The sequence below is a fragment of the Bacteroides acidifaciens genome (assembly GCF_024623065.1).
Lineage (GTDB): Bacteria > Bacteroidota > Bacteroidia > Bacteroidales > Bacteroidaceae > Bacteroides > Bacteroides acidifaciens.
This window is the reverse complement of sequence record NZ_JANJZR010000032.1, coordinates 1-46,938: the sequence shown is the minus strand read 5'-3', so window position 1 is coordinate 46,938 and position 46,938 is coordinate 1. Positions and strand designations below refer to the sequence as shown.

Below are 46,938 nucleotides of genomic sequence, written 5' to 3'. Positions count from 1 at the left end.
AATCACCCTTGAATTTGCCTATATTGGTGAAAATCAGGCATCCTTATTTTGGAACTCAAAAAAGTGACGAAGTCAGGAAATAGTCTATCAAATCAGATACGGAGAAGTTGGTAAAGTCCTTCTTGTTCATGATTTCACTGAAACGTAAAATTTGGCGTGAACAGTATTCATTTACTACAGGGTCTTTGATGTCACCTGATTTTAGTATTTGCTTGTCGGTAACAATTTTGCCTGTGCTAATGTACCCCATTTTAGTCCGATGAACCACGCGAATATACACCGGATAAAAACCATCAGCTCTTTTCCTTCTTACAACAGTTTTGAATGTAATCATAATCAATTATTTAAGTTAATAAATTCATTTGTATGTGTTGTGTATGTGCGCATGTTCATTTTTGTATGTATTTGGTATGTGTTACCCGTTTATTTGGCTCGATTTCTGCGGTCAAATGAACGAACCGTCCAAAAACAGATTAGGCTGTAATGCCTATTTTCCAGTGCATTACAGCCTAATACAATAATTAGTTATCTAATCGCTTATTCCTCGATTGCAGCCTGCGCCGCCGCCAGTCTTGCAATAGGTACGCGGAATGGAGAACAACTAACGTAGTTTAATCCTACTCTGTGGCAGAACTTCACTGAAGAAGGTTCGCCACCATGTTCACCGCAAATACCACATTTCAAATCCGGACGGATAGCACGGCCTTTTTCTGTTGCCATACGAACCAATTGTCCCACACCATTCTGATCGAGAACCTGGAACGGGTCTACTTTCAAAATCTTCTTTTCCAGATAAACAGGAAGGAAAGAAGCAATATCGTCACGAGAATAACCGAAGGTCATCTGCGTCAAGTCATTTGTACCGAATGAGAAGAATTCAGCAGAAGAAGCAATACGGTCGGCTGTCAAAGCTGCGCGCGGGATTTCAATCATTGTACCTACTTTGAAGTCAATGCTGTCTCCCAACTCTTCGAACAACTTCGCTGCCTCTGTACGAATCACGTTTTCCTGTTCCTTGAATTCATACAAGATACCAGTCAGCGGAACCATGATTTCCGGATGAGTCTCCACTCCTTCTTTCTTCAATTCCAATGCAGCACCCAAGATAGCGCGTGTCTGCATCTGAGTAATTTCAGGATATGTATTTCCCAGACGGCAACCACGGTGACCCAACATCGGGTTGTGTTCACACAATGATTCTACACGTTGCTGGATATACTGCAAACTTACGCCCATAGTATCCGCCATCTCCTGTTGTCCCTTCAAATCGTGAGGAACGAACTCATGCAAAGGAGGATCGAGCAGACGTACAGTCACCGGACAGCCCGCCATTGCCTTAAAGATACCCTTAAAGTCCGCCTGTTGGTACGGAAGAATCTTAGCCAATGCCTTGCGACGCCCTTCAGCATCTTCTGCCAGAATCATTTCACGCATTGCCTTAATCTTTTCACCTTCAAAGAACATATGTTCCGTACGGCAAAGACCGATACCCACCGCACCGAAGTTACGTGCAACTTCCGCATCATGAGGAGTGTCCGCATTGGTACGTACCTGCAAACGGGTATATTTATCAGCCAGTGTCATCAATTCTGCAAAGTCACCGGAAAGCTCGGCAGCTTTCGTCTCTACCTTACCATTATATACTACACCCGTACTTCCGTTCAGAGAGATGTAATCACCTTCTTTCAGCACCACACCGTCAATTTCCACCGTACGTGCCTTATAGTCAATATTCAATGCACCAGCACCCGACACACAGCATTTACCCATACCACGGGCTACCACAGCAGCGTGAGAAGTCATACCTCCACGGGCAGTCAGGATACCTTCGGCGACAGCCATACCCGCCAAGTCCTCAGGAGAGGTCTCGATACGAACCATCACCACACGTTTACCGGCAGCATGCCATTCGGCAGCGTCATCTGCGAAGAATACAATCTGACCGGTTGCAGCACCCGGAGAAGCCGGAAGACCACGAGTCAGGATTTTTGCTTTTTTCAAAGCATCCTTGTCAAATACAGGGTGGAGCAATTCATCCAGCTTATTCGGTTCAACGCGCATCAAGGCTGTCTTTTCGTCAATCATACCCTGACGGAGCAAATCCATAGCAATCTTCACCATGGCAGCACCCGTACGTTTGCCGTTACGTGTCTGAAGGAACCAGAGCTTACCTTCTTGAACGGTGAACTCCATGTCCTGCATATCTTTATAATGATTTTCCAATTTTGTCTGAAGCGCATCCAGTTCGTTATAGATTTCCGGCATAGCTTCTTCCATAGAAGGATATTTTGCAGCACGTTCTTCTTCGCTTACACCCGCCAGTTGGGCCCAACGTTGGGAACCGATCTTAGTAATCTGTTGCGGAGTACGGATACCGGCTACTACGTCTTCACCTTGCGCGTTAATCAGGTATTCACCATTGAAAAGGTCTTCACCTGTAGCTGCGTCACGTGAGAAACAAACGCCGGTTGCGGAAGTATCTCCCATATTACCGAATACCATTGCCTGTACGTTTACGGCTGTTCCCCATTCGTCAGGAATACTTTCCATCTTACGGTAAAGGATAGCACGTTCATTCATCCATGAATCGAATACTGCACAGATGGCCCCCCAAAGCTGTTCGTATGCACAAGTCGGAAAATCTCTTCCTGTCTGTTCTTTTACGGCAGCTTTAAATTTCTTCACAAGCTCTTTCAGGTCTTCCACTTCCAGCTCGTTATCAAGTTTCACACCTTTCGCTTCTTTCACCTCTTCGATGATAGCTTCGAACGGGTCAATATCTTCCTTATTAGTAGGTTTCATTCCCAAAACCACGTCACCGTACATCTGTACAAAACGACGGTAAGAATCCCATGCAAAGCGTGCATTACCAGTCTTGCGGATAATTCCTTCCACCACTTCATCATTCAGACCAAGGTTCAGAATAGTATCCATCATACCCGGCATAGATGCGCGTGCACCAGAACGTACAGATACCAACAAAGGATTTTCGACATCACCGAATTTAGATTTCATCAACGCTTCCACATGAGTGATTGCTTTTACAACTTCATCTTTCAGCAACTCAACCACTTTATCACGTCCTAACGTGTTGTATTCCGTACAAACATCTGTAGTTATTGTGAATCCGGGAGGGACTGGAATTCCAATTAAATTCATTTCGGCAAGGTTGGCACCTTTACCACCTAACAAATTCCTCATGTCGGCCTTTCCTTCTGCCTGACCATTTCCAAAGGTATAAACTCTTTTTTTATCCATAATATTGTGTTTAAAGTTACATTATGACTTTTTTCTGTTCGCAAATCTAAGGATATTTCGCAAATCAGAAAACTTTTTGCGAAAAAACTTTCTATCAAAATGCAATTTCGACATTACAATCTGTATTATTTCTACAGACACGAAAGTTTTCCAAAAAAAATACCTACTTTTGCAAAGTAATTATTAGACTGGTGTAAAAGTGGCAAGAAAGAAAAAAGAACTTCCCTTATTGGAGAAGATAACAATCATGGATGTGGCTGCCGAAGGAAAAGCCATCGCAAAAGTAAACGACCTGGTAATTTTTGTTCCCTACGTAGTGCCGGGCGATGTCGTAGACCTTCAGATCAAACGTAAGAAAAATAAATATGCCGAAGCAGAAGCGGTGAAGTTTCATGAACTATCGCCCAATCGTGCCGTTCCTTTCTGTCAACACTATGGCGTATGCGGCGGTTGCAAGTGGCAGGTGCTCCCCTATCCGGAGCAAATCAGATACAAACAGAAGCAAGTGGAAGATAATCTGAGACGTATCGGAAAAATCGAGCTTCCCGAGATTTCCCCGATTCTCGGTTCGGCTAAAACGGAGTGGTACAGAAACAAACTGGAGTTCACATTTTCCAATAAACGTTGGCTGACCAACGAAGAAGTTCGCCAGGATGTGAAGTATGACCAGATGAATGCTGTCGGTTTCCATATTCCGGGAGCGTTCGACAAGGTGCTGGCTATCGAGAAATGTTGGCTGCAGGACGATATATCCAACCGTATCCGGAATGCGATACGCGACTATGCTTACGAACATGATTATTCATTCATCAATCTGCGTACACAGGAAGGTATGCTGCGGAATATGATTGTCCGTACTTCTTCAACGGGCGAATTGATGGTAATCGTAATTTGCAAGATTACGGAAGAGCACGAAATGACACAGTTCAAGCAACTGCTTCAGTTTGTCGCTGATTCTTTCCCGGAAATTACATCTTTGCTATACATTATTAATAATAAGTGCAACGACACCATCAATGATTTGGATGTGCACGTATTTAAAGGTAAAGATCATATCTTTGAGGAGATGGAAGGCCTGCGTTTCAAGGTAGGTCCGAAATCATTCTATCAGACCAATTCGGAACAGGCTTATAATCTATATAAGATAGCCCGTGACTTTGCCGGACTGACCGGAAATGAACTGGTGTACGACCTCTATACCGGAACAGGCACGATTGCCAACTTTGTCTCACGCCAGGCGCGCCAAGTGATTGGTATCGAATATGTGCCGGAAGCTATTGAAGACGCAAAGGTGAATGCGGAAATCAATGATATTAAAAATACCTTGTTCTATGCCGGCGACATGAAGGATATGTTGACTCAGGACTTCATCAATCAGCATGGACGCCCAGACGTTATCATAACAGACCCCCCTCGCGCAGGTATGCATCAAGATGTGGTTGACGTTATTTTGTTTGCCGAACCCAAACGGATTGTTTATGTAAGTTGTAATCCTGCTACTCAGGCACGCGATTTGCAGTTACTGGATGGTAAATACAAGGTGAAAGCTGTGCAGCCGGTAGATATGTTCCCTCACACTCATCATGTGGAGAATGTAGTATTACTAGAACTTCGATAAAAGAAAAAAGAAATGGAAAAAAGACCTAGAAAGACACCTGCTGAAAGAGCACGTGCCCAATATACGAACTATGCAGTCAGGGAACCGATGGAACTCATGGATTTCCTCGCTGCCAAAATGCCGGACGCAAGCCGCACAAAGCTGAAATCTTTGTTAAGCAAGCGGGTGGTATTTGTTGACAATGTGATCACTACACAATTCAACTACCCTCTTCAACCGGGAATGAAGGTGCAAATCAGCAAGCAAAAGGGAAAGAAAGAGTTTAATAACAGATTGCTGAAAATCGTATATGAGGACGCTTATATCATTGTTGTCGAAAAGATGCAAGGACTCTTGTCCGTCAATACGGAGCGTCAGAAAGAGCGTACCGCTTATACAATACTCAATGAATATGTACAACGCTCCGGACGCCAGTTTCGTGTGTATATTGTTCACCGTCTGGACAGAGACACTTCCGGCTTGATGATGTTTGCCAAAGACGAAAAAACACAGCGGACGCTACGCGACAACTGGCATGAGATAGTGACCGACCGCCGATATGTGGCCGTAGTGGAAGGAAATATGGAGAAAGACTATGATACGATAGTATCCTGGTTGACAGATAAGACTTTGTATGTAAGCTCCAGCAAATACGACGACGGTGGTTCCAAATCAATCACACATTATAGAACCATCAAACGTGCGAACGGGTATTCTCTTGTAGAACTTGATTTGGAGACAGGGCGCAAGAACCAGATTCGTGTGCATATGCAGGATTTAGGTCATCCGATTGTCGGTGATGGAAGATATGGCGGAGAAAACTATTCGAATCCTATCGGACGCATGGCACTTCACGCTTTCAAACTTTGTTTCTATCATCCGGTAACGGGAGATTTGATGGAGTTTGAGACACCTTATCCGGCAGATTTCAAGAAGCTGTTTCTGAAGAAATAAAAAATAAAAGCGGAACTCTTTAAAAAAGAGACTTCCGCTTTTTATTTATATTAAAATATTCATCTTCTATTGCATTTCCAATGTAAAAGGGAAACCCTCTGAATCTCCTGTCAAATAAAAAATTCCAGTCATTAATCCACGACGTATATTCACATCATCCATGTAGGAGATTCCATTTCTACCATAATCCAAAACAAGGTTATTACTGTAACGATCCTCCCAATACCACTGAAAACGAAAATAGTCACATGGTTCACCGTTACGATAATATTGATATTCTTCACCAAAGCCGTCCGGGTCAAAAGTAAACTTACTATATATATACCTTCCATTGGCAGCACTCATGCCGACATCTCCTGCCCATATCCTGCCGAACATCTGCTCTTCTAAGTCTTCATCGTCCTCACACGAAGTAAAGCCAACCAATAAAGTCAGCATCATTAAGATACCTGCATATCTCTTAACCATTTTCATAATCTTCCAGTTTATTGCGTTTATAAATACAAATTTAGCGTTTTTATTTTACTATACACTTCAAGCCATAAGTTTTTTGTACCTTTGCCCCGATAATATTTAAAAAATTACATGAAACTTCTTTGGCTCGATTTAAATAGCTCCTATGCACACTCCTCACTGGCACTCCCTGCACTCCATGCTCAAATAGCAGACGATACCACTATTGAATGGTGCGTAGTCTCTGCCACGATTAATGAAAATACCGGTAGCGTTGTCAATCAAATCTACCGTCACCAACCGGATATCATTGCAGCCACCAACTGGCTATTTAATCACGAGCAACTATTACACATCGTTTCACGTGCAAAAGCATTATTACCTCATTGCTGTATCATACTCGGCGGCCCCGAGTTTTTAGGAGATAACGCTGCTTTCTTATATAAGAACAAATTTGTAAGCGGAGTGTTCCGCGGAGAAGGCGAAGAAGTATTCTCTTTATGGCTAAAAGTGTGGAATCACTCAAAAGAAGAGTGGAAATCAATAACAGGTCTCTGTTATCTTGATGAAAACAATCAATATCAAGACAACGGCATCGCCCGCGTCATGAATTTCTCACAACTTATATCTCCTGAAAAGAGCCGTTTTTTCAATTGGAGCAAGCCCTTTGTCCAACTTGAAACAACCCGGGGATGTTTCAACACATGCGCTTTTTGCGTCAGTGGCGGTGAAAAGCCTGTCCGCACCATTCCTTTGGAAGCTATCCGTGGACGTCTGAATGACATTCACCAGCATGGAATCAAGAATGTACGTGTCCTCGACCGTACCTTTAATTACAACAATAAGCGAGCAAAAGAATTACTCGACTTATTCCGTAACTATCCGGACATCTGTTTCCATCTTGAAATCCATCCGGCTCTCCTTTCCGAAGAATTAAAGCAGGAGTTATCCGCCCTACCGAAAGGTCTATTGCATTTGGAAGCCGGAATTCAAAGCTTAAAAGAACCTGTTCTACAACAAAGCCGACGCATCGGAAAGTTATCCGACGCTCTTGAAGGATTAAAATACCTCTGCTCCCTGAAAAATATGGAGACACACGCCGACTTAATAGCAGGACTCCCACTCTATCACTTATCAGAAATATTCGAAGATGTCCGCACCTTAGCGGAATATGGCGCAGGAGAAATCCAACTGGAATCCCTAAAGCTGCTCCCCGGCACAGAAATGCGAAGAAGAGCAGAAGAATTAGGTATCCAATACTCACCGCTACCACCCTATGAAGTATTACAGACCCGTGAAATATCAGTAGACGAACTGCAAACGGCCCATTACCTATCCCGTATGTTAGACGGATTCTACAATACTTCTACTTGGCAAAAGATTACCCGGACACTCATTCTGGAGAATCCGCATTTCTTACGTGAATTCCTCAATCATTTGGTGCAAACCGATGTCATCGACACTCCTTTAAGTCTGGAAAAAAGAGGACTTATCTTATATGATTTCTGTAAAAATCATTATCCGGATTACCTGACACAAGTCAGCATCGCATGGATAGAAGCAGGTATGTCGCTTAAAAAAACTCCGGCAGAAAGAGTAAGGACAAAAAGACAAGTTCCCCCTGAAAATTGGGAAGTGGAATATGGCTCATATCGTGAGAATCTACGATTATGTTTTCTTCCCGTTGACGAAGAAGAGCATGGATACTGGTTCGGTTTTGAATCGGAAATTCAGAAGATACAACCGGTTTTCAAAGCTAATAAATTATTCTAGATATACTTCTAATAGATACAGACAGGGTATTTAATCATCTGTCTTTTAGTCTCAAACTTTCTTCATTCTTTTTACTATACGCTTCTCCTCTTGATAACAAACCCACATCTTACTTCACTTTTGCCCACGTGGTGGACATATATACGTTATTATCCTATACGCCGGTTCTTAATGAAGTAAACCAACGATATAGAAAAGTTTTAGAAAACAAGAAAGCATATCTTCCATTTTATTCTCTACCTTTGCAGAACGATTAAAAAAACATCCTATAATAATGAAGAACTTTATCAAGGGATTCCGGTTTACCCCCTCCAATTATCCGGCAGCAGTAGAAGAGAAAATACAGAAATATAGAAAACAAGGATATAAGCTTCCACCACGTAAAGTACTCCGCACCCCCGAACAACTGGAAGGTATCCGTGAAAGTGCCAAAATCAATACGGCATTGTTGGATTATATCTCGGAAAATATCCGTGAAGGAATGTCTACCGAAGAGATTGACGTGATGGTTTATGACTTCACAACCGGACATGGAGCCATCCCTGCCCCACTCAATTACGAAGGATTTCCGAAAAGCGTTTGTACGAGTATCAATGATGTGGTATGTCATGGGATACCCAATAAGAATGAAATCCTGAAAAGCGGAGATATTATCAATGTGGATGTATCCACGATTTACAATGGATACTTCTCCGATGCATCCCGCATGTTTATGATTGGCGAGGTAAGTCCCGAAATGCGCAAACTCGTTCAGGTGACCAAAGAATGTATGGAAATAGGCATTGCCGCCGCACAGCCCTGGAAGCAACTGGGCGATGTGGGCGCAGCCATCCAGGAGCATGCAGAAAAGAACGGATTCAGCGTTGTCCGTGACCTTTGCGGACACGGTGTGGGGATGAAGTTCCATGAAGAGCCGGATGTAGAACACTTCGGACGCCGTGGCACAGGAATGATGATCGTACCCGGCATGACTTTTACCATCGAGCCGATGATTAATATGGGAACCTACGAAGTATTTGTAGACGAAGCTGACGGATGGACAGTCTGCACCGACGACGGGCTACCCTCAGCCCAATGGGAAAACATGATACTGATTACTGAAACCGGAAACGAAATTCTGACATATTGATGGAACTGATTCTACTTATTATAATTGCCATATTAGTGACAGTCCTGCTGGTATTATCACTGACAAAAGGCAACAACCAGACTCAAGCGGAACAATTACAGATAGCTTTGCGCCAACAAATGCAGGAGAACCGGGAAGAACTGAACCGCAGCATCCGGGAACTTCGCATGGAGATGACGCAAACGCTCAACCAGAATATGCAGCAACTCCAGGATGCCCTGCACAAGAACATGATGACCAGTGGAGAGCTGCAACGCCAGAAATTCGACACAATGGCGCGCCAGCAGGAAGTTCTGATTAAATCGACCGAGAAACGTCTGGACGACATGCGCCTGATGGTAGAAGAAAAGTTGCAAAAGACACTGAACGAACGAATCGGTCAGTCGTTTGAAATCGTCCGTTCGCAGCTCGAAAATGTACAAAAGGGACTCGGAGAAATGAAATCCCTGGCACAGGATGTCGGCGGACTGAAAAAAGTATTGAGCAACGTAAAAATGCGGGGGACATTCGGTGAAGTACAGCTCGGAGCATTACTCGAACAAATGATGAGCCCTGAACAGTATGACGCAAACGTCAAGACGAAAAAGAGCGGAACCGAATTCGTCGAATTTGCCATCAAACTTCCGGGAAAGGACGATGCCAACAGCACCGTTTACCTTCCGATTGATGCCAAATTCCCGAAAGACATATACGAGCAATATTACGATGCTTTCGAAGCGGGAGATGCCGCGTTGATGGAATCATCCGGCAAGCAGTTGGAAAGCACGATTAAAAAGATGGCCAAGGATATTCACGATAAATATGTGGATCCCCCTTTTACTACCGATTTCGCCATCATGTTCTTACCTTTCGAAAGCATTTACGCTGAGGTAATCCGAAGAACAAGTCTTGTAGAGACGCTTCAGAAAGAATATAAGATCGTAGTGACCGGACCGACGACACTAGGAGCTATCTTGAACAGCCTTCAAATGGGATTCCGCACACTAGCCATCCAAAAGCGTACCGGCGAAGTTTGGACCGTATTGGGAGCCGTCAAAACGGAATTCGGCAAGTTCGGCGGATTGCTTGAGAAAGTACAGAAGAACCTGCAAAGTGCCGGCGACCAACTGGAAGAAGTAATGGGAAAACGGACACGCGCCATCGAACGGAAACTGCGGCAAGTAGAGCAGTTACCACATGAAGAAAGTCGGAAGATTCTGCCGATTGACGGAATAGATGATGAACTTACAGACGAATAGTCAACGCCCCTGCCCCTTTGCAAGCACCACCCGAAGCACCATATACCCCAATAACCCGGAAAGTATGGACCCCGACAATACTCCAAACTTAGCCTGGTTCAACAAGACCGGATAATCAGTTCCGAAAGAAAGGTTGGCAATGAAAAGCGATACGGTAAAACCGATGCCACCCAACAATGCAACTCCGGTAAGATTCATCCAGTTCATTCCCAATGGTCTGGGAGTCAGTCCTGTTCTGATAGCCAACCAGGTGAACGAATAAATACCGATGAATTTGCCAAACAGCAAACCGGCTGCCACCGCAATACCCACGTTGCCGACCAACTCGCCGCCCCCGCTAAACACAACGCCGGCATTGACAAACGCAAAAAGCGGAAGAATCAGGTAATTGACCGCCCCATGCAGATTGTCTTCCAATGATTGCAACGGACTAATCACACGGTCGGAAGCCGACTCCACCTCTTTCAGTCTGGCAATCTGCTCATTAGTCAACACAATACTTCCCGACTCCATTGTCGGGAAGCCGGCTATTATACGGCGGATATCTTCAATATACTTCCCTACGTTCAAACGAGGCTTTGCGGGAATAACAAAAGCCAGGATAACCCCGGAGATTGTACTATGAATACCCGATTGCAAAAATAAATACCAGATAACGACCCCAATCACTAAAAAGAAAATCTTATTTGTCGCCCCCCATTTTCCGATAAAGTAAAGAAAAGCATAAAGCAACGCAGCCACCAGAAGATAACCGTAAGAGACATGTGAGCTATAAAAAATGGCAATCACCAGAATACCGCCAATATCATCGACAACCGCAAAAGCCGTCAGAAAAATTTTCAGGCTCAGCGGAACGCGATTCCCCAGCAAACTCAACACACCCAATGAAAAAGCAATATCCGTTGCCATCGGGATGGCAGACCCTTGTCCGCCGACACTGCCCGGCGGGCAAATCAGCATATATATAATTACAGGAACCAGCATGCCACCACAAGCAGCGATAAAAGGCAACACAGCCTTGCGGAAAGAAGAAAGCTCGCCCACCAGCAATTCCCGCTTGATTTCCAGCCCCACCAGCAAAAAGAAAATCGTCATCAAGCCATCATTGATAAACTCAATCATCCGTAGATTCTCCCCACCGTGCGAAAGTAAATTAAAACTACCAATCTGCAAATGAAGTTCATGCGATAAGAACGCCTGATACACCGGAGCCACAGAAGAGTTCGCAATGACGGCTGCCGAAATAGCAGCCAGAAACAGAAGAATACTCGCTGTGATATTCATGGATGAGAAATTCCGCATAGTCCGCAAAATAGTCATAACGAAATGTATTTATAATATTAGATTCGCAATATACGGATTTTTTCCAATCAAAAAGCAACCGCAAGTCAATTTGTTCAGAAAATACTCTGAAAAACTGCTTGCGGCAATATTCTTAATCCAGTTTCAGTACAGCAAGGAAGGCTTTTTGAGGCACTTCCACGTTACCGATTTGTTTCATTCGTTTTTTACCTCTTTTCTGCTTTTCAAGCAGTTTACGCTTACGGCTCACGTCACCGCCGTAACACTTCGCAGTCACATCCTTACGGACTGCCTTAATGGTTTCGCGAGCGATAATTTTGGCACCGATAGCTGCCTGAATGGCAATTTCAAACTGCTGGCGAGGAATAAGTTCCTTCAACTTCTCACACATCCTCCTGCCCATATCATACGCATTGTCGATATGCGTCAATGTAGAAAGCGCGTCCACAGGCTCACCGTTCAGCAAAATATCAAGTTTCACCAGTTTGGAAGTACGGAAGCCGTTGGGCTGATAGTCGAACGAAGCATAACCTTTGGAGATACTCTTCAGTTTATCATAAAAGTCGATGACAATCTCTCCCAAAGGCATATTATAATAGATCTCCACCCGATTGCCGGAGATGTACTCCTGCTTGAGAAGCTCGCCGCGCTTGCCCAGGCAAAGCGTCATGATAGGTCCTATGTAATCGGTCGTAGTGATGATAGACGCCTTGATATACGGTTCTTCAATATGATCTATTAATGTAGGATCGGGCATACCTCCGGGGTTATGCACCTCCTTCATATTGCCTTGCTTGTCAAATATGTTGTACGACACATTGGGCACGGTGGTAATCACGTTCATGTCAAACTCGCGGTCCAACCGTTCCTGTACAATCTCCATATGGAGCAATCCCAGGAATCCGCAACGGAAACCAAAACCCAGTGCCAGCGAAGATTCCGGCTGGAAAGTCAAAGATGCGTCATTCAACTGCAACTTCTCCAGAGACGCACGAAGGTCTTCAAAGTCCTCCGCCTCAATCGGATAAACTCCGGCAAACACCATCGGCTTCACTTCCTCAAAACCGGCAATAGCCTTGTCGCACGGACGGGCGATATGCGTAATGGTATCTCCCACCTTCACCTCTTTGGAAGTCTTGATACCCGAAATAATATATCCTACATCTCCCGTACGAAGCTCGTTGCGGGGAACCATATCCATTTTAAGCACCCCCACCTCATCGGCGTCATACTCTTTTCCCGTATTGAAGAATTTCACCTTATCACCCTTGCGTATTATACCGTTCTCAATCTTGAAATAGGCTATAATTCCACGGAAAGAGTTGAACACAGAGTCGAAAATCAACGCTTGCAACGGGGCATCCTCGTCTCCTTCGGGATGAGGGATGCGTTCGATAACGGCGGCAAGTATCTCTTCCACGCCCATACCCGTCTTGCCCGACGCACGGATTACCTCTTCACGTTTGCAACCCAGCAATTCCACAATCTCATCTTCCACCTCTTCGGGATTGGCGCTTGCCATATCACATTTATTGATAACCGGGATAATTTCGAGATCGTGCTCAATCGCCATATACAAGTTGGAAATCGTCTGTGCCTGTACACCCTGCGACGCATCGACAATCAGCAACGCACCCTCGCAAGCGGCAATCGAACGGGACACCTCATACGAGAAGTCCACGTGTCCCGGAGTGTCAATCAAGTTAAGGACATACTTCTCACCCTTATAGGTATATTCCATCTGGATAGCATGGCTCTTGATCGTGATTCCCCTTTCTTTCTCCAGGTCCATATTATCAAGCATCTGTCCCGAAGTCACCTGAATAGTCTTGGTATATTCCAGCAGGCGGTCGGCCAAAGTCGATTTACCGTGGTCAATATGAGCAATAATACAAAAATTGCGTATATTCTTCATTCTGAATTCTTATTATTTTATCTTTTCGGTGTGCAAATATACGTAAATGGCGGAATAAAAAAAAATGCGTTGATAACATTCTGACAATGTACCAACGCATTTTTTTATTGCTTAAGTGAGTTACTCGCTTAGATCAATTTGATGAAGAGTTCACCTTCAACTTCTTCCACAGAGACTTTGTCTTCTCTCAATAACCAGCCAAGACCAAGAAACAGATCTTTGTCAACCAATTTAGTCGCTTTTTTAAGCTTCTTGGCAGTCATTCCTTCTGTTTCATTCAGTGCATTCCAGATAGTACCTGCAATTACACCAGCTTTTTCTTTCAACATTTGCTTTGCAATTTTAGTTAGACATGCTTAAAATCCTTCCAGCCATAAAGACTTTCAGATTTTATTTCGGAGACAAAGATAGCTATTTTTATGTTATATAACATTTTATTGAGTACTTTTTTACCGTTTTTGTAATAAAAAAGCATTTTAAGAGCTCATTTTGGATGCTTTTCAAGATATTCACACCAGATTCTTGCCGCTTCTTCCACCATTTTCGCGCAAGGGCGCTTGCTATAATATTGAGTAGTACGCTCTTCCGGCACGGTAGAAACCGGTTCTTTTTTCTTCAATCCCAACAATTCGCCGCAAATCAGCGAACCGTTGCGTTTTTTAAATTCAGCCGCCAGTTCCTGCACTACCGCATAGTTGGCAGCTTTGCCTTCCCGGTCTGCCGCTTCCGTCGCCCCGGTTTCCAGGCCTGCCAGCAAGAACATGCCGCAGGCAGCTCCACACGTTTCACGCATCCTGCCTATCCCCCCACCGAAGGAAGCGCTCATGCGCAAGGCCTGTTCTTGTGTAAATCCATACATATCTGCAAAGGCAGCCACAACAGACTGCGAACAGTTATATCCGCTCCTAAAAAGCTCCACCGCTTTCTGTATTCTATCTTCCATACTATTTTCCGCTTTTTATTTTCATGCAAAAATACAAAAAAAAGTATGTATTGATGCATGTTCATCTCAGGAAAACAACAGCATGATATTCAGCACCGATACGATAATCGCAATCGCATACAGTACAAACGTACTCCAGCGGCTATTCACATAATCCCCCATCACCTTCCGGGAAGAGGTCAGCCCCACCTGCAAAAAGACCGTAAAGGGCAACTGGATACTAAGTATCATCTGTGAGATAATCAATCCCTTAAAAGGATCCCCGATAAAGAAAATCAGCAGCAAGGCGATGCCCAAGGACAAAAGCACCCCCACCTGCGAGTGACTGTCTTTGATATGATAGGATTCGCCAAAGATACCCGCAAAGATAGAGCCTGCCGCCATCCCGCTCGTGATAGTCGACGAAATGCCCGCCATCAGCAGAGCCAACGCAAATACGATTGCAGCATGACTTCCCAGCAACGGTTCGAGCAGCGATTGGGCTTGTTGCAATTCCTCCACCCGAATACCGCTTTTGAAAAAAGTAGCGGCAGCCAGCAGAATCATCGCACTGTTAATCGCCCAGCCGACAATCATCGAAAACAGCGTATCAAACAGTTCATACTTCAACACCTTCTTTATCGACGCGTCGTCTTTCTTATTATACTCGTGACTCTGTATCACTTCCGAATGGAGAAACAGGTTATGAGGCATCACCACCGCCCCCAGCACACTCATGATAATCAGCATACTGCCTTTCGGGAATGACGGAGTCACCCACCCCGCCGTTGCAGCGGGCCAGTCTATTTCCACCAGAAACAGCTCATAAATAAAAGAAAGCCCGATAACGGAAACGAACGCAATGATAGCACGCTCTATCTTCTTATAAGAATTGGTGAAAAGCATGATAGATACAAAAAGCGTTGTCAATACAGCCCCCCATATGATAGGAATATCCAACAGCATTTCGAGCGCAATGGCACCACCCAGAATCTCCGCCAGCGAGGTAGAGATAGAAGCCAGCACCGCCGTGCCAAGTATGGGACGGGACACCCATTTGGGAGTATATTGGGTGGCCGCTTCCGAAAGGCAAAGCCCGGTAACAATCCCCAAGTGGGCAACGTTGTGTTGAAGCACAATCAACATGACAGTGGACAAGGTGACTACCCAAAGCAGCGAATACCCGAACTCGGAACCGGCAGCGAAATTAGACGCCCAGTTTCCCGGGTCAATAAATCCTACCGTCACCAAAAGCCCCGGACCGATATATCTGAACACATCCAGCCCGCCCAAATAGCGTTTATGATCTTTGCGTTTTAAATCTTGAAAAACATTCTTCATCTCTTGCATAATAGTTTATCCAATACAAATATACTTATTAATAACGACTGGAGTCCGATTTTGGTTCAAAATCAATAAAACCGTGCTATCCGTGTAATCCGTGCCCGAACAAAAAAAGGGGAGCTCTTTGCTCCCCCCCTTCTGAGATTAACTATAAAAAAAAACGTTGTCCGTTAATATCCCATCTCATGCAATGCACGACATAACTGGTCGGGACAAGACGTCGGTCTGCCACCGCAACGTACACCCTCAAGCTTGGCAATCACCTCTTCCACTTTCATGCCTTTCACCAAGCGCGAAATACCTTGCAGGTTGCCGTTGCATCCACCCCAAAAAGCAACTTCCTTCACAACTCCATCTTCCACATTCAGTTCGATGTTCGTGCTGCAAGTGCCTTTGGTTTTATAAACATACTCCATACCGGCTTATTCTTCGCTTTCTTCAGGTTTCATGTTCGTATAAACAGTCTGCACGTCGTCAAACTCCTCCAGACGTTCAATCATCTTGTCCAGTGTCTCGCGTTGTTCGGGAGTCACATCCTTCATATCGTTGGGGATATAAGTAAAGTCTCCGCCGACATCCTCAAAGCCACACTCTTCCAGGTGCTTCTGAATAGCCGCGTAACTCTTCGGGTCACCGTAGATAGTGATTGTCCCTTCCTCTTCATCGGCATCATATTCATCTTCCACATCATAGTCGATCAGGTCAAGAATCAGCTCTTCCATATCCAGTCCGTCTTTCTTCTTGAAAGTAAACATACATTTGTGGTCGAAAAGGAAAGCCAGCGACCCCATTGTACCCAGGTTTCCGCCGAACTTGTTAAATACCGAACGGACGTCAGCCACCGTACGAGTCGTGTTGTCTGTCAACGTATCCACAAAAACAGCAATTCCGTGAGGGCCGTATCCTTCGTAAGTCATGCTCTTGTAGTCGCTTTGGTCTTTACCCATAGCGTTCTTGATGGCACGTTCGATATTGTCCTTCGGCATATTCTCACGCTTACACGTAGCGATAACCGAACGCAGGGTCGGGTTATTCTCCGGTTCCGGTCCGCCCGCCTTTACAGCGATAGCGATCTGCTTGCCCAGTCTTGTAAAAGTTTTAGCCATGTGGCCCCATCTTTTCAGTTTAGCGGCCTTTCTATATTCAAATGCTCTTCCCATTGGTTTATATTTTTATAATAACAATTTTAAGTTTATCTGATTATCTTAGTTTGGCGCCCAGTTTATCTTCCAGGTTCTTCACCAATTTCGACATGATTTTGTCAATCATCTTGTCGTTCAAAGTCTGGTTCTCATCCTGAAGCAAGAAGCTCACTGCATAAGATTTCTTGCCTGCTTCCAGGTTCTTGCCTTCGTACACGTCAAAAAGTTCCACTTCTTTCAGCAACTTCTTCTCCGTATCGTAAGCAATCTTCTCGATTTCGGCAAACTGCACATTCTTGTCAAGCAGCAAGGCAAGGTCACGTTTCACAGCCGGGAACTTGGATATTTCCCTGTAGCTGATCTTCACCGAACGGATAGCCTTCATAAGCTCCTTCCAGTTCAAGTCGGCAAAATAAACTTCATTATCGATATCGAACGCCTTCAGCAATTTCTTAGTCACCACACCGAAAGATGCCAGTCGTTTACCGCCCTTGGTATTTACGGAAAGTGCGGCAGCAAAGACATCATCGGTCAAGTTGCCTACAACCAGATTATGCAAATCCAGTCCCAAACGTTTCAAAATATTCTCGACATAAGCCTTCAATTCATAAACAGAGCTGTTTTCGTCTGCATGCGCCCACGAGTTGGAAACCTTCTTGCCGGTTACCCACAATCCCAGGTGATAATCTTCCGAATAAGGAGCCAATACCTTTTCCTCATTCCTCTTGTCTCCGTCGAAATAATAACAGTTACCGAATTCAAAGAATTTCAGGTCGGCATTCTTACGGTTCGTGTTGTAAGCGATGCTTTCCAGTCCACCGAACAACAAAGTCTGACGCATAGCGTTCAAATCCGCGCTCAGGGGGTTCAGCAACATCACCAGTCGGTTTGACGGATAAGTTTCCAGACCGTCATAGTATGCGGCACGAGTCAATGAGTTATTCAGTATTTCATTGAATCCGCAGCCCACCAACTGTTCTGCCACCAGATTCTGTAATTTATTGGATTTATCATGTTCCCCCTTTGTTGTCAGACTAGACTTCAGAGTAGACGGGATTTCCACATTATTATATCCGTAGATGCGGAGAATATCCTCAATCACGTCACAATCACGCTGCACATCCACCCGATAAGGCGGCACAGCCAAGGTCAGCCCTTCTGCCGTCTCATTCGTAATCTTCATCTCCAGGCTGGTCACAATGCTCTTGATTGTCTCTACCGGAATCACTTTGCCTACCAGTGAATTTACTTTAGCATAAGCCAAATCTACGATGAAATCCTGCGCAGGAGTAGTATATACATCTTTAATATCAGAAGAAATCGTACCGCCGGCCAGTTCCTTCACCATCATGGCAGCCAGTTTCAAGCAATAAATCACGCCATTCGGGTCGATGCCACGCTCGAAACGGAAAGAAGCATCCGTATTCAGTCCATGACGGCGTGCAGTCTTGCGCACCCATGTGGGATGGAAGTAAGCACTTTCAATGAAAACATCCGTCGTAGCTTCGGTAGAGCCGGAATCCAGTCCGCCGAATACACCGGCAATACACATCGCCTCTTCCTTATTGCAAATCATCAGGTCGCGGTCGCTCAGCTTGCGTTCCACTTCATCCAGCGTAACGAACGGAGTCCCTTCGGGCATGGTCTTCACAATCACCTCATTGCCTTTAATCTTGGCAGCATCGAAACAGTGCAAAGGCTGTCCGAAAGCATGAACGATGTAATTGGTAATATCCACTACATTATTAATAGGACGCACACCGATCAGGCGCAATTTGTTCTGCAACCATTCCGGGCTTTCCTTCACGGTCACCCCTTTCACGGTCACACCGGCATAATGCGGGCAAGCCTCCGTGTTTTCCACCTTCACCTCAATATTCAAGTCCCGGTTTTCAACCGTGAAGTCATCTACCGATGGACGTTGCAGAGTTGCCTGTCTGCCGTTCTGAATCAGATAAGCGTACAGGTCGCGGGCCACGCCGTAATGAGAGCAGGCATCCGCACGGTTGGGCGTGATGTCCACTTCAAGCACATAGTCGCTCTTGATATTATAATAATCCTTGGCAAGCGTACCCGGAACAACATCTTCCGGCAATACAATGATGCCTGCATGATCCGTACCGATACCGATTTCATCTTCGGCACAAATCATGCCGGTAGATTCCACGCCGCGGATTTTTGATTTCTTGATGGTAAAACATTCGTCACCGTCATAGAGTTTCGTACCCAAGGTAGCTACCACCACTTTCTGTCCGGCAGCCACGTTCGGAGCGCCGCAAACGATCTGTACCGGTTCGCCTTCTCCCAGATTGACAGTAGTAATGTGCAAATGGTCGGAATTCGGGTGTTCCACGCAAGTCAGCACTTCGCCGATCACAAGACCTTCCAAACCACCTTTGACGGTTTGCACTTCTTCCACGCCGCCTGTTTCCAAGCCGATAGAAGTCAACGCGGCAGCCGTTTCATCAGGCGTCAAATCGAAGTTGACATACTCTTTCAGCCAGTTATAAGAGATATTCATATGATTAATTTTTTATTGTTTCTCAAAAGATTCGCAAAGTTAATAAGTTTTTTCGGTTGACCGAAAAGGTTTGATAAAAAATTGCACGTTATTTCACCACAGAGGACGCAGAGGACACAGAGGATATCGGAAAGATGAAAAATAAGTGCAAATCCTTAATAAGCAAATGCGTATAATTAATTTACAAACCAATTCAACATGAGTACTTAGTAAAAAGAAAGAGCTCTGTGTCCTCTGCGTCCTCTGTGGTAAAATAATGCGCAACTAAAACGGCAACGGCCCATCCCCACCTATCGGCGCGGCAAACGGATTGTTTGTCTGCGGAGCAAAATCAGGTGCCGGTGGCGGCGGTACGGAAGCAGGGCTTCCCGCATTCATTTTAGAAACCAGCATCGTTCCGGCAGGCTCACCCGGCATCGGGATAACCATATCATCCTCGGGATTCGAGAATCGTGTAAACTCACCCTTAAACCGGAGCAGCACCTCACCTACCGCACCATTACGGTGCTTGGCTATCACAATCTCCGCCATACCGCGCAAGTCATTCCCGCGGTCGTCCTGATAAATTTTGTAATACTCCGGACGGTGGATAAAGCACACCATATCGGCGTCCTGCTCGATGGCTCCCGATTCACGAAGATCGCTCAACTGCGGACGCTTGCCGTCGATACCTTCACGGCTTTCCACACCACGGTTCAACTGTGACAGCGCGATAATCGGAATATTCAACTCCTTCGCCAATCCCTTCAACGAACGTGAAATGGTACTCACCTCTTCCTGACGGCTTCCGAACGCCATACCGCTCGCATTCATCAACTGAAGGTAGTCGATAATAATGACTTTCACCCCATGCTCACGCACCAGACGGCGCGCTTTTGTACGAAGTTCGAAAACTGACAAAGAAGGGGTATCATCCACATAAAGCGGTGCATCAATCAGATCCTTCAACTTATAGTCCAACTGCTGCCATTCGTAATTGGCCAACTGCCCGCTCTTGATTTTCTCACTCGGAATCTCGCAGACATTCGTAATCAGACGGTTCACCAACTGGACGTTACTCATTTCAAGCGAGAACAACGCCACCGGATTCCGAAAATCAACGGCAATATTCTTTGCCATAGAAAGCACGAAAGCTGTCTTACCCATGGCAGGACGGGCGGCAATAATAATAAGGTCGGAATTCTGCCAGCCGGAAGTCATCTTGTCCAGTTTGGTAAAACCGCTTTCAAGACCGCTCAAACCGTCGGTCCGTGCCGCAGCTTTCTGAATCAGCTTATAGGCTTCGTCAATCACCGGATTAATCTGCGTATAATCTTTCTTCATGTTCTGCTGCGAAATCTCGAAAAGCTTACCTTCCGCTTCCTGCATCAGGTCGTCCACATCCAGCGTCTCATCAAAAGCCTTGCTCTGGATATTGCTCGTAAACGTAATCAACTCACGTGCCAGCGACTTCTGCGCAATGATACGTGCATGATACTCAATATGCGCCGAAGAGGCGACCTTGCTACTCAACTGAGTAATATAGAACGGCCCCCCGACCTCTTCCAAATCTCCCCGCTTGCTAAGCTGTTCCTTTACCGTCAGAATATCCACCGGTTTCTGGTTGATGGCAAGGTCGGTAATAGCTGCGTAAATCAACTGGTGACGGTGCTCATAAAAAGATTCGGGACGAAGAATCTCGCTCACTTGCGAGTAGGCATCCTTCTCAATCATCAAAGCTCCCAACACAGCTTCTTCCAGCTCAGGCGCCTGAGGCTGGATACGACCATAATCATTTACCGGTTGTACTTTGGCAGATTTTGTATTGCGGGTATTTTTTCTCTGTTCAGCCATGGAGATATTTACTATTTTGTAATTTACTATTTTTTTGCGACCGGACAGGTTCCTTTATAACAGAGCTTCTCCGGTCGGGACGACAAAGATAGAATATAATCACGAAGAATGAATAAGGAAAAATGAAGATTTTACTAACTTTGCCCCCGAATCACATTAAGCCACGATTAATTGTGGTGTGCACCACTACAAATAGTAAATTGTAAATCGTAAATCGTAAAATAGTACATATGATCGTTTTTCCGAATATCAAAATAAACCTGGGGCTCTCCATCACAGAGAAACGCCCGGACGGTTATCATAACCTCGAAACTGTTTTCTATCCGGTAGCCCTCGAGGATGCTCTCGAAATCCGCGCTCTCCCCGAAGCAAGTCTCTCCGAAGCAGATAAGAAAATCACTCTCCACCAATATGGAATGGAGATAGCCGGCAATCCGGAAGACAATCTGGTGGCAAAAGCTTATTCACTTCTGGACAAGGAGTTCCACCTTCCCCCTGTCGAGATTCATCTATATAAGCATATCCCTTCGGGAGCCGGTCTTGGCGGCGGTTCGTCAGATGCCGCCTTTATGCTGAAACTGCTCAACGGGCATTTCCACCTGAACTTATCCGAAGAGCAACTCGAAATATACGCCGCTACTTTGGGGGCAGACTGTGCTTTCTTTATCAAGAACAAGCCTGTCTACGCCGAAGGCATCGGCAACATCTTCTCGCCAATCGAACTTTCATTAAAAGGTTATCAGATTATGATTGTGAAGCCGGACGTCTTTGTTTCCACCCGCGAAGCCTTCGCGAACATTCATCCCCATCATCCCGAATATCCGGTCAAAGAGGTAATCCGTCGTCCGGTGGCAGAATGGAAGGATATATTAATCAATGATTTCGAGGCAAGCGTCTTCCCGCAGCACCCCGTCATCGGAGAAATCAAACAAGAACTCTATAATCAGGGAGCAATCTATGCTTCCATGAGCGGCTCCGGTTCTTCCGTGTTCGGGCTGTTCGCACCGGATGCTGCGCTGCCGGAAATAAACCGGGAAAGTAACTCGTTTTGTTTTAAAGGCACGTTAGGCCAATAGTCCTTTGCCGGAAATTATGTTCCGGCAAAGTTTCAGAAACCTAACATTGCAGCAGGATGTATATTCAGCACACGACAAAGCATGCGAGCTATTTTTAAACAGGCTCTAAATGTTTTATAATTCAAAACCCAAGTAACACCCGTACAAAGAACGGTACCACGACTCACGTCGTAGTACCGTCACAACACAAACACAAAATAAAACACGACAAAACTACTATGCAACCTCCTGTCTATACCGGGGAGGTATAAGTACTGCTTATGTATATTCACATACTCATAACCAGCTTCAGGACGATTAGCATCAATTAAACAAATCGCATGCACGATTTGTTTAAACTCTTATGTAGATTAAAATTGTTTCCTTCTTTACTGAATACCTCTCTCACGAAGTTTCAGCTGCCAGTTCCAGGCAGAGCGTAAAGTATCTTCCAAAGTTTCTACGGCTTTCCACCCCAATTCATTATTGGCGAAATCGGGGTTCGCCCATACTTTCTCAATATCACCGGCACGACGCCCGACAATCTGATAATTCAACTTCACACCGGTAGCTTTTTCAAAGCCATTGATTAATTCCAATACGGAAACACCGCGTCCCGTACCGATATTGAATACTTCCACTTTTTCTTTCTGTCCCTTTTCCAAGATACGGCGGATAGCAATCACGTGCGCTTTAGCCAAATCGACTACATTGATAAAGTCACGGATACAAGAGCCGTCGGGTGTATCATAATCATCACCAAACACGCTAAGTTTCTCACGGATACCCATAGCAGTCTGAGTCAGATAAGGAATCAGGTTTTGAGGAACGCCATTCGGCAGTTCACCCAGCAATGCGGTAGGATGCGCGCCAATCGGGTTGAAATAACGCAGCATGATAGCATTGATCGGAGCACCGGAAGCTACTGTATCGCGGATAATCTCTTCATTAATCTGTTTGGTATTTCCGTAAGGCGATTCCGCTTTCTTAATCGGAGCTTTCTCAGTCACCGGCAGTTCGTCCGGCTGACCGTATACTGTACAGGAAGAAGAGAACACAATACCTTCCACTCCATGTTTAGGCATCAATTCGAGAAGATTGATCAAAGAAACCAGGTTATTGCGATAATAAAGCAACGGTTTCTCTACCGACTCTCCTACGGCTTTGCTCGCTGCAAAGTGAATAATAGCCTTAATTCCTTTATATTTTGTAAATACGGCATCCAGCCCTGCAAAATCCAAACAATCCAATTTCTCGAACACCGGACGAATACCTGATACTTTCTCTATATTGTCAACAACGTCGGCACTTGAATTTGATAAATTATCAATGATAATTACTTCATATCCACTGTTTTGTAGTTCCACTACGGTGTGAGAACCAATATATCCCGTCCCGCCCGTTACTAAAATTCTTTCTTTCATATTCTTTATAAATGGTTAGTTTTCCGGCTTTTTGTCGTTTGAGCTACAAAATTATGGAAATAAAATGAAAATCCAACAATTTACGGCCATTTATTTCAATAAAAAATAATCAAAGAACGATTTTACGGAAATCGGATATAAAAAAAAGAATTGGAAACCCGCAGTCTGCATGTCGCCACACAACAGGGTTTCCAATTCCTATCAATCAATTATCAACTGTAAGTCTTTACACTACGCCGGAGAATCCCATGAATGCCATAGCAAGCAGACCGGCGGTAATCAAGGCAATCGGAGTGCCTTGCATTCCTTTCGGAACTTTCACCAGACTCATCTGTTCGCGCAGTCCGGCAAAGAGCACCAGTGCCAGCCCGAAGCCGATAGCCGTAGAGAATGCATATACAACACCCGTCAGCAGGTCATAGTCTTTCTGAATCACCAGGATAGCCACACCAAGGATACAACAGTTGGTTGTAATCAAGGGCAAGAACACGCCCAACGCCTGATACAGGGCAGGCGATACTTTTTTCAGAATAATTTCCACCATCTGCACCAGTCCGGCAATGACCAGGATGAATGTAATGGTCTGCAAATATCCCAGCCCGAAGACATCCAATACAAACTTCTGAATCAGGAAAGTAACAATGGTAGCGATGGTCAACACGAAAGCAACCGCAGCGCTCATACCCATCGCTGTTTCCACCTTCTTGGATACACCCAGGAACGGACAGATACCCAAGAACTGCGACAACACGATGTTGTTTACAAAGATTGCCGAAATAAATATCAATATATATTCCATATTCTTTTCTTATTTAATTGAATTAGGCTTTCTTGAGACTGTTAATCAGCGCAATGAGGTATCCCAAAGCGATGAAAGCACCCGGAGCCAATACAAATACCAACATTCCATATTCTTCCGGCATGATGGTCAGATTGAAAATCTTACCGGTTCCCAGGAATTCGCGAACAGCACCCAGCAATGTCAGGGCAATGGTAAAACCAAGTCCCATGCCGATACCGTCGAACATAGAAGCAACCGCGTTATTCTTGGCAGCGAAGGCTTCGGCACGTCCCAACACAATACAGTTCACCACAATCAACGGGATGAAAAGACCGAGCGTAGCGTACAGTCCCGGCACGTATGCCTGCATCACCATTTGAAGCAAGGTTACGAAAGACGCGATCACCACGATAAACGACGGGATACGCACCATATCCGGAATCAGGTTCTTGATTAAAGAGATCACCACATTCGAGCAAATCAAAACGAACATGGTAGCCAGTCCCATACCCATACCGTTGATGGCCGACGAAGTCGTACCCAATGTAGGACACATACCGAGCAGGAGTACAAACGTAGGATTCTCTTTGATAATCCCGTTCATCATTACTTTAAAGTTATTCATATCTGTCTCCTTTCTTATTTAGCACTGACCGAATCAGTAAGTTCAACTTTAATCGTAGCTCCCGTAGCAGCGTCAGAGTCTGCACCTGTAGCCTTTTGAGAAGCACCGCTGACACCGTTCACTTCACCACCTTCTGCCTTATAAGCCTGATAAGCAGCATTTACAGCATTCAGAAATGCACGTGAAGTAATAGTAGAAGCTGTAATGGCGTCCACCTGTCCGCCGTCCTTGCTGACAGTCAGCGGAGCTTCACCCGGATTCATGCCCAGGATAGACCTCGCACTTTCTTCGTGCGACACCGCCTGTTCGCTTTTGGCAGGGTCATAAGCACCAAACCATTTGTCGGCCTTCGAGCCCAGCCCCGGAGTTTCCGCATGAGCCAGCAGAGAGTAATTATAGATTTTGCCTTCGGCATTAAAGCCTACCAGCACTTTCAGTTCACCGCCGAATCCCATCGACTTGGCTTCAACAGCCGTACCGACCAGCTCTTCGCCGTTCTTTGCCGGATAGACGATAAAGTCAACGAATTTCTTTCCGTCTTTCTCACCGAAAATAGTATCGCTTTCCGCTACCGGATTGTTCGTAAATTCGGGAAGAACCTTCTTCAAAGCCTCGTTCAGCGTCTTTGCGTTCGCTTCGGCGATAGGGCCTTTCGTCAGTTCGTTCACATAAGCCAGCAACGCTACGGAAACAGCAGTCACGCCCGTAAGTACCAGCAACATATTCTTTAAAGATGATTCTAACTTTTTCATTTCTTCTTCGCTACCTCCCCAAAGCGTTTTGGTTTACAATAGGTGTTAATCAGCGGAGTGAACGCATTCATAATCAGGATGGCGAACGACATACCTTCGGGATAAGCACCGAACAGACGGATGACAACCGTCAGCAGACCGATACATACACCATAAATCAACATTCCTTTCTTACTCATCGGAGAAGTCACATAGTCGGTTGCCATAAAGACAGCACCCAGCATCAGACCACCGGAGAGCAACTGCAATACCGGAGAAACATATTTTTCCGGATCTGCCAGGTGCATGATACCCGCAAAGATAAACACGGTAGCCAGAATAGACACAGGAATATGCCACGTGATAATCTTCTTCCAGAGCATATAAACCAGTCCGAGCAATAGAGCCAATGCACTCACTTCACCCAGGCATCCGCCATTCTGTCCGATCAGCAAACTCAATGCATCCGGAATCCGGTTTAAAGCATCCATAGCCGCACTCTTATCTGCAGCATGAATCGCTTGTTTCATCAATGCCAGCGGAGTGGCACCGGTGGTAGCATCCGTATAAGCGGTCAACTGTCCGACTACCGGCCAGCTGGTCATCTGCACCGGGAAAGAGAGCAACAGGAACACACGTCCTGCCAGTGCCGGATTAAAAGGATTGCAGCCTAATCCACCGAAAGACATTTTGCCTACACCGATAGCAAACAGTGCACCCAGAATGATAATCCAGATAGGAAGATTAGACGGTAAGTTGAATGCCAGCAACACACCTGTAATGATGGCAGAGCCGTCGCAGATGGTCGTGGCCGGTTTCTTCAGTAGATATTTTCCGATCGCCCATTCGAAGAACAAACAAGCCGCAACGGAAGTAGCTGTAACAATCAGCGCACCCAGTCCGAAGAAATAGAGAGACACCAGAAAAGCCGGAACCAGTGCAATCAGCACGCCGTACATATTCTTCTTCACGCTGTCTCCGCCATGAACGTGGGGTGATAGTGATACGATTAATTTATTTTCCATATTCGTTATTTTTTAGCTTGACGTGCGCGAATCATAGCTCCGACCTTACCTTTGCCCAGACGACAATAGTCGAGCAGCGGACGGTTGGCAGGACAAGTGAACTGGCAAGAGCCGCACTCGATACAATCCATGATTCTCTCTTTTTCCATTGTTTCAAAATCTCCGTTTTCGGACAAAGCTCCGAGCAAGTAGGGTTCCAGTCCCATCGGGCAAGCGCTCACACACTTCGCGCAACGGATACAAGTCTGCGCCTCACCGCGTTTGGCTTCCTTCCGATTCATAATCAGGATACCGGAACTGCCCTTCGCAGTAGGAACCTCGATATTTACGAGCGCCTTACCCATCATCGGACCGCCGCCGATTACTTTTCCCGTATCTTCGGGCAGACCGCCGCAAGCGTCGATCAACTGCTTCATCGGCGTACCGATACGAGCCAGGAAGTTGGAAGGTTTCGCCACCGACTTTCCTGTCACGGTAATCACACGTTCGAACAACGGCTTATTTTTCTGTACAGCTTCATAAACGGCAAATGCTGTTCCCACGTTCTGCACGACTGCTCCCGTAGAGATAGGCAATGCGCCGCTCGCCACCTGACGTTTGGTGATCGCATCGATCAGCTGTTTTTCACCTCCTTGCGGATATTTCACCTTCAAGGGCACTACCTCGATGCCAGCATAGCCGGAAGCCACTTTGGTCATCAGTTCGATAGCATCCGGCTTATTATTTTCGATTCCGATAAATGCCTTGTTCACTTTCACCGCTTTCATCAGGATAGAAACACCTACCATAATTTCTTCCGCGTGTTCCAGCATCAGCTGATGGTCGGCAGTCAGGTAAGGTTCACACTCTACGGCATTGATAATCACACATTCAGCCTTGAAAGAAGGAGGAGGACAAAGTTTCACCTGCGTAGGGAAACAAGCACCGCCCAGACCTACGATTCCGGCATCGGCAATCTTCTTCACGATCTCTTCTGTGGAAAGTTCACACTCTTTCACCAGTGTGGTGCTACGGTCGATTGTTTCTTCCCATTCGTCGCCTTCCACATCAATGAAGATGGCAGGTTTCGCATAACCGCTGGCATCGACTATAGTATCAATCTTCGCCACTTTACCACTGACCGAAGAGTGAATTGCTGCCGAAACAAAGCCGGCAGGTTCGGCAATCTTAGTGCCCACCTTTACCACATCACCTTTCGCAACAATCGGTTTTGCAGGCGCACCGATGTGCTGCCCCAGCAGGATAACTGCCTTTGCAGGAACTTCCGCCGTGATAATAGGTTGATGTGCCGACAATTTATTTTCGTGTGGATGAACTCCACCAATTGAAAATGTCTTTAACATACAATTCTGTATTTTATTCTGTTATTATTCTGTTACTTTCGGAGCTTCAGCCGTTTCTTTCGGAGCAGCAGCCGTTTCTTTCGGAGCAGCAGCCGTTTCTTTCGGAGCAACTGCAGCCTTCGGAGCAGCAGCCGTAGCCTCTTCCGTCTTCGGCTTGCGCGGCGGGAAATTCAATGCGACAATGGTTCCTTGCGGACAGACTTCCTCACACTTGCGGCAAGATTTGCACTTGGCCGGGTCGATGTAAGCCAGGTTGTTCTCCAGCGTAATAGCCTCAAACGGACAAGTCTTCACACACTTGCCACAGCCGATACAGCTAACGGTACAAGCCTTGCGTGCCACGGCACCCTTGTCCTTATTCACACAAGAGACGTACACACGGCGCGACTTCTTGCCTTGCGGACGAATCTCGATAATCGCTTTCGGACACGCCTTCACACAAGCTCCACAAGCCGTACATTTCGCTTCGTCCACTTCGGGAATACCCGTTTCAGGATTCATGCGAATGGCATCGAACTGACAAGCCGCCACACAGTCGCCACACCCCAGACAGCCGTAGCTACAACCTGTTTCACCACCATATAGTGAGGCGGCGATAGCGCAGCTCTTCGCACCGTCATACAAATTGGTACGCGGACGATTCGCACACGTTCCGTTACATCTTACCACTGCTACCATCGGTTCAGCTTCACCAGCTGCCAGTCCGAGGATATCAGCCACTTTCGCCATGACAGGTTGTCCGCCTACAGGGCAGAATTTACCATCCAGCGAACCGGCTTTGACGCAAGCATCGGCAAAGCCGCTACAACCGGGATAGCCACATCCGCCGCAATTCGCCTGAGGAAGCACCTCCCCCACCTGGGCAATCCGCGGATCTTCATACACGGCGAATTTCTTGGAAGCCACATAAAGAATAGCGGCCAATACGAGCGCTATAGCTCCCAATGAAATCACTGCAATCAGAATCAAATTCATAATGTTTTTAGTTATTTATTGGTTTTATAGTAAATGAAAATTTTTGCTTCAATCGTGTTTTATTGAGCCACAAGACGAAATAATAAGGCGCGAGGACAGCCAGAGAAAGAAGTGCTGCATACAACTCATTCTCTATCCACGCCATCAAAAGAAACAATGAAAATATAAGAAGTACGAAAGGAAGTACGAAAGCAAATGACACTGCCATCATGCCCATCGATGTTTCGCCGACCACCATCACCTTCTCCCCCACCTGATAGGAAGAAGCTGCGGTATCTATAATATCTATGATTTTGTCCTTACTATCCGCCGAGGAACAATGCCCCTTTGCGCTACAAGCCGCACAAGCCGATGTCTGGACAATCCTCACCGACAGATGAGAACCCTGTATGTTTTCCACAATACCCAGATGCTTTATAGTATTATTCGTCATTTTGCAAACTCAACATTACAAATCGCGGCAAATTTAATCATTATTTGTGAACTACGAAGCATTCCCCATATTTTTTCTACATAATAAATTGTTATTTCTTCCATTTTCGTTATCGCACACGGAAAAAGATATAGCTACTATTTGATATGTTTGCAACAAAAAAAGGCAGGCGGGAAATTTTTTCCCGCCTGCCTTTTAGTATTCTGTTATTTTATTATAGCTGAAAACGCCGCCTCGAAACAGGACGGACAATATAGGTAAATTCCTTTTCTGTTTTTATCAAATAATCGAACCCACTAGTCAATATTATTTCCAATTCATCATCCAATACCAAATAACGGTCGTGATACTCCGGTAATGTACGATCTACAAATGTCCATTTTTCACAATGCGCTCTTAACATAGCTACATCCAGATACTGAGAATCATAGACTACAGTCAGTTGTTTTGTTGGGAAAATAGCCTTCAAAAGTTCTACATTGGCACCACCCTGAAAAGAATATTTATCATATACATAAATAGTTTTAGCTTTTCTGCATAGTGCTGCAATATGCTCTATAGCTTTCTGCCGGCTTTCACGCTTGAAAAAACAAGCGGTCAGATTATTTTCGATTTTATCTCCATTAATATTCACATAAGGATAATAATCCTTATCTGTACACAAAATAATCTTATACAATGTATTTTGAGCTAAATCCTCTAAGGGTTGCGTCGTAAAGCCACTTTTTCTAAGCGTAGTCTCTAATTGTGCACTAATACCCTTCCCGATCCTCTTGAGTTGGCTAGTATTCGTTAAAATAGAAGGTTTATAATAATGCAAAAGTTTCTCAATCAAATTTCTATCATAATCTCGTCCCTCCTTAAAGTTACAATACTCTTCTTGTAACTCATCACTCAATACAAAACTATAATTTCCCATATCATTCCATTTCTAAAAGTTCAGCCAATGTTGCATCAAAAAAGCCCCTCGGAAACTCAGGCTGAAAACGCCCATCCCTATTTAGCTGAATTCTTTCAAACGGGTCAACAATTTCTTTCTTATAATATATAATTGCCTTTTCCGCATCAAATTTCTTCTTAAATACCAAATATTGCAATTTATTAATCAAATGGTCGCAATGCGTTTCTATAATCAATTGAATACCGGCATTGGCGATAAAAGCAAAGAAATCCCCCAAGCGGGATTGAGCAGCCGGATGAAGATGTATTTCCGGGTTCTCAATCATTACTACATCTCCCGGTTGGGAACGTAAGCACAAAATAAGCACTTTTGCCAGATAACTCACACCAGCCCCCAATTGTGTAGGTAAGATTCCCGGAATATTGTCACTATTATATTTTACCTCCACTATCTGCTCATTCCTCTTTTCCGTTTTCAATTCCAGCTTCAATCCCAATATATAACTTTGCCAATAATTAAGTTGGGCAGCCAATGTAAACGAACTTTCATCTTTTACTAAAGCACTAATCAAGGCTTTAGATTTCTCTCTTTCAAAAGTACCTAACAGATAATTTCCATCAACACCACACACCGTTACAGAAGACATACTTGCCAAATTCTCGGCCCCCACACGGTTAGCCGACAGATAAAATAGATTTTTCTCTATTTCCAATCCGGCACATCCTGTCATATTCTCCTCTTCCTCCTTCTCTGAGAGTTTATATCCTACAATAGTTCCATCTATATCCAATCGAATCTCAATTTCTTTTGCATTCTCATATATATTCCTAAGAGTGGAAAAAGAAGAAAGCAACTGGCTCAAATGTAGTTGTCCGCTCTTGGTGGTAGCCTTATTCACCAATAAAATGGCCTGCAATACGCTCGATTTTCCAGTCGAATTCAGCCCCGTCAACAAAGTTAACGGCTTCAACGCCATCTTTTCATGCTTAATATTCTTCAAACCACTTATCGTCAGTTCTTGTATCATTATCTTAGTTCTTTTAAAAATTGATTTATACGTGAATATCTATATCCCAAGCTAGTAACAGAATCAACATTTCCCTGGAAATAACCACTTTCGTCCAACGACTCCTTCAAAGCTTCTATAGCTAGCCGTATCTCTTTTTTATAATCCAGATTCCATTCAAACATAAATAGATATATGAGGCATTCAAACAAAGGCATATTTATCGGGCGACGTTTACTTATACCCGAAAAACGGAAAGCATCTTCTCCCAATATCAAATAGATATTCCTTAAAGCGACTAAAAATGTCTCTTTCAACATTCCAACCTCATTCTCTGTCATGAATTGATTGATAAATATCATCACCTTAGCTAAAAAATCATCAATATCGCTTCGATACTCTATCGGCTTACCCAAATCGGCCGTTCGCAATTGTTGTGTCATTAACAGATAAAAAGCTATTGCCCGCAATACAATATACCGATCCCGCATTCGGGTAGGACTTACACCTCTTCCCGTTGCATCCTTAAACTCATCCGAATTGCAAATGTCATCTATAAGTGCAGTTGCATTACCCCGATATAAGGCATTGCGCATTTCTTGATTATTCAATCGGGTTCCACCACGATTTACTCTATCAAAAATATCATATTTCACACGTTCCGGAGTCGGCGGCTGAATAATATAGAAAAACAGTTGGTAGTCTTCGAATATCCCTTGCAATTTTAAGTCCAAATCAGCAAATGCACTTCCATTTAAGGTATGCAATATTTTCAAGTCCTTTAATTTGAATCCTCCCTCTAAGAACTTTAATATTGTATTGATACGCTGTCGTCCGTCAACCACCTGCTTCTTTCCATCTCTAGCCTCAAATAAGTACATAATAGGAATGGGTATTCCCATCAATATTGATTCTATCAATTCAGATGCCTGCCGGCCTTTCCATACGTCATTTCTTTGAAAATCGGGGGAAATAATTATTTCTTTTCTCTCTACGCACAAACGTCTTAAGTGCAAAATACTAAACTGAGCTTTCTCCACCCGCACTTCCGCATTGGGATAAATAGTCGACGAATTGTTTTGTTCCATATCCAATCCGGACTCACTTTCCAACCATTCTTCTTGTATTCTCATTTTGTACTATAAATTCTAGAGAACAAAGATAACAACTCTTAAGTTTAAAGCCAAAGAAATAAGACCTTAGTTACAACTATATCCAAAATCTTGTGTTATCCCGATAGAGAAAATTATCCTCACGTATCTCCGAGAATGTCTGTATCCCAATAGGGTATAATCTTTGCGAATCTTCCATATCAATCATATTTTCCACAAAGCTACAAAAAATATCCGTTCAAAAAAGGCAGGCGGGAAAAAATTTCCCGCCTGCAACTCTTTCACTTTATCTGTTTTTTCACTGTTCTCCCCGCTCCTCCTCTCTTCTCTTCCTGTACTCCAGATACAGCAACTTCCATTTATCCAAATACGCCTCGATTTCCTCCTCACTAAAGGAGTCAAAAAAGAAATCGACAACTTCTACGTAATGACTCAATCTGCCATCCAGCCCTTTTTTACATCATTGTAGGTAGAATGCCCGATACCTATTGCCTTATACACTTCAGGATTCTTCAAACCCAAACGGCCTTGCAACTCTGAAATACAAGCGCCCAAACTCTCATAACAAGCTTTTTCTTTTTTCATTCTTATTTATTGTTAAAAACACACCATAACGATTAATTATTTTAACTTTCATCCCGTATGTCGGGATGATGTTTATTCTGTCTTTGCTAATTTTACACCGTGTTTCAAAGCACGTTTGTGTTTTTTCGCAAAAGTAAAAATTTAAACTCATTACAACAAAAAAATATGCCAAACAACTACAGAATGTCCTATTTCATGCCACCCATCGCCCCCGTCAGGAATGAAGAAGGACGAATGGTCACCCCCGCCACCCTTCTCCCCTTCTGCGAAATCTCCGTGGAACAAGTTTTCCAGATGATCACCTGCAACGAAGACCTCAGGCTCCTGACCGGACAAGTACGCAACGCACCGGACATGCGGACGGCAAAAGCAACGCTCCTGCCTTACGTGACTCCCTGCGGCACCTTCACCCGTCGCAACAGCCAATGCTTCCTATCCCCCTCACGGCTGATAGTGATAGATGTAGACCACCTCGACTCCTACGAAGAAGCCGCCGGAATGCGCCGCACCTTGTTCGACGATCCCTTCCTCCGCCCTGTACTTACGTATATCAGCCCCAGCGGCCGGGGCGTGAAGGCATTCGTCCCGACCGGCACGTCCTTTCCGGCAGACGAGATACGGAATATCACAGAAAGCATCCACAGAGCCATGCAATATGTCGAAATGGCCTACACCCCGACAACGGACATCACTGCCCGAGCAACTGCCAAAGGTGTAGACGGTTCGGGGAAAGACCTGGCAAGAGCCTGCTTCCTCAGCCACGACCCCGAAGCCTTATTCAGAAACATCTGATATGACTTATAAGTCATTGCCTGACCATATACGAATTTATATTTCTCAATTGTATAATTCCCAATCCAAGAAAAATGAACAACATTGAATCACTAAGCCGCCTCACCGAGACAGTCGAAACGGCAGGAGCGGATATCGCCCCGACTTACATTGAGTACGTACAACTGGCATTTGCCATCGCCACAGATTGCGGCGAAGCCGGACGCGACTATTTTCACCGTCTCTGCCGCATGTCCGCCAAATATCAGCGTAAACAGGCCGACAGGGTATTCTCCAACGCACTCGCCACGAAACATGGCGACATACATCTGGGCACAGTGTTCCACCTTGCCGAAACCGCAGGGGTCACCCTCCGCAAAGAAGAAGTTATGAACAGCCCGGCGGGTACAAAAGGTACAGCAGGTGCACCCCGCAATTTTCTCACACACACGTGCGCGCGTAATAAGGTGGGAAATGACGAAAACGACGGAAACGGAGAAGAAGAATTATTGCCGGGCAGCGAACCGCAGCATCCGCTACCTACCTTCCCCGAAGCAGACTGGCCGGAGTTTCTGAAACGTATCATAAGCTATGGAAAGACTGCGGCCCAACATGACATCATGCTATTGGGAGCATTGACAGCCTTAGGCTCTTCCATGGAACGGTATGTGCGTTGTTCTTATGGCGGCAAATACCAGTATCCCTGCATGCAATGTTTCGTCATCGCTCCTTCCGCTTCCGGCAAAAGCATCCTTTCCTATATCCGGTTGCTCGTAGAACCTATCCACGACCAGATTCGTACAGAAGTGGCCGTACAGATGAAAGCATATAAGAGAGAGAAAGCGGCCTACGAAGCCATGGGCAAAGAGCGTTCAAAAGTGGAAGCTCCGCAAATTCCCGCCAACAGGATGTTTCTCATTTCCGGTAATAATACCGGTACGGGTATCCTGCAAAACATCATGGATTCCGAAGGAACAGGACTTATCTGTGAAGCCGAAGCGGATACCCTTTCCACTGCCATAGGCTCGGATTACGGCCACTGGAGCGACACGCTCCGCAAAGCGTTCGACCACGACCGCTTGTCTTACAACCGCCGTACGGACCAGGAATACCGGGAAGTAAAAAAGAGCTTTCTTTCCGTCCTGATTTCCGGAACACCCTCACAAGTCAGAACTTTTATTCCGACGACAGAAGACGGTGCGTTCTCCCGTCAACTGTTCTACTACCTGCACGGCATCTGGAAATGGGTGAGCCAGTTTACAGAAGACAATATAAATTTGGAAGAGATATTTACCGCTATGGGTTTGGAATGGAAAGAGAAACTGGATATGATAAAAGCACATGGAATTCACACACTCCAGCTCACGGTTGAACAGAAAGAAGAATTCGATGCACTCTTCTCCCGCCTGTTCTCCCGTTCGAGCATAGCCAATGGCAGGGAGATGTACAGTTTCGTAGCCCGCCTGGCTGTCAATCTGTGTCGCATCATGGCTGAAGTGGCTGTATTGCGTGCTCTCGAAAGTCCGCATTCTTATCAGTTCAAGGTATCCCCTGCTTCCGGCTTTACTCCCGACAAGGAGATTCCTACCGACAACATCAATGACGGCATTATTACCCGTTGGGACGTAACGATTACTCCCGAGGACTTTAAAGCCGTGCTTTCACTTGCCGAACCTCTCTACTGTCATGCCACGCATATCCTGTCTTTCCTTCCTGCTGTAGAAATCAGTCACCGTTCTAATGCCGACCGGGATTTCCTCTTCGAGCAGTTGGGTGAAAAATTTACCCGCGCACAGTTGTTGGAACAGGCAGCTGCCATAGGAATCAAAGAAAACACTGCCCTCAGCTGGTTGAAACGATTGACCAAAAAAGGAGTGTTTATCAGTATAGACGGAAAAGGAACTTACTCTCTCGCGCGTGTGCGTGTGTGAGGGAGCCCCCGAAAAGTGCACCTGCTGTACCCGCCCGTTATTAACAACGCAGTGATTGGTCTATACTAAAGCGGCGCTTTATGAGTGCTAAAGCTTAGCTTTACGCCCTCTAAAGCACCGCTTTAGCACTCGTAAAACGCCGCTCTCCTAAGGCTCGCCCAACGCATCCACAATCACCCTCACTTCCAACGGTGTGAAAGAGCGATGCTCCGGTTGATAACCCAAATCATACAAGCGTTGTAAAAGTCCGGGACACCGTAGGATCCATTTCTTCATTTTCCGGTAAGCGGCAATACCGGTAAGTTCGGGAGAGTAGAGTTGCGCCAACTCCATACGTCCATACGCACGTATTCTGAATTCGTTCATAATAGATAAGTTTCTGATTTATTGTCACAAAAGTAACAAAATATTTCCACATTACCAACGCTTTTGCATTGAATAACCGACCCTAATTGCATATAACCGACAAGGTATGAGCATAACGGTCCACAAGCGATTTTCCGGTAGTCAGCAGTTGTATCTTTGTATCGTCGAAAGGGGAAAGAATCCCGGAGACACCATGTATAACCCTTTAATTTATTGTTTTATGATTCGTTACAAAATTTATCAGAACCAGCAGAAGAAAGGCTTGAATGCGGGCAAGTGGTTCGCCCGTGCGGTAAGCGATGAGACGTATGATTTGGGCAAGCTTGCCGAACATATGTCGAAACACAATTCACCGTATTCCGGCGGTGTCATCAAGGGTGTGCTCACCGATATGGTGGAGTGCATCAAGGAGTTGCTGCTCGACGGCAAATGTGTGAAAATCGATGACCTTGCCATTTTCGGTGTGGGCATCCGCAGCAAGGCTGCCGAAACGTTGGAAGAGTTCTCGCTGGAGAAGAATATCATCGGCATGAGACTCAAGGCACGTGCCACCGGCAATCTGTCGACGACCAACCTGAAGCTCGACAGCCAACTGAGACAGCAGGCTGAGTATCAGAGACCCAGCACTTCCGGCGGCAACAATTCCGGTTCGGATTCCGGCAATACGCCCGACCCTAACCCGGATGGTGGCGGAGAGACTCCCGATCCGGATCCGGCAGCTTAATCCTTGCCTCTATCTCCTGTCTCTCCTATTTTCTGTGAGCCCTTCTTTTTGCGAAGGGCTCGCTAATATCCAAATCTTTTAATCTTAAAAAAAAATCGACTTATGAGCAATTCATCATCACGCCGCTCCGTATGGAGCCTGGTTCTCAAGATTATCATCACTGTAGCCACTGCCATCGGCGGTGTGCTCGGAGTGCAAAGCTGTATGTAGGCCAATGAGGACCATTACGCTAATTATCATTCATTGCAGCGCTACGCCGGAGGGGAAATCCCTCTCGGCGGAAGCCTGTCGTTCAGACCATATCCACCACCGTGGATTTCGCGACATCGGTTATCATTTCTATATCACACGTGACGGGGAAATCCATCGGGGACGGTCGCTTGAAAAGGTTGGGGCACATTGCCGGAATCATAACGCCCATTCGGTAGGCATTTGCTACGAAGGCGGGCTGGATGCAGAAGGAAAGCCGAAGGATACGCGCACTTTGGAGCAAAAGGGCTCGTTGCTTGCTTTGTTGAGGGAGTTGCGGCGACAGTTTCCGAAAGCGTTGATTGTGGGGCATCATGATTTGAATCCGATGAAGGGATGTCCGTGCTTTGAGTGTGTGAAGGAGTATTCAGATTTGTAAAAGAGGGAAATTTCATAGTAAAGGCGGTCACTTCACAAATGACCGCCTTTACTTGTTATACTATATTCTACTATTTTATTCTCAACAAATATATCGGCTATTCACCTACCAAATCTTCCACAATTTTTTTTCCGGGTAATATAATCAGAAGAAAAGAAATCAAAATTACTCAAACCCGTGAATAGGAAATCATTGAATAAATCCGGATTCTTGATAATATCTATAGAAGACACTTCACTCCCTTCACGTTGAAGGATATTCCAATATTTCAAATCAACTACATCCATCAAAAAAGTATCATTAGAACTGGCTATCAACTGTATATGATGTTCTATGCAAAAATCAAAAAGAATCTTTCCCAGTTTCGTAGAACGGTCATAGTCCAATCCTTCACACAAATCATCAATCAGTAACAAGGACGGGAATTCTCGAACAGACATATATTGTGCGTAAATGAGAAGATAAAGAGCACGGAACATTCCTTTTGACATCAAAGCATCAAAAAGTTGGCTCTTGACATTTTCCTCGTGAAACAACACCATTTTCAAATTACTACCATGTTCAAACAGTTCGATTCTTTGAATGGGATAACCAAGTTCATGTGCCTGGTCAATAACCTGTTGAATGGATTTTTCTGGTAAAGATTTAACCATCGCAAAGAGAGTTTGCCCTTGCCCTAATATATAAAAAGGTATAGCACTATCCCCTGCCATCTCTATTTCATTAAAGCATAATCCACACGCATGCTCTGCCCATAACATAATTTTCTCAATGAATGGATATTGCACTACATCACGGCGAACATGTAATGTCAATTTACTTACAGGAGGATTGATAGATTCACCACACAAAACAGTTCCATTTTCATTGCGAGACAATAAAGTCTCCCCATTTACTTTCAAGGACTCGTAAACCACATCTGCCCCTTTTAGACGAAATTCATAACTAATCGAGTCATTTTCATCTTCAAAAAGAAGCTCACTACGAAATATATCTAATGTGTTCCGTTCAGATAACTGCATCAAAAAAAGCAATACATTCCCCAAGGCACGAATTGTCCTGGACTTACCTACTGCATTCTTACCTACTAATAAATTAACTTCCTGTAAGTTGATAGGCGATGCCAATCTCCAATCTTTTCCTCTATATGTAAACTGAGTTAACTTCATTTTATTCTGTTATGGCTTTATCGTACAAAAGAACTAATTCTTTCTTAGATTTCCTAACTTTACAGGCTTTTTCATGCGGACTTTTTCACCCGAAGCGCTTGTGTGAAGGAGGTAAGCACTCGATTTAGAATATAATCAAACTTTCTTTGAAGTGACCGTACTCTTCAAGCCCGTCTCGCCAACATTCTCATTATTGGCATTGATCACTACCTTGAAGATGGTCATAAAGAAGATTTTTAGATCAAGAGCAAAACTCATATGTTTTGCATACCAAACATTCAGTTCGATACGTTCAGGCCATGGCACTTCTTTACGACCATTCACCTGTGCCCAACCGGTAACACCAGGAAGCACGTCAAACATGTGCTTTTGATGTTCGTCATACTGCTCGTAGGGCCAAGGATGATAAGTTAATGCAGGACGAGGACCAATCAACGCCATATCACCTTTGAGAATATTCACCAATTGAGGTAATTCATCTATAGAGGTAACTCTAAGAAGTTTCCCTATGCGAGTTATGCGACTATCACCTTTGTAAGAGTATACACCGGTGCCTTGTTTCTCTGCACCTACACACATCGAACGAAATTTCCAAATCTTAAAAGGCACACCATTTTTACCCAATCGCTCTTGTTTGAAGACAACAGGACCTTCTGAATCCAACTTAATCAGAATTGCTACTAGCACCAAAGGTACAAACAGAACGATCAATGCTACAAATGCAATCATAAAATCAATGAATCTTTTGAAATACTTATACATACTATCAATTAAAATTATAACTATTATACGCTCCGCTTATCTATATTATGAATTTTTCATCCAACTGAACCAATTACTAACCATACTCCCCAAAGATATTCACCATAAGATTCTTGACTGATGGAACTTCATAGAAAATATTAAATAAAAAACTTAAATACAATAATGCTTTACTGTTCAATGAATGCTTTAAGATTATTATACATTAAATCGAACATACGTCTATTATTACCATCCCCCACAAAAGAATTATGTGGACTAATAGCTACATTCTGCAACTTCCACAATGGTGAATGCTGTGGCAACGGTTCTGTTTCAAACACATCAAGAGCTGCAAATAAATCCCTACGTTCTTTAAGAATTTTACACATTGCAGGCTCATCAATCAATCCACCTCTTGCAATATTTACGAGAACAGCTCCCTTCTTCATAGCCTGCAATACTTCACAACTCACCAAGCCTTTAGTGGACGGCAGTAATGGAGCAGTCACAACAATTACATCAAACTCCTCTGCACTTTCTTTTAAAGTTTCTATTAAAGCCATATAATCAAACCCAAAGGTCTCATTTGTATGAATATCAAACCCTACAGTTTCAGCGCCAAATGCATGAAAACGCTTAGCTACCTCTTGTCCTACATTCCCCGCCCCAATAACAGCTACCTTTGTACCGAAAATTTCTTTCAATTCTCTATGCTTAGTCCAACGGCCAGATTTCTGCTCTTGACCAAAGAACCATCCTCGTTTGTAATATTCTAAAACTCGAAATAAAGCCCATTCTGCCATCGGAGTACTGTATACACCACGAGCATTAAATAATTTTATCTCACGAGACTTAATCTTATCTACTGGTACTCGATCAAATCCAGCACTTGTCAACTGAATAAACTTCAAATTACTAAAAGTATCAATATCATGATGCAAAAAAAATCCATTACAAACTATTGCATCAACTTCTGATACAGACAAAGGTACGCCCTCTGCTTCATGTTGCATGAAGTAGATAGAATAACCAAGATCTTTCAACTTTTGAATCTGTAGTTCTGAATAACTAAAACATCCTGTTAAAAGTAAATTCATTATCTATTGTTTTTTACAAATTCTTCGATTACCTTTTTGGTGGCTTTCCGATTTTGCTCAAAATATTCCGCTGTTTGCTGTTTGCATTCCGATTCTAAAGCTCGTATTGCACTAATTCCATTTTGGAATATTTCCCGTATTTTGTTTATGTCAGTCACCTGGTCTGTATTACAAAAAGAACGACTCACAATTACTTGCTGGCTACCCAATCTATAATGTTCCTTTAAAATCATACGTCCTGGTACAGCACCACTGTCCAAAGCTGCAATACCACCAAATCCAAATGGAATATTTTTCTTCTTAATGAAATTTGTCCACTTATCTACCGATCCATTAGCCAATAATTCAAACATGAACTTCATTCCCAATGCTAAATGCATATCATTAAGCCCCAAGTGAATCATATCAATACCAGGAACAGCAATAATATCTTCTAGAATAGCAACTGCTTCAGGTGTCTCAAGAAGAAGACAGCACTTTACGCGACCACTTACAGCCTTAACAAAACGCTCCACCTCAATTACTGTTTTAAAAAAAGGCAACATAATAATATCTGCACCCGCCTCAATTACTCCATTTATTTCATCTTCCGATGATACATAATCCGGCATTGTATCATGTATGGGATTTACACGTACTAGCACCTTTGCCTTTTTGACAGCCGCTTTGATACTACGGACATCATCTACCGTATGGTGATTTTGTACAGTATCCAATCCTGACTGTCTGACATCCTTACCAATAAATTCCATATCCACAAAAATCCAATCTACACCTGCTTCTTCAGCAATTTGCGCAATCTCTGGATGTTTTGTGATATACATTAAGTTCATCATAATATTATTATTTTCCAAAATAGATTTCCTCAAGTTCTTTTTTCACAGAAGTAAAAGTGAAATCTTGAGCAAAAATTATAGCGTTTTGAACGATCCGCTTACATAAGTCATCATTATCCAATAAGTTTAATACACGATTACCCATTGCCTCATAATCATTTGGATCCACTATATAACCATTTATACCATCCTGAATAAGTTCTCTGTGACCGCGATTCAAACTTGCCACTACAGGATTGCCAGAGAGCATTGATTCAACAATATTTAGAGGTAAACCCTCACGCAACGAACAACTCACCTGTACATCTATGATATGTTGATAATCTTGAAGATTGGTCACGTAGCCAATCAACTTTACATTCCGTTCTAATCCTTCTTGTTTGATTAATTGTTCCAAAAACTTCTGCTTTGGCCCATTACCAGCCAACAATAATATAGCTTCAGGATATTTAGCAACCACCTTGTGCATCATTCGTATAGCCATTGACTGATTCTTATTGTCATTTAGTTCACCAATACAGAGCAATATCTTAGCATTTTTAGAGTACCCCATTTTTCCACGCAGAGACAGTTTCTCTTCAATGGTTACAGGTTTATAACGTTCTCCACTCACGCCTACACCATGCATATATGCTACCTTGCAATGAAATGCTTCAGAAGCAACTTTATAATCCTCATGTGTTATAGTAATGAGAATGTCAGTCATTTTACTAAAGAATTTTTCTATTGGATAAAAAATCATCCAATTCTTCTTAGGTGCCCCATCATAAAAATGAAAGCCATGAGCCGTATAAAACAGTTTTGTACCCTTCTTACGAGCAGCACGTGTAGCTAATCTTGCTATCATACCACCCATTGGTGTATTACAATGTACTACCTCATAATTACCTGAATCTACAATTGTCTTAAGTTGATTGTAAGCTGTTATATTCTCTTTGCTCTTTGGGGAACGTGAAAAACGTACATCAAAAACCTTATCAACAAAATCCAGCTGTAATCCATTCTTCTCCGCCAAATTATTTCGTGCTGCTGCATGCACCTCATATCCATGTGCATGTAATACTTCAGACAAAGGTCTATGGAATTGGGCAATATGACTTTGCACTGTTGCAACTAGTAAAATTTTCTTTGTCATATATAACAATATTATACAAGGAGGGCTGCGTCAATCATAATTACTGACGCAACTTTTATTTATCTAAAAAAAATTATTTTCTAATAAACTCTCTGAGCACAATCAAAGACTTAAAATCAAATAAAGTATCAGTCACTAGAAAGGATACCACTGTTACAATCGCAACGACTGCTGAAACCAAACACCACTCAATAAATGAATCAATCTCAGGAAGGAACCATTGAGCTAAATATACCAATACCACCATCCATACTAGATTAATACCCCACCGCTTATAAGTCTGCCAAGGTAAGCGATGAAGAATGTTCCAGTTAGCATAAATAATAACATCATTCGTACGATATACCAAGGCAGCTATTGTGCCCACTAATACACCATAAATACTTATATATTGTACCATAATAAGACTGACCATCAAATTGATAACACTCTCGATGATTGAGCGCCATTGAGTCTGCTTAAAGGCACCTGCAAAGTTTATGATTTGACTGGATGTTCGGCGAGCATACATCAACACATTAACTGCCACAAACAGGTAAGGCAGATACTCGTCAGTATAGTTGGCATCCGTAAACTCACCTGCATAAATTTCCATGAAAGAAGGTATCATAATCAATGCTATCGTAAACAATGCAAAAGAAAAGCCAAGATAATACGTTTCATAGGCTTCTTGCAGCCTCATAAACCGTTTACGATCAGAGTTAAACGCCTGCCCCATAACAAACTCAACACAACTGCATAATGTATCAATAATATTACCTACACTACAGAAAATAAGATTGTATAAAGCATACACACTTACCGTCTTCAAACCACAAAAATAGGTTAGCACAATCATATCCGTATTATTAAATACGAGACCTGATAGCTGATGAACAATCACGAATTTACTTTGCCCAAGGGCTTTATAATCCGGTTTTGCAGAAAGGTTTAGCCAAGGATATTGTTTCTTAACATACCATGTTATATAAATCATTTGACACAAATTGGTCAAGAAATAGGCTATCTGGACAGCTATAATGTCAAATCCAAGTACTATCAGAAGAATCTGAGCAATATAAGATGTAATAGTTACGGCTGTTTGAATATTAGTAGTCACATAACTTCGACCATCTACACGAAGCAAAATGACCAATTTACCCTGAAAGAAATAACGTATCACACCTGCAAATCCCTGCAGCAAGATAATGGCAGCTACGGTTAGTGGGGCAAGCTCTACTTTGAAAATGTATGGATATGCAAAAGCCAATACCAATACAGCGAGTCCATACAGAAATCCAGTCCGCCGGAAATAACGATTAGTAGCTGCCATGATTTCAGATGCTTTCAGCGTATCATTGATCGCTATGGGCGCATACATGGCCTGAAGTGCCGCTGTTCCAACGCCCGCCTCCAGCAAGGCTACATATACGAAAATTTGCTTAACTGATGAAAGTAATCCATTAACCTCTGAACCGAATCCTCCAATCAGCAACTTAGGCAACAGTATGCCAAGCAAAAGGGTTACTACCTGCGAAATGATACCAAAAATTAGAATCTGTTTACTCTTCTGCTTATTATTCATTTACGCTTACTTTTAGAGAGATATTCCTTGTATGGCAACTCAAAATTCACATATTGATAATGTGGCGCAAATTGCTTCTCCTTTGGTTCGCGAAAATCAGTACGGTTGTATCTAGTATGCAGATACTCATACATATCACGAACAATCATATATTCTCGTTCTTCAAATCTAACCATAACATAATTCTCGAATATTTCGGGAGCAAAACGTGTGGTATTGGCATAAGCACCAAACAGTTCCGAATAGGTATACTTCGACGAAGATTTGCTACTAAGTTCCACTACGAACTGAAAGAACTTCAAATAAAGTCTTTTGCTACGAAGAATCGTACTTAACATCAAGTTACGTAACCTCTGCTGCAAATTAGTAGGTTTCACCTTTCCTATCATGACAACCTGCGATACTTTCCATAAAAAAGTACTCATGGAAGCCAAGAAATTAGTGGGAATCCTATCGTAAACAGTTATATCCAAAAATACCCCCGACACACAACCGTCCTGCTGAACGATAGTTGTATGATCATTCATAATCTTAGTGAAAGGAGTGTCAAAATCAGTCCCTGTCTGATAGTTGTGTATAGAAAATCCTTCTGGTAGTTCGCTCTTTGCTACCTGAATGAAACAGTTATAATTATCACGTGTCATCATCAAGTCTATATCATCATCCCATGGCAGACAGGCGTTATGCAAATATGCGCCCACTACACTTCCCCCACATAAAGAATATTTTATTCCATACTTATGACAAATACCGTCAACAATATCCAGTATCTCCAGACACTTCTTTTGAATTTTTCTTACTTCCGTATCCATAGTAAGAGATAATATATTTTTAATTTCCAATGAATATAATTACTAAGAATTCCCTCCAGCGCTTTTCTTCTAATATACGAGCGCATATAGCTCAATAAATGGTCTGCTGTTTGAGATTGGTTTTCTACTTGCTGCATACGTGCTTTACTTTCGTTATATTTCAAAGTGCACACATCCAACAAAAAGGCTATTGCATAACCCTTAAGATGTGGGTAAGCACTGACAGTGTCCCAATACATCCGGTCGTGTACCTCAAATGAATCCTTCAGACTTTGTACGTTTAGCCCCCCATGTGTTGCACTACCTTGACGCACAAGATTACAGTATAAAGGATGATGCACAAAAACCGCAGAACTGACATGTTGCAAATAATCTAACAGAAAATTACCATCCTCTGCTGATTTAAGCTTCGTATTAAACTGCAAATTACCCATGACTGACTTACGGAACAACTTGGTTACCACTCCATGGCGAATAGTCGGAGGCATATCTGCAAGCTTGCGATATATCTCCTCACGAGACATCAACTCATCTTCCCTCACCTCATAAGCTCTGCTTTCATCACGCTGATACTCCTCGTTGAAATAATCATATCCGCACACAACCATATCTGCATGATGATTCTCCATGGCTCTTAGCATACATTCATACATATCTGCAGCACAAAAATCATCCGGGTCACAGAATCCGATATATTCGCCGTGGGCCTTGTACAAGCCTGCATTGCGAGCTGCAGAAACACCCATATTAGGCTGATGGATAACTTGAATACGACTATCTTGCTGTGCATATTCATCGCAGATTCTACCACAGTTGTCTGGCGATCCATCGTTTACCAAAATGATTTCCAAATCTCTATATGTTTGGTTAATTAAACTCTCTATACATTTAGGCAAGAATTTTTCAACCTTATAGGCAGGAACAATGATACTTATCATATTACTTATAACTTAGAATTTTCCGAGAATCCACGGGCATCGTCTATTAATGAAGGATACTACCGGATATAATAAAACACAAGTCAGTAAAACATTACAAACAGCCATACACAAACTAAGGCAAGAAATGCCATCATATGGAATTCCCAGTTTATTCCAAACAATAAAAAAGATTTCTATCGCCATACGATGTAAACCATACAACAGCAAGGAATTCACGCCTAAGAATATTAACATGCGAGGAATCGATATTTGTTTTAAAAGTAATACTGTGGCGTAGGTAGCGCTAATAGCACCGAGATAAAACAAGGGTAAACAGCCATAACTATTTCCCCAAATATCAACTCTATCCCATACGACAAAATTTATAGTCGATACCAACAATGAAAAACAAAACAGCAGACCTGCTATCCACTTGTTATTTTCAAAGGTCCACTTAACAGATACCCTTTTATATAAAATACCAAGAATAATATAAACGCTTGCCATCGGAACTAAATCAATATTCCAAATCAAGTTTACACATCCAGTACAAATAGTCAAGTAATGAATTAAAGCCAAAATTAACAAGATTACCCCTAATTTAATATTTGCCGTTAATTTAGCTCTACTCAATACATACACACAAAGTTCCGAAAGGAAAAGCACCGGCAAAAACCATAAATAGGTATGACGTTGCTGCATTAAAAATGCTAACGCCTCTGCCCCTATATCATAATGTCCTCCGTGAGTATGGCTTAATACACCATAGAAAATAAGATTACAGAACTTAAGTACATGACAAAAATTTGAAAACATCGAATTTTGGGGTATAAGTCGGACGCAGAAGTATTGTTGAAATCTCCT

45 protein-coding genes are annotated in these 46,938 nt (G+C 43.7%); 11 read left to right on the top strand and 34 right to left on the bottom strand.

Annotated elements, in window-relative coordinates; translation table 11 throughout:
* Positions 1-55: 55 nt before the first annotated feature.
* Positions 56-334, bottom strand: a complete 279-nt coding sequence (locus tag NSB03_RS11195) for a hypothetical protein (RefSeq protein WP_024987249.1) — start codon at positions 332-334, stop codon at positions 56-58.
* A 203-nt stretch (positions 335-537) separates the two neighbouring features.
* Positions 538-3,258 (bottom strand): pyruvate, phosphate dikinase, encoded by a 2,721-nt coding sequence (gene ppdK, locus NSB03_RS11190; RefSeq protein ID WP_024987248.1) that lies wholly within the window; start codon positions 3,256-3,258, stop codon positions 538-540.
* A 247-nt stretch (positions 3,259-3,505) separates the two neighbouring features.
* Between ppdK and rlmD the strand changes: the two genes are divergently transcribed.
* The gene (rlmD, locus tag NSB03_RS11185; RefSeq protein ID WP_257466396.1) at positions 3,506-4,876 is read left to right on the top strand and encodes a 23S rRNA (uracil(1939)-C(5))-methyltransferase RlmD; all 1,371 of its coding nucleotides are present in this window, start codon (positions 3,506-3,508) and stop codon (positions 4,874-4,876) included.
* Between the two features lie 12 nt (positions 4,877-4,888).
* Positions 4,889-5,809: an RluA family pseudouridine synthase gene (locus NSB03_RS11180; protein ID WP_135036848.1), complete on the top strand. Its 921-nt coding sequence runs from the start codon at positions 4,889-4,891 to the stop codon at positions 5,807-5,809.
* Positions 5,810-5,875: 66 nt separating this feature from the next.
* Here the strand turns inward: NSB03_RS11180 and NSB03_RS11175 are convergent, their stop codons facing one another.
* Positions 5,876-6,283 carry a hypothetical protein gene (locus NSB03_RS11175; protein ID WP_024987246.1) on the bottom strand — a complete coding sequence of 136 codons (408 nt, stop codon included), beginning with the start codon at positions 6,281-6,283 and terminating at the stop codon, positions 5,876-5,878.
* Positions 6,284-6,394: 111 nt separating this feature from the next.
* Between NSB03_RS11175 and NSB03_RS11170 the strand changes: the two genes are divergently transcribed.
* The 3 genes from NSB03_RS11170 to NSB03_RS11160 all read left to right on the top strand — a co-directional run bounded on the left by NSB03_RS11170 (position 6,395) and on the right by NSB03_RS11160 (position 10,402).
* Positions 6,395-8,035, top strand: coding sequence for a B12-binding domain-containing radical SAM protein (locus NSB03_RS11170; protein ID WP_024987245.1), 1,641 nt, complete (start codon positions 6,395-6,397; stop codon positions 8,033-8,035).
* Positions 8,036-8,309: 274 nt separating this feature from the next.
* Entirely contained in the window at positions 8,310-9,164 is an 855-nt protein-coding gene (gene map, locus NSB03_RS11165) for a type I methionyl aminopeptidase (protein ID WP_024987244.1), read from the top strand.
* Positions 9,164-10,402: a DNA recombination protein RmuC gene (locus NSB03_RS11160; protein ID WP_024987243.1), complete on the top strand. Its 1,239-nt coding sequence runs from the start codon at positions 9,164-9,166 to the stop codon at positions 10,400-10,402. The genes map and NSB03_RS11160 overlap by 1 nt, the downstream gene beginning before the upstream one ends.
* Here NSB03_RS11160 and nhaA read toward each other — a convergent pair whose 3' ends face one another.
* The 9 genes from nhaA to dnaB all read right to left on the bottom strand — a co-directional run bounded on the left by nhaA (position 10,403) and on the right by dnaB (position 21,381).
* Positions 10,403-11,722, bottom strand: coding sequence for a Na+/H+ antiporter NhaA (gene nhaA, locus NSB03_RS11155; protein WP_242357557.1), 1,320 nt, complete (start codon positions 11,720-11,722; stop codon positions 10,403-10,405).
* Positions 11,723-11,837: 115 nt separating this feature from the next.
* A complete protein-coding gene (lepA, locus tag NSB03_RS11150; protein WP_024987242.1) occupies positions 11,838-13,619 on the bottom strand; it encodes a translation elongation factor 4 in 1,782 nt (593 codons plus the stop codon).
* A gap of 128 nt (positions 13,620-13,747) precedes the next feature.
* A complete protein-coding gene (locus tag NSB03_RS11145; protein WP_024987241.1) occupies positions 13,748-13,948 on the bottom strand; it encodes a winged helix-turn-helix domain-containing protein in 201 nt (66 codons plus the stop codon).
* 155 nt (positions 13,949-14,103) lie between these two features.
* On the bottom strand, positions 14,104-14,562 hold the full coding sequence (locus NSB03_RS11140) for a C-GCAxxG-C-C family protein (RefSeq protein WP_024987240.1): 459 nt from the start codon (positions 14,560-14,562) through the stop codon (positions 14,104-14,106).
* Positions 14,563-14,628: 66 nt separating this feature from the next.
* Positions 14,629-15,882: an Nramp family divalent metal transporter gene (locus NSB03_RS11135; protein ID WP_024987239.1), complete on the bottom strand. Its 1,254-nt coding sequence runs from the start codon at positions 15,880-15,882 to the stop codon at positions 14,629-14,631.
* 173 nt (positions 15,883-16,055) lie between these two features.
* Complete coding sequence (locus NSB03_RS11130) at positions 16,056-16,301, bottom strand: TIGR03905 family TSCPD domain-containing protein (RefSeq protein WP_024987238.1); 246 nt, start codon at positions 16,299-16,301, stop codon at positions 16,056-16,058.
* Between the two features lie 6 nt (positions 16,302-16,307).
* On the bottom strand, positions 16,308-17,045 hold the full coding sequence (locus NSB03_RS11125) for a YebC/PmpR family DNA-binding transcriptional regulator (RefSeq protein WP_024987237.1): 738 nt from the start codon (positions 17,043-17,045) through the stop codon (positions 16,308-16,310).
* Positions 17,046-17,085: 40 nt separating this feature from the next.
* Positions 17,086-19,548, bottom strand: a complete 2,463-nt coding sequence (pheT, locus tag NSB03_RS11120; protein WP_024987236.1) for a phenylalanine--tRNA ligase subunit beta — start codon at positions 19,546-19,548, stop codon at positions 17,086-17,088.
* A 264-nt stretch (positions 19,549-19,812) separates the two neighbouring features.
* Positions 19,813-21,381, bottom strand: coding sequence for a replicative DNA helicase (dnaB, locus tag NSB03_RS11115; RefSeq protein WP_024987235.1), 1,569 nt, complete (start codon positions 21,379-21,381; stop codon positions 19,813-19,815).
* A 230-nt stretch (positions 21,382-21,611) separates the two neighbouring features.
* Here dnaB and ispE point away from each other — a divergent pair, with 230 nt between their 5' ends.
* Positions 21,612-22,457 carry a 4-(cytidine 5'-diphospho)-2-C-methyl-D-erythritol kinase gene (ispE, locus tag NSB03_RS11110; protein WP_024987234.1) on the top strand — a complete coding sequence of 282 codons (846 nt, stop codon included), beginning with the start codon at positions 21,612-21,614 and terminating at the stop codon, positions 22,455-22,457.
* A gap of 368 nt (positions 22,458-22,825) precedes the next feature.
* Here the strand turns inward: ispE and galE are convergent, their stop codons facing one another.
* From galE to NSB03_RS11050, 12 genes are all read right to left on the bottom strand, one after another.
* Complete coding sequence (gene galE, locus NSB03_RS11105; RefSeq protein ID WP_024987233.1) at positions 22,826-23,860, bottom strand: UDP-glucose 4-epimerase GalE; 1,035 nt, start codon at positions 23,858-23,860, stop codon at positions 22,826-22,828.
* 226 nt (positions 23,861-24,086) lie between these two features.
* Entirely contained in the window at positions 24,087-24,659 is a 573-nt protein-coding gene (rsxA, locus tag NSB03_RS11100) for an electron transport complex subunit RsxA (protein WP_004303570.1), read from the bottom strand.
* 22 nt (positions 24,660-24,681) lie between these two features.
* Positions 24,682-25,266 carry an RnfABCDGE type electron transport complex subunit E gene (locus NSB03_RS11095; RefSeq protein WP_024987232.1) on the bottom strand — a complete coding sequence of 195 codons (585 nt, stop codon included), beginning with the start codon at positions 25,264-25,266 and terminating at the stop codon, positions 24,682-24,684.
* A gap of 14 nt (positions 25,267-25,280) precedes the next feature.
* A complete protein-coding gene (locus NSB03_RS11090) occupies positions 25,281-26,018 on the bottom strand; it encodes an RnfABCDGE type electron transport complex subunit G (protein WP_024987231.1) in 738 nt (245 codons plus the stop codon).
* Positions 26,015-27,022: an RnfABCDGE type electron transport complex subunit D gene (locus NSB03_RS11085; protein ID WP_136013431.1), complete on the bottom strand. Its 1,008-nt coding sequence runs from the start codon at positions 27,020-27,022 to the stop codon at positions 26,015-26,017. Before NSB03_RS11085 ends, NSB03_RS11090 begins: the two co-directional genes overlap by 4 nt.
* A gap of 5 nt (positions 27,023-27,027) precedes the next feature.
* Positions 27,028-28,365, bottom strand: coding sequence for an electron transport complex subunit RsxC (rsxC, locus tag NSB03_RS11080; protein WP_024987230.1), 1,338 nt, complete (start codon positions 28,363-28,365; stop codon positions 27,028-27,030).
* 24 nt (positions 28,366-28,389) lie between these two features.
* Complete coding sequence (locus NSB03_RS11075) at positions 28,390-29,340, bottom strand: Fe-S cluster domain-containing protein (RefSeq protein WP_257466395.1); 951 nt, start codon at positions 29,338-29,340, stop codon at positions 28,390-28,392.
* A gap of 7 nt (positions 29,341-29,347) precedes the next feature.
* Entirely contained in the window at positions 29,348-29,773 is a 426-nt protein-coding gene (locus NSB03_RS11070) for a SoxR reducing system RseC family protein (protein WP_024987229.1), read from the bottom strand.
* A 214-nt stretch (positions 29,774-29,987) separates the two neighbouring features.
* Positions 29,988-30,692, bottom strand: coding sequence for a hypothetical protein (locus NSB03_RS11065; protein WP_024987228.1), 705 nt, complete (start codon positions 30,690-30,692; stop codon positions 29,988-29,990).
* 1 nt (position 30,693) lies between these two features.
* A complete protein-coding gene (locus NSB03_RS11060) occupies positions 30,694-31,701 on the bottom strand; it encodes an AAA family ATPase (protein ID WP_024987227.1) in 1,008 nt (335 codons plus the stop codon).
* Positions 31,701-32,768, bottom strand: coding sequence for a DUF262 domain-containing protein (locus NSB03_RS11055; RefSeq protein ID WP_242357565.1), 1,068 nt, complete (start codon positions 32,766-32,768; stop codon positions 31,701-31,703). Before NSB03_RS11055 ends, NSB03_RS11060 begins: the two co-directional genes overlap by 1 nt.
* A 456-nt stretch (positions 32,769-33,224) precedes the next feature.
* Positions 33,225-33,377, bottom strand: coding sequence for a hypothetical protein (locus NSB03_RS11050; RefSeq protein ID WP_168355346.1), 153 nt, complete (start codon positions 33,375-33,377; stop codon positions 33,225-33,227).
* Positions 33,378-33,542: 165 nt separating this feature from the next.
* Here NSB03_RS11050 and NSB03_RS11045 point away from each other — a divergent pair, with 165 nt between their 5' ends.
* On the top strand, positions 33,543-34,169 hold the full coding sequence (locus NSB03_RS11045; protein ID WP_024987225.1) for a BT4734/BF3469 family protein: 627 nt from the start codon (positions 33,543-33,545) through the stop codon (positions 34,167-34,169).
* A gap of 74 nt (positions 34,170-34,243) precedes the next feature.
* Positions 34,244-36,079, top strand: a complete 1,836-nt coding sequence (locus tag NSB03_RS11040) for a DUF3987 domain-containing protein (protein ID WP_257466394.1) — start codon at positions 34,244-34,246, stop codon at positions 36,077-36,079.
* Between the two features lie 147 nt (positions 36,080-36,226).
* Here the strand turns inward: NSB03_RS11040 and NSB03_RS11035 are convergent, their stop codons facing one another.
* Positions 36,227-36,445: a DUF4248 domain-containing protein gene (locus tag NSB03_RS11035; protein ID WP_172503503.1), complete on the bottom strand. Its 219-nt coding sequence runs from the start codon at positions 36,443-36,445 to the stop codon at positions 36,227-36,229.
* Positions 36,446-36,665: 220 nt separating this feature from the next.
* Between NSB03_RS11035 and NSB03_RS11030 the strand changes: the two genes are divergently transcribed.
* From NSB03_RS11030 to NSB03_RS11020, 3 genes are all read left to right on the top strand, one after another.
* The gene (locus NSB03_RS11030; protein WP_024987223.1) at positions 36,666-37,169 is read left to right on the top strand and encodes an HU family DNA-binding protein; all 504 of its coding nucleotides are present in this window, start codon (positions 36,666-36,668) and stop codon (positions 37,167-37,169) included.
* Positions 37,170-37,271: 102 nt separating this feature from the next.
* The gene (locus NSB03_RS11025; RefSeq protein ID WP_005680790.1) at positions 37,272-37,379 is read left to right on the top strand and encodes a smalltalk protein; all 108 of its coding nucleotides are present in this window, start codon (positions 37,272-37,274) and stop codon (positions 37,377-37,379) included.
* Between the two features lie 4 nt (positions 37,380-37,383).
* Entirely contained in the window at positions 37,384-37,797 is a 414-nt protein-coding gene (locus NSB03_RS11020; protein ID WP_024987222.1) for an N-acetylmuramoyl-L-alanine amidase, read from the top strand.
* A gap of 101 nt (positions 37,798-37,898) precedes the next feature.
* On the opposite strand, the gene NSB03_RS11015 is transcribed toward NSB03_RS11020, so the two are convergent.
* The 9 genes from NSB03_RS11015 to NSB03_RS10975 form a co-directional block, all read right to left on the bottom strand.
* A complete protein-coding gene (locus NSB03_RS11015; RefSeq protein ID WP_172503504.1) occupies positions 37,899-38,966 on the bottom strand; it encodes an AAA family ATPase in 1,068 nt (355 codons plus the stop codon).
* Positions 38,967-39,101: 135 nt separating this feature from the next.
* On the bottom strand, positions 39,102-39,728 hold the full coding sequence (locus NSB03_RS11010; protein ID WP_128824319.1) for a sugar transferase: 627 nt from the start codon (positions 39,726-39,728) through the stop codon (positions 39,102-39,104).
* A gap of 170 nt (positions 39,729-39,898) precedes the next feature.
* Positions 39,899-40,807 carry an NAD(P)-dependent oxidoreductase gene (locus tag NSB03_RS11005; RefSeq protein WP_024987218.1) on the bottom strand — a complete coding sequence of 303 codons (909 nt, stop codon included), beginning with the start codon at positions 40,805-40,807 and terminating at the stop codon, positions 39,899-39,901.
* Positions 40,807-41,643: an aldolase/citrate lyase family protein gene (locus NSB03_RS11000; RefSeq protein ID WP_172503505.1), complete on the bottom strand. Its 837-nt coding sequence runs from the start codon at positions 41,641-41,643 to the stop codon at positions 40,807-40,809. Before NSB03_RS11000 ends, NSB03_RS11005 begins: the two co-directional genes overlap by 1 nt.
* Positions 41,644-41,650: 7 nt before the next feature.
* A complete protein-coding gene (locus NSB03_RS10995) occupies positions 41,651-42,778 on the bottom strand; it encodes a glycosyltransferase family 4 protein (RefSeq protein ID WP_024987216.1) in 1,128 nt (375 codons plus the stop codon).
* Positions 42,779-42,851: 73 nt separating this feature from the next.
* The gene (locus tag NSB03_RS10990) at positions 42,852-44,342 is read right to left on the bottom strand and encodes an MATE family efflux transporter (RefSeq protein WP_024987215.1); all 1,491 of its coding nucleotides are present in this window, start codon (positions 44,340-44,342) and stop codon (positions 42,852-42,854) included.
* Positions 44,339-45,154, bottom strand: a complete 816-nt coding sequence (locus NSB03_RS10985; RefSeq protein WP_024987214.1) for a LicD family protein — start codon at positions 45,152-45,154, stop codon at positions 44,339-44,341. Before NSB03_RS10985 ends, NSB03_RS10990 begins: the two co-directional genes overlap by 4 nt.
* Positions 45,139-46,092 carry a glycosyltransferase family 2 protein gene (locus NSB03_RS10980; protein WP_128824318.1) on the bottom strand — a complete coding sequence of 318 codons (954 nt, stop codon included), beginning with the start codon at positions 46,090-46,092 and terminating at the stop codon, positions 45,139-45,141. The genes NSB03_RS10985 and NSB03_RS10980 overlap by 16 nt, the downstream gene beginning before the upstream one ends.
* Before the next feature lie 12 nt (positions 46,093-46,104).
* Positions 46,105-46,938: acyltransferase family protein (locus tag NSB03_RS10975; protein WP_257466393.1), on the bottom strand; the 834-nt coding region annotated here is incomplete at its 5' end.

Excerpts from the sequence above, each read along its gene's own strand:
- dnaB (WP_024987235.1), bottom strand. The coding sequence starts at position 21,381 with ATGGCTGAACAGAGAAAAAATACCCGCAATACAAAATCTGCCAAAGTA.
- NSB03_RS11050 (WP_168355346.1), bottom strand. The coding sequence starts at position 33,377 with ATGAAAAAAGAAAAAGCTTGTTATGAGAGTTTGGGCGCTTGTATTTCA.
- NSB03_RS11175 (WP_024987246.1), bottom strand. The coding sequence starts at position 6,283 with ATGAAAATGGTTAAGAGATATGCAGGTATCTTAATGATGCTGACTTTA.
- NSB03_RS11025 (WP_005680790.1), top strand. The coding sequence starts at position 37,272 with ATGAGCAATTCATCATCACGCCGCTCCGTATGGAGCCTGGTTCTCAAG.
- pheT (WP_024987236.1), bottom strand. The coding sequence starts at position 19,548 with ATGAATATCTCTTATAACTGGCTGAAAGAGTATGTCAACTTCGATTTG.
- lepA (WP_024987242.1), bottom strand. The coding sequence starts at position 13,619 with ATGAAGAATATACGCAATTTTTGTATTATTGCTCATATTGACCACGGT.
- NSB03_RS10980 (WP_128824318.1), bottom strand. The coding sequence starts at position 46,092 with ATGATAAGTATCATTGTTCCTGCCTATAAGGTTGAAAAATTCTTGCCT.
- NSB03_RS11015 (WP_172503504.1), bottom strand. The coding sequence starts at position 38,966 with ATGAAGTTAACTCAGTTTACATATAGAGGAAAAGATTGGAGATTGGCA.
- NSB03_RS11075 (WP_257466395.1), bottom strand. The coding sequence starts at position 29,340 with ATGAATTTGATTCTGATTGCAGTGATTTCATTGGGAGCTATAGCGCTC.
- NSB03_RS11095 (WP_024987232.1), bottom strand. The coding sequence starts at position 25,266 with ATGAATAACTTTAAAGTAATGATGAACGGGATTATCAAAGAGAATCCT.
- NSB03_RS11045 (WP_024987225.1), top strand. The coding sequence starts at position 33,543 with ATGCCAAACAACTACAGAATGTCCTATTTCATGCCACCCATCGCCCCC.
- NSB03_RS11020 (WP_024987222.1), top strand. The coding sequence starts at position 37,384 with ATGAGGACCATTACGCTAATTATCATTCATTGCAGCGCTACGCCGGAG.
- rlmD (WP_257466396.1), top strand. The coding sequence starts at position 3,506 with ATGGATGTGGCTGCCGAAGGAAAAGCCATCGCAAAAGTAAACGACCTG.
- NSB03_RS11130 (WP_024987238.1), bottom strand. The coding sequence starts at position 16,301 with ATGGAGTATGTTTATAAAACCAAAGGCACTTGCAGCACGAACATCGAA.
- NSB03_RS11140 (WP_024987240.1), bottom strand. The coding sequence starts at position 14,562 with ATGGAAGATAGAATACAGAAAGCGGTGGAGCTTTTTAGGAGCGGATAT.
- NSB03_RS10985 (WP_024987214.1), bottom strand. The coding sequence starts at position 45,154 with ATGGATACGGAAGTAAGAAAAATTCAAAAGAAGTGTCTGGAGATACTG.
- NSB03_RS11160 (WP_024987243.1), top strand. The coding sequence starts at position 9,164 with ATGGAACTGATTCTACTTATTATAATTGCCATATTAGTGACAGTCCTG.
- NSB03_RS11005 (WP_024987218.1), bottom strand. The coding sequence starts at position 40,807 with ATGAATTTACTTTTAACAGGATGTTTTAGTTATTCAGAACTACAGATT.
- NSB03_RS11195 (WP_024987249.1), bottom strand. The coding sequence starts at position 334 with ATGATTACATTCAAAACTGTTGTAAGAAGGAAAAGAGCTGATGGTTTT.
- NSB03_RS11085 (WP_136013431.1), bottom strand. The coding sequence starts at position 27,022 with ATGGAAAATAAATTAATCGTATCACTATCACCCCACGTTCATGGCGGA.
- rsxA (WP_004303570.1), bottom strand. The coding sequence starts at position 24,659 with ATGGAATATATATTGATATTTATTTCGGCAATCTTTGTAAACAACATC.
- NSB03_RS11145 (WP_024987241.1), bottom strand. The coding sequence starts at position 13,948 with ATGTTGAAAGAAAAAGCTGGTGTAATTGCAGGTACTATCTGGAATGCA.
- NSB03_RS11090 (WP_024987231.1), bottom strand. The coding sequence starts at position 26,018 with ATGAAAAAGTTAGAATCATCTTTAAAGAATATGTTGCTGGTACTTACG.
- NSB03_RS11070 (WP_024987229.1), bottom strand. The coding sequence starts at position 29,773 with ATGACGAATAATACTATAAAGCATCTGGGTATTGTGGAAAACATACAG.
- NSB03_RS10995 (WP_024987216.1), bottom strand. The coding sequence starts at position 42,778 with ATGACAAAGAAAATTTTACTAGTTGCAACAGTGCAAAGTCATATTGCC.
- NSB03_RS11135 (WP_024987239.1), bottom strand. The coding sequence starts at position 15,882 with ATGAAGAATGTTTTTCAAGATTTAAAACGCAAAGATCATAAACGCTAT.
- NSB03_RS11060 (WP_024987227.1), bottom strand. The coding sequence starts at position 31,701 with ATGATACAAGAACTGACGATAAGTGGTTTGAAGAATATTAAGCATGAA.
- NSB03_RS11010 (WP_128824319.1), bottom strand. The coding sequence starts at position 39,728 with ATGTATAAGTATTTCAAAAGATTCATTGATTTTATGATTGCATTTGTA.
- galE (WP_024987233.1), bottom strand. The coding sequence starts at position 23,860 with ATGAAAGAAAGAATTTTAGTAACGGGCGGGACGGGATATATTGGTTCT.
- NSB03_RS11055 (WP_242357565.1), bottom strand. The coding sequence starts at position 32,768 with ATGGAACAAAACAATTCGTCGACTATTTATCCCAATGCGGAAGTGCGG.
- NSB03_RS11180 (WP_135036848.1), top strand. The coding sequence starts at position 4,889 with ATGGAAAAAAGACCTAGAAAGACACCTGCTGAAAGAGCACGTGCCCAA.
- NSB03_RS11030 (WP_024987223.1), top strand. The coding sequence starts at position 36,666 with ATGATTCGTTACAAAATTTATCAGAACCAGCAGAAGAAAGGCTTGAAT.
- NSB03_RS11000 (WP_172503505.1), bottom strand. The coding sequence starts at position 41,643 with ATGATGAACTTAATGTATATCACAAAACATCCAGAGATTGCGCAAATT.
- NSB03_RS11035 (WP_172503503.1), bottom strand. The coding sequence starts at position 36,445 with ATGAACGAATTCAGAATACGTGCGTATGGACGTATGGAGTTGGCGCAA.
- ppdK (WP_024987248.1), bottom strand. The coding sequence starts at position 3,258 with ATGGATAAAAAAAGAGTTTATACCTTTGGAAATGGTCAGGCAGAAGGA.
- nhaA (WP_242357557.1), bottom strand. The coding sequence starts at position 11,722 with ATGACTATTTTGCGGACTATGCGGAATTTCTCATCCATGAATATCACA.
- NSB03_RS11125 (WP_024987237.1), bottom strand. The coding sequence starts at position 17,045 with ATGGGAAGAGCATTTGAATATAGAAAGGCCGCTAAACTGAAAAGATGG.
- NSB03_RS10990 (WP_024987215.1), bottom strand. The coding sequence starts at position 44,342 with ATGAATAATAAGCAGAAGAGTAAACAGATTCTAATTTTTGGTATCATT.
- map (WP_024987244.1), top strand. The coding sequence starts at position 8,310 with ATGAAGAACTTTATCAAGGGATTCCGGTTTACCCCCTCCAATTATCCG.
- NSB03_RS11040 (WP_257466394.1), top strand. The coding sequence starts at position 34,244 with ATGAACAACATTGAATCACTAAGCCGCCTCACCGAGACAGTCGAAACG.
- NSB03_RS11170 (WP_024987245.1), top strand. The coding sequence starts at position 6,395 with ATGAAACTTCTTTGGCTCGATTTAAATAGCTCCTATGCACACTCCTCA.
- rsxC (WP_024987230.1), bottom strand. The coding sequence starts at position 28,365 with ATGTTAAAGACATTTTCAATTGGTGGAGTTCATCCACACGAAAATAAA.
- NSB03_RS11065 (WP_024987228.1), bottom strand. The coding sequence starts at position 30,692 with ATGGGAAATTATAGTTTTGTATTGAGTGATGAGTTACAAGAAGAGTAT.
- ispE (WP_024987234.1), top strand. The coding sequence starts at position 21,612 with ATGATCGTTTTTCCGAATATCAAAATAAACCTGGGGCTCTCCATCACA.